This is a genomic window from Kitasatospora sp. NPDC058444 (genome assembly GCF_042721415.1).
GTDB lineage: Bacteria > Actinomycetota > Actinomycetes > Streptomycetales > Streptomycetaceae > Kitasatospora.
On the sequence record NZ_JBHXLL010000032.1, the window covers coordinates 57,190 to 100,608 of the forward strand.

Annotated in this window: 39 protein-coding genes, 5 tRNA genes and 1 pseudogene (1 of these 45 only partly in view); 11 read left to right on the forward strand and 34 right to left on the reverse strand. The window is 73.1% G+C overall.

The window, feature by feature from the left end; translation table 11 throughout:
- Positions 1–911: the 5' portion of a hypothetical protein gene (locus ACFWP2_RS28020; protein WP_380456402.1), read on the reverse strand. 544 nt of this gene lie to the left of the window's left edge; the window shows 911 of its 1,455 coding nt (coding positions 1–911); it begins with the start codon at positions 909–911; the stop codon falls past the left edge of the window.
- Between the two features lie 637 nt (positions 912–1,548).
- Between ACFWP2_RS28020 and ACFWP2_RS28025 the strand changes: the two genes are divergently transcribed.
- Positions 1,549–2,238, forward strand: coding sequence for a bifunctional DNA primase/polymerase (locus ACFWP2_RS28025; protein ID WP_380456404.1), 690 nt, complete (start codon positions 1,549–1,551; stop codon positions 2,236–2,238).
- A 138-nt stretch (positions 2,239–2,376) separates the two neighbouring features.
- On the opposite strand, the gene ftsY is transcribed toward ACFWP2_RS28025, so the two are convergent.
- The 5 genes from ftsY to ACFWP2_RS28050 form a co-directional block, all read right to left on the reverse strand.
- Entirely contained in the window at positions 2,377–3,612 is a 1,236-nt protein-coding gene (gene ftsY, locus ACFWP2_RS28030) for a signal recognition particle-docking protein FtsY (protein ID WP_380456406.1), read from the reverse strand.
- Between the two features lie 47 nt (positions 3,613–3,659).
- A complete protein-coding gene (smc, locus tag ACFWP2_RS28035) occupies positions 3,660–7,322 on the reverse strand; it encodes a chromosome segregation protein SMC (protein WP_380456408.1) in 3,663 nt (1,220 codons plus the stop codon).
- Positions 7,323–7,477: 155 nt separating this feature from the next.
- Positions 7,478–7,681, reverse strand: a complete 204-nt coding sequence (locus ACFWP2_RS28040; RefSeq protein ID WP_045702518.1) for a hypothetical protein — start codon at positions 7,679–7,681, stop codon at positions 7,478–7,480.
- Between the two features lie 468 nt (positions 7,682–8,149).
- Complete coding sequence (locus ACFWP2_RS28045) at positions 8,150–8,449, reverse strand: acylphosphatase (RefSeq protein ID WP_380456411.1); 300 nt, start codon at positions 8,447–8,449, stop codon at positions 8,150–8,152.
- 197 nt (positions 8,450–8,646) lie between these two features.
- Positions 8,647–9,996 (reverse strand): hypothetical protein, encoded by a 1,350-nt coding sequence (locus ACFWP2_RS28050; protein ID WP_380456413.1) that lies wholly within the window; start codon positions 9,994–9,996, stop codon positions 8,647–8,649.
- Positions 9,997–10,316: 320 nt separating this feature from the next.
- On the opposite strand from ACFWP2_RS28050, the gene ACFWP2_RS28055 reads away from it, so the two are divergent.
- Positions 10,317–11,237 carry a hypothetical protein gene (locus tag ACFWP2_RS28055; protein ID WP_380456415.1) on the forward strand — a complete coding sequence of 307 codons (921 nt, stop codon included), beginning with the start codon at positions 10,317–10,319 and terminating at the stop codon, positions 11,235–11,237.
- Positions 11,238–11,246: 9 nt separating this feature from the next.
- Here ACFWP2_RS28055 and mutM read toward each other — a convergent pair whose 3' ends face one another.
- The 10 genes from mutM to ACFWP2_RS28105 form a co-directional block, all read right to left on the reverse strand.
- Positions 11,247–12,125, reverse strand: coding sequence for a bifunctional DNA-formamidopyrimidine glycosylase/DNA-(apurinic or apyrimidinic site) lyase (mutM, locus tag ACFWP2_RS28060; RefSeq protein WP_380456417.1), 879 nt, complete (start codon positions 12,123–12,125; stop codon positions 11,247–11,249).
- A gap of 54 nt (positions 12,126–12,179) precedes the next feature.
- Positions 12,180–12,968, reverse strand: a complete 789-nt coding sequence (gene rnc, locus ACFWP2_RS28065; RefSeq protein WP_380456419.1) for a ribonuclease III — start codon at positions 12,966–12,968, stop codon at positions 12,180–12,182.
- 20 nt (positions 12,969–12,988) lie between these two features.
- Positions 12,989–13,162 carry a 50S ribosomal protein L32 gene (rpmF, locus tag ACFWP2_RS28070; protein WP_030056747.1) on the reverse strand — a complete coding sequence of 58 codons (174 nt, stop codon included), beginning with the start codon at positions 13,160–13,162 and terminating at the stop codon, positions 12,989–12,991.
- A gap of 2 nt (positions 13,163–13,164) precedes the next feature.
- Positions 13,165–13,809, reverse strand: coding sequence for a DUF177 domain-containing protein (locus ACFWP2_RS28075; protein ID WP_360348979.1), 645 nt, complete (start codon positions 13,807–13,809; stop codon positions 13,165–13,167).
- A gap of 173 nt (positions 13,810–13,982) precedes the next feature.
- The gene (locus tag ACFWP2_RS28080; RefSeq protein WP_380456422.1) at positions 13,983–15,191 is read right to left on the reverse strand and encodes an ATP synthase F0 subunit B; all 1,209 of its coding nucleotides are present in this window, start codon (positions 15,189–15,191) and stop codon (positions 13,983–13,985) included.
- A 198-nt stretch (positions 15,192–15,389) separates the two neighbouring features.
- Positions 15,390–15,881: a pantetheine-phosphate adenylyltransferase gene (gene coaD / locus ACFWP2_RS28085; RefSeq protein ID WP_360348985.1), complete on the reverse strand. Its 492-nt coding sequence runs from the start codon at positions 15,879–15,881 to the stop codon at positions 15,390–15,392.
- Positions 15,882–15,930: 49 nt separating this feature from the next.
- Positions 15,931–16,512 carry a 16S rRNA (guanine(966)-N(2))-methyltransferase RsmD gene (gene rsmD / locus ACFWP2_RS28090; RefSeq protein ID WP_380456425.1) on the reverse strand — a complete coding sequence of 194 codons (582 nt, stop codon included), beginning with the start codon at positions 16,510–16,512 and terminating at the stop codon, positions 15,931–15,933.
- A gap of 180 nt (positions 16,513–16,692) precedes the next feature.
- On the reverse strand, positions 16,693–17,226 hold the full coding sequence (locus ACFWP2_RS28095) for a hypothetical protein (protein WP_380456427.1): 534 nt from the start codon (positions 17,224–17,226) through the stop codon (positions 16,693–16,695).
- A gap of 103 nt (positions 17,227–17,329) precedes the next feature.
- Positions 17,330–19,549 carry an ATP-dependent DNA helicase RecG gene (gene recG, locus ACFWP2_RS28100; protein WP_380456429.1) on the reverse strand — a complete coding sequence of 740 codons (2,220 nt, stop codon included), beginning with the start codon at positions 19,547–19,549 and terminating at the stop codon, positions 17,330–17,332.
- 39 nt (positions 19,550–19,588) lie between these two features.
- Positions 19,589–21,220: a DAK2 domain-containing protein gene (locus ACFWP2_RS28105; RefSeq protein WP_380456432.1), complete on the reverse strand. Its 1,632-nt coding sequence runs from the start codon at positions 21,218–21,220 to the stop codon at positions 19,589–19,591.
- A gap of 301 nt (positions 21,221–21,521) precedes the next feature.
- Here ACFWP2_RS28105 and rpmB point away from each other — a divergent pair, with 301 nt between their 5' ends.
- The gene (gene rpmB / locus ACFWP2_RS28110) at positions 21,522–21,707 is read left to right on the forward strand and encodes a 50S ribosomal protein L28 (protein ID WP_014138233.1); all 186 of its coding nucleotides are present in this window, start codon (positions 21,522–21,524) and stop codon (positions 21,705–21,707) included.
- Positions 21,708–21,895: 188 nt separating this feature from the next.
- Here rpmB and thiD read toward each other — a convergent pair whose 3' ends face one another.
- The 3 genes from thiD to ACFWP2_RS28125 all read right to left on the reverse strand — a co-directional run bounded on the left by thiD (position 21,896) and on the right by ACFWP2_RS28125 (position 24,865).
- Positions 21,896–22,693: a bifunctional hydroxymethylpyrimidine kinase/phosphomethylpyrimidine kinase gene (gene thiD, locus ACFWP2_RS28115; RefSeq protein ID WP_380456434.1), complete on the reverse strand. Its 798-nt coding sequence runs from the start codon at positions 22,691–22,693 to the stop codon at positions 21,896–21,898.
- 23 nt (positions 22,694–22,716) lie between these two features.
- Positions 22,717–23,742, reverse strand: coding sequence for an ATP-dependent 6-phosphofructokinase (locus ACFWP2_RS28120; RefSeq protein WP_380456436.1), 1,026 nt, complete (start codon positions 23,740–23,742; stop codon positions 22,717–22,719).
- Between the two features lie 157 nt (positions 23,743–23,899).
- Positions 23,900–24,865, reverse strand: coding sequence for a thiamine-phosphate kinase (locus ACFWP2_RS28125; protein ID WP_380456438.1), 966 nt, complete (start codon positions 24,863–24,865; stop codon positions 23,900–23,902).
- Between the two features lie 207 nt (positions 24,866–25,072).
- On the opposite strand from ACFWP2_RS28125, the gene ACFWP2_RS28130 reads away from it, so the two are divergent.
- Both ACFWP2_RS28130 and ACFWP2_RS28135 read left to right on the forward strand, forming a co-directional pair.
- Positions 25,073–25,306 carry an Lrp/AsnC family transcriptional regulator gene (locus tag ACFWP2_RS28130; protein ID WP_380456440.1) on the forward strand — a complete coding sequence of 78 codons (234 nt, stop codon included), beginning with the start codon at positions 25,073–25,075 and terminating at the stop codon, positions 25,304–25,306.
- Between the two features lie 75 nt (positions 25,307–25,381).
- Positions 25,382–25,900 (forward strand): DUF3515 family protein, encoded by a 519-nt coding sequence (locus ACFWP2_RS28135; RefSeq protein ID WP_380456442.1) that lies wholly within the window; start codon positions 25,382–25,384, stop codon positions 25,898–25,900.
- 82 nt (positions 25,901–25,982) lie between these two features.
- On the opposite strand, the gene ACFWP2_RS28140 is transcribed toward ACFWP2_RS28135, so the two are convergent.
- The 3 genes from ACFWP2_RS28140 to ACFWP2_RS28150 all read right to left on the reverse strand — a co-directional run bounded on the left by ACFWP2_RS28140 (position 25,983) and on the right by ACFWP2_RS28150 (position 29,088).
- The gene (locus ACFWP2_RS28140) at positions 25,983–27,128 is read right to left on the reverse strand and encodes a D-alanine--D-alanine ligase family protein (protein WP_380456444.1); all 1,146 of its coding nucleotides are present in this window, start codon (positions 27,126–27,128) and stop codon (positions 25,983–25,985) included.
- Positions 27,129–27,259: 131 nt separating this feature from the next.
- Positions 27,260–28,261, reverse strand: coding sequence for an NAD(P)H-dependent glycerol-3-phosphate dehydrogenase (locus tag ACFWP2_RS28145; protein ID WP_380456446.1), 1,002 nt, complete (start codon positions 28,259–28,261; stop codon positions 27,260–27,262).
- Positions 28,258–29,088 (reverse strand): lysophospholipid acyltransferase family protein, encoded by an 831-nt coding sequence (locus ACFWP2_RS28150; protein WP_380456448.1) that lies wholly within the window; start codon positions 29,086–29,088, stop codon positions 28,258–28,260. Before ACFWP2_RS28150 ends, ACFWP2_RS28145 begins: the two co-directional genes overlap by 4 nt.
- A 228-nt stretch (positions 29,089–29,316) precedes the next feature.
- Here ACFWP2_RS28150 and cofC point away from each other — a divergent pair, with 228 nt between their 5' ends.
- Positions 29,317–30,000, forward strand: a complete 684-nt coding sequence (cofC, locus tag ACFWP2_RS28155; RefSeq protein WP_380456451.1) for a 2-phospho-L-lactate guanylyltransferase — start codon at positions 29,317–29,319, stop codon at positions 29,998–30,000.
- 141 nt (positions 30,001–30,141) lie between these two features.
- The gene (locus ACFWP2_RS28160; RefSeq protein ID WP_030257846.1) at positions 30,142–30,363 is read left to right on the forward strand and encodes a hypothetical protein; all 222 of its coding nucleotides are present in this window, start codon (positions 30,142–30,144) and stop codon (positions 30,361–30,363) included.
- 203 nt (positions 30,364–30,566) lie between these two features.
- Here the strand turns inward: ACFWP2_RS28160 and ACFWP2_RS28165 are convergent, their stop codons facing one another.
- The 12 genes from ACFWP2_RS28165 to ACFWP2_RS28220 all read right to left on the reverse strand — a co-directional run bounded on the left by ACFWP2_RS28165 (position 30,567) and on the right by ACFWP2_RS28220 (position 37,817).
- Positions 30,567–31,331 carry an HU family DNA-binding protein gene (locus ACFWP2_RS28165; protein ID WP_380456454.1) on the reverse strand — a complete coding sequence of 255 codons (765 nt, stop codon included), beginning with the start codon at positions 31,329–31,331 and terminating at the stop codon, positions 30,567–30,569.
- Positions 31,332–31,464: 133 nt separating this feature from the next.
- Entirely contained in the window at positions 31,465–31,812 is a 348-nt protein-coding gene (locus tag ACFWP2_RS28170; RefSeq protein WP_380456456.1) for a hypothetical protein, read from the reverse strand.
- Positions 31,813–31,994: 182 nt separating this feature from the next.
- A complete protein-coding gene (leuD, locus tag ACFWP2_RS28175; RefSeq protein ID WP_380456459.1) occupies positions 31,995–32,591 on the reverse strand; it encodes a 3-isopropylmalate dehydratase small subunit in 597 nt (198 codons plus the stop codon).
- Between the two features lie 3 nt (positions 32,592–32,594).
- A complete protein-coding gene (leuC, locus tag ACFWP2_RS28180) occupies positions 32,595–34,019 on the reverse strand; it encodes a 3-isopropylmalate dehydratase large subunit (protein ID WP_380456461.1) in 1,425 nt (474 codons plus the stop codon).
- Positions 34,020–34,345: 326 nt separating this feature from the next.
- Positions 34,346–34,420 (reverse strand) — tRNA-Gln (locus tag ACFWP2_RS28185).
- 49 nt (positions 34,421–34,469) lie between these two features.
- Positions 34,470–34,542, reverse strand: a tRNA-Glu gene (locus tag ACFWP2_RS28190).
- Between the two features lie 26 nt (positions 34,543–34,568).
- Positions 34,569–34,641, reverse strand: a tRNA-Glu gene (locus tag ACFWP2_RS28195).
- Between the two features lie 27 nt (positions 34,642–34,668).
- Positions 34,669–34,741 (reverse strand) — tRNA-Glu (locus tag ACFWP2_RS28200).
- Positions 34,742–34,778: 37 nt separating this feature from the next.
- A tRNA-Gln gene (locus tag ACFWP2_RS28205) sits at positions 34,779–34,850 on the reverse strand.
- Between the two features lie 238 nt (positions 34,851–35,088).
- Positions 35,089–36,519 (reverse strand): glutamate--tRNA ligase, encoded by a 1,431-nt coding sequence (gene gltX / locus ACFWP2_RS28210; protein WP_380456481.1) that lies wholly within the window; start codon positions 36,517–36,519, stop codon positions 35,089–35,091.
- Positions 36,520–36,580: 61 nt separating this feature from the next.
- On the reverse strand, positions 36,581–37,381 hold the full coding sequence (locus tag ACFWP2_RS28215; RefSeq protein WP_360349037.1) for a fumarylacetoacetate hydrolase family protein: 801 nt from the start codon (positions 37,379–37,381) through the stop codon (positions 36,581–36,583).
- Positions 37,382–37,598: 217 nt separating this feature from the next.
- Positions 37,599–37,817 carry a hypothetical protein gene (locus ACFWP2_RS28220; protein WP_380456464.1) on the reverse strand — a complete coding sequence of 73 codons (219 nt, stop codon included), beginning with the start codon at positions 37,815–37,817 and terminating at the stop codon, positions 37,599–37,601.
- A gap of 638 nt (positions 37,818–38,455) precedes the next feature.
- On the opposite strand from ACFWP2_RS28220, the gene ACFWP2_RS28225 reads away from it, so the two are divergent.
- The 4 genes and pseudogenes from ACFWP2_RS28225 to ACFWP2_RS28240 all read left to right on the forward strand — a co-directional run.
- Positions 38,456–42,286: a nitrate- and nitrite sensing domain-containing protein gene (locus tag ACFWP2_RS28225; RefSeq protein ID WP_380456466.1), complete on the forward strand. Its 3,831-nt coding sequence runs from the start codon at positions 38,456–38,458 to the stop codon at positions 42,284–42,286.
- Positions 42,287–42,296: 10 nt separating this feature from the next.
- Complete coding sequence (locus ACFWP2_RS28230; protein WP_380456483.1) at positions 42,297–42,710, forward strand: roadblock/LC7 domain-containing protein; 414 nt, start codon at positions 42,297–42,299, stop codon at positions 42,708–42,710.
- A gap of 166 nt (positions 42,711–42,876) precedes the next feature.
- Positions 42,877–43,302, forward strand: a complete 426-nt coding sequence (locus ACFWP2_RS28235; protein ID WP_380456468.1) for a DUF742 domain-containing protein — start codon at positions 42,877–42,879, stop codon at positions 43,300–43,302.
- A pseudogene (locus ACFWP2_RS28240) lies at positions 43,283–43,419 on the forward strand (ATP-binding protein); the annotation flags it as partial. The gene ACFWP2_RS28235 and the pseudogene ACFWP2_RS28240, both read left to right, overlap by 20 nt.

Genomic DNA, 43,419 nt, shown 5'->3' on the forward strand with positions numbered 1-43,419 from the left:
GTGGCGGTGTCGCGGCTGCCGTACTGGGCCAGGTGGATGAGCTCCAGGGCGTCCTCGCCCCGGTTGAGGTGGATCATCTGGCGGCTCATGTCGGTGAGGATCAGCGCGCCGAACGGGCGGTCGCCCGCTTCCTTGGCCGCGTGCAGGGCGAGCACGTAGTACTTCTGCGCGCTCGGGTGCATCCCGACGTCGTACGACATCCACCCGGCCAGGTGGGCGAGTTCGGCGGTGAGCCGGAACAGCCGCCGGGTGGTGTCCTCGCTGTACGTCTCCTGGAGCAGGTCGGTGACCTCGTGCAGCTGGCCGACGACGGCCTTGCGGCGCAGCCCGCCGCCGTTCTGCGCGTCCCACTGCCGGAACATGACCGTGGTCTGTTCGAGCAGTTCCAGCTCGGGCTCGGAGAGCCGGCCGGTGAACGCCTCGCCGCCGTTGGCCGCGGTGAGGATCGGGGTGGGGACGCCGGTCGGGCCGGGCGCGAGCCAGCGCTGCATCGGCTCGATCAGCGCGGCGCCCGCGGTCAGTGCCAGCGAGGTGCCGAGGAACCCCCGGCGGTTGAGCATGAGGTCGCTGCGGGAGTAGTCACTGATCAACTGGACGGTCTGCGGACCGCTCCACGGCAGGTCGACGCCACCGCCCACGGTCGAGACCGGGATCGCGGCGCGGAGTCCGAGGTCCTCGATCGAGACCACTGAGCCGAACCGCTCGGAGAAGAGTTCCGACATGATCTTGGGAATCGGCTCGCGGGGCTGCTCGCCGTCGAGCCAGCGGCGCACCCGCGAGGTGTCGGTGGACACGTGGTGGGCGCCGATCTGACGGGCCCGGCGGTTGACCTGCCGGGCCAACTCGCCCTTGGACCAGCCGCTGCGCGCGAACCACGTGGTCAGCTTCTCATTCGGTTGCTTCTCTGCCATGGGTAACGTCCCCATCCCGCCCGGCCCCTACCGGGGCCCCCGATCGTGACCGCCCGACGGTTGCGGGCTCTTGCCAGACGTGCCGTGCCTGAGGTGTTGCCGTGCCGCGGCGCTGCCGTTCCGCGGCGCCCTCGCACTGGTGTGCCATCGTTGCGGACGATTCGTCAGATTCCCAACTCCCGTTCCTCGACGGCCCGGGACAGACTCCTCGACGACATCCGCGTGCTGAACGTAATGCCCCGCGAGGGGCCCGTGGGAGCGGCCCTGGCGAAACGCCACCTTTCGCCACCCCCAGGAGTGAACCGAAGCCCGGGGGCACACGCTTCACTTAGGGAGTCCCGACGGCCCGGCATATGCGGGCCGCCAAGTCCCCCGGCGCATCCCGGAGGACCCGGCGGACCCGGCAACCCACCGCAGCCCCAGGCGAGTTCACCGTCCACTCGGGACGGCGACAGTCCCACGCACACGACGATCCGGCATCGGCGCCGCCCCCACAAGGCGGCGCCCGAGGCGCACCGGCGGAACAGGCGCACACCACGCGCTGCGCGCCGCCACTGCACTACGCACCACACAGCTGACAATCGACACACAGTCACCGTCCCGTAACCATCGGCAACGAGAACCTGTTGGGGGAGGCATGGACAACCTGTTCGGCGAACTTCGACTGGGGCACCTGCGGCTGGCACCGCTGGGCGCGCGCCGCCGCACCAAGGTCACCGCGTCCCAGGCCGCCGCGGAGTACACCGGCCGCTGGGGCTGGGCGGTCGTCACCGGCGACCCGGTCACCGGCACGCCGGCCACCGGCGCCACCGCCCCGGCCCAATGTCCCTGCGGCTCCCCCCGCTGCGCCGCGCCCGGCCTGCACCCCGCGACGGGCGGCGGCCGGACACGTGCCGCCCGCGCCGAGGCCTCGGTGCTGTTCCCCACCGGCCGCGCCTTCGACGTCCTGGACGTCCCCGAGCAGGCCGGCCTCCAGGCGCTGGTCCGGCTGGAGCGGATGGGCACCCAGGTGGGCCCGGTGCTCGCCGTCCCCACCGGCCGGCTCCAGTTCCTGGTCGCCGCCGGCACCGCCCGGCGCCTGCCCGACCTGCTGTACCGGATGGGCTGGGACGACGCCGCGCTCGACCTGGTCTGCCACGGCGAGGGCGGCCACGTCGCCGCCCCGCCCACCGTCCTCGGCTCCCTCGGCCCGGTCCGCTGGCTGCGCCGCCCCACCCGGGACAACGCGGGCTGCCCGCCCGAGGCCCGGCTGCTGCTCGGCACCCTCGCCTACGCCTGCCACCGCAGCCGCGAGCGCACCGCCGAGCCGGCCTGGATGGCCTCCTGACCCGACCGGTCTCCGCCGCGCCGCCGACGCCCCCGCCCGGCTCCGGGTACGCGAAGGGCCCGCCCCCGTCAGGGAGCGGGCCCTTCGTACGTCCTTCGCGCGCTCGTCCTTCGCGCGCTCGTCCTGCGCGCGAGTGCGTCAGTCGCCGATCAGCGCGTCCACGAACGCCCCCGGCTCGAACGGAGCCAGGTCGTCCGCGCCCTCGCCCAGGCCGATCAGCTTGACCGGCACGCCCAGCTCGCGCTGGACCGCGACCACGATGCCGCCCTTGGCCGTGCCGTCCAGCTTGGTCAGCACGATGCCGGTGATGTCGACCACCTCGGCGAACACCCGGGCCTGGATCAGGCCGTTCTGGCCGGTGGTGGCGTCCAGCACCAGCAGCACCTCGTCCACCGGGCCGTGCTTCTCGACGACCCGCTTGACCTTGCCCAGCTCGTCCATCAGGCCGGTCTTGGTGTGCAGTCGGCCGGCGGTGTCGATCAGCACGGTGTCGACGCCCTCGGCGATGCCCTCCTTGACCGCGTCGAAGGCGATCGAGGCCGGGTCCCCGCCCTCCGGGCCGCGCACGGTGCGCGCCCCGACCCGCTCGCCCCAGGTCTGGAGCTGGTCGGCGGCGGCGGCACGGAAGGTGTCGGCGGCGCCGAGCACCACCGTACGGCCGTCGGCGACCAGGACGCGGGCCAGCTTGCCGGTGGTGGTGGTCTTGCCGACGCCGTTGACGCCGACCACCAGGACCACCGCCGGGCCCTCCTCGTGCTTGGTGGAGCGGACGGTGCGGTCGGCGTCCTTGCCGACCAGCTCGACCAGCTCCTCGCGCAGCAGCGCGCGCAGCTCGTCGGGCGTCCGGGTGCCGAGCACCTTCACCCGGGTGCGCAGCCGCTCGACCAGCTCCTGGGTGGGGGCGACGCCGACGTCGGCGGTGAGCAGGGTGTCCTCGATCTCCTCCCAGGTGTCCTCGTCCAGGTGCTCCCGGGAGAGCAGCGAGAGCAGGCCCTTGCCGAGCGAGTTCTGCGAGCGGGACAGCCGCGAGCGCAGCCGGACCAGCCGGCCGGCGGTGGGCTCGGGCACCTCGACGGCGGGCGCCGCCTCGGCCTCGGCGGGAGCGACCTCGACGGCCTCGACGGCCTCGACGGCCTCGGGCGCCTCGGCCTCCGCCGGGAGCTCCACCTCCTCGACGGTGCGGCGGGGCGCCTCGGTCGGCGGCGCGGACTCCTCGCCGACCTGGGGCTCCTGCGGGGTCGGCTTCGGCGCCGTGATGACCGGCGCCTGCGACTTCGGGGGCAGCTGCTGGCGTCGTCTGCCGGAAACGACGAGGCCCGCGATCGCGCCGACGGCGACCACGGCGATGACTACGGCAAGGATCACGTATTCCATAACTGCTCCAGTATCCGCGACCGGAGCCCGGATGGACCGCAGCCGCCCTACACGGATGCGGTGCGCACCGTCCGCGGCCGCCGTTCCCGGTGCTCTCCCCCGGCCCGGTGACCGGGAGCTGCCCCCGCTCGCAGCCGCTGGCTGATCACCTGCGAGATGCCGTCGCCCTTCATGGTCACGCCGTAGAGGGCGTCGGCGGACTCCATGGTGAGCTTCTGGTGGGTGATCACGATCAGCTGGGAGCTCTCCCGCAGCTCCTCCATGATCCCGATCAGCCGGCGCAGGTTGGTCTCGTCCAGCGCCGCCTCCACCTCGTCCATCACGTAGAACGGGCTGGGCCGGGCCTTGAAGATCGCCACCAGCAGCGCCACCGCGGTCAGCGAGCGCTCGCCGCCGGACAGCAGCGACAGCCGCTTGACCTTCTTGCCCGGCGGGCGGGCCTCCACCTCGACCCCGGTGGTGAGCATGTCGTCCGGGTCGGTCAGCACCAGTCGGCCCTCCCCGCCCGGGAAGAGCCGGGCGAAGACGCCCTCGAACTGGGCGGCGGTGTCGTGGTACGCCGCGGTGAACAGCTGTTCGACCCGCTGGTCCACGTCCCGGACGATGTCCAGCAGGTCGCGCCGGCCGCGCTTGAGGTCGTCCAGCTGCTCGCCGAGGAACCTGTGCCGTTCCTCCAGCGCGGCGAACTCCTCCAGCGCCAGCGGGTTGACCTTGCCGAGCTGCAGGTACGCCTTCTCGGCCGCCCGCAGCCGCTTCTCCTGCTCGGCCCGGACGTACGGGTACGGCTCCCCCGGTTCCTTCCCCTGCTCGGCGTCCGCGTCCTCGCCCGCGTCCGCGCCCGACGCCGACGCCGCGGGCGAGGACGGGACGGGCCGGTCGGGCCCGTACGAGGCGAGCAGTTCGCCGCCGTCGATGCCGAACTCCTCCAGCGCGCGGGCCTCCAGCTGCTCGATCCGCAGCCGCTTCTCGGCCCGCAGCACCTCGTCCCGGTGCCCGGCGTCGACCAGCTTGTCCAGCTCCTCCTTGAGCCCGCGGCCGTGCTCGCGGTGCTCGCGCAGCTCCTGCTCGCGCTCGGCGCGCGCCTGTTCGACGGCCGCCCGCCCGGCGTCCGCCCGGGTCAGCGACGCCTCCAGGCAGGCCAGCAGCTGTCGGGCGCCCGCCGCGACGGCGTTCGCCACCGAGGCGTCGTGCTCGGCGCGCCGGCGACGCTCGGCGGCCCGGGCGCGCGCCTCGCGCTCGGCGCGGGCGGAGCGGTCCAGCTGGTCGGCCCGGCCGGCCAGGGCGCGGACCCGCTCCTCGTGGGTGCGCACCGCGAGCCGGGCCTCCAGCTCGGCCTGCCGGGCGGCGCTCGCGGCCCCGGCCAGCCGCTGCTGTTCGGTGGTGTCCGGCTCGTCCTCACCGGCCCGGGCCGACTCCTCGGCGGCGGCCAGGCGCCGCGCCGACTCCTCGGCGCCGTCGAGCAGTTCGGCCAGCCCCTGCTCGGCCCGCGCGGCGGCGGCCGACAGCCGCTCGGCCTCGCCCACGGCGGCGCGGGCCTGCCCACCGAGCCGACCGAGCGTCCCGGCGACCTGGGCCCGCTCCTTCTCCGCCTGCCGCCGCAGTTCGGCGAGTTGCTCCACCTCGGCCACCGACTCCCGCCGCCGCGCGGCGAGTTCGGCCAGCCGCTCGGCCGACTCGGCGCAGCGGACGGCGAGTTCCCCGATCGCCCGGGCCGCCTCGTCCACCGCCGCCTGGGTCTCCAGCAGGCTGGGCGCACCGCCGGACCCGCCCTGGGCGAAGCCGGCGCCGAGCCGGTCCCCGTCGGCGGTGACGGCGTAGATCCCGGGCCGCGCCACGGTCAGCCGCAGCGCCTGGTCCAGGTCCGCGACCACCGCCACCCCGGCCAGCAGCCGCCGGACCGATCCGAGCAACTCGTCGGGGCCGTCGACCAGTTCGGCCGCCCAGCGGGCTCCGTCCGGCAGCTCTCCCGCCGCCGGCGCCACCTCGGCGGCGCCGGCGATCAGCAGCGCGGCCCGGCCGGCGTCCTCGGCCCGCAGCAGCCGCAGTGCCCCGGCGGCGGCGGACGGCGAGTCAACGGCCACCGCGTCAGCCGCCGCGCCGAGCGCCGCGGCCACCGGCACCTCGTACCCCGCGTCGATCCGCAGCAGCGCGGCGGCCGGGCCGAGCAGCCCGCCCAGCCGCTCCCCCGCGTCCAGCAGCGCACCGGTGCCGTCCTTGCGGCGCAGCCCGAGCGAGAGCGCCTCGTGCCGCGCGGTCAGCCCGGCCCGCTCGCGCTCGGCGGCGCCGGCCGTCTCCCGGGCCGCGGCCAGCTCCCCCTCCACGGCGGCCAGCCGCTCGCGCGCCCGCTGGTACCGGGCCTCGGCCTGCTCGTCGTCCCCGGCCAGGCCGTCCACCTGCCGCTGGAGTTCGTCCAGCTCGCCCCTGGCGGACTCGGCCCGCAGCAGCGCCTCGTCCCTGGCCTCGGTGAGCCGGCCGATCTCGGCCTGCGCCGCGGCGGCCCTGGAGCGGGCGGCGGCGGCCTGCCCCTGCAGCCGGGCCAGGCCCTCCCGGCGGTCGGCGATGGCCCGGGCGGCGTCCCGCAGCCGGCGTTCCTCGTCGGCCAGCTCCCGTTCCAGCCCGTCCTTGCGTTCGACCGCCTCGGCCAGCGCGTACCGGGCCTCCTCCAGCGCCTCGGTCAGCGCGGCCTCCTCCGCGCGGACCCGCTCGGCCTCCCGCTCCAGCTCCTCGGGGTCGCGTCCCCGCCGCTCCTCGCCGCGGCCCCCGGCGGCGGCGTGCCGGGCGCGGGCCTCGGCCAGTCCGATGGTGCCGCGGGTGCGTTCGGCGAGCGCGGAGAGCCGGTACCAGGTCTGCCGGGCGGCCTCCAGGCCGGGGCCGAGCTGCTGGACCTGCGCCTCCAGGACGTGCTCGCGCTGCACCGCCCGGGCCAGCTCCTGCTCGACGGTGGTGCGGCGCAGCCGCAGCGCCAGTTCGTCCGCGATCTCGGCCTCGACGGCCCGGCGGAGCGTGCACAGGTCGTCGGCGAGCAGCCGCAGCCGGGCGTCGCGCAGGTCGGCCTGGATGCCGGCGGCCCGGCGGGCGATCCGGGCCTGCCGGCCGAGCGGTCCGAGCTGGCGGCGCAGTTCGGCCACCAGGTCCTGGACCCGGTTGAGGTTGGCCTGCATCGCGTCCAGCTTCCGCAGCGCCTTCTCCTTGCGCTTGCGGTGCTTGAGGACGCCTGCCGCCTCCTCGATGAAGGCGCGCCGCCCCATCGGGTCGGCGTGCAGCACGGAGTCCAGCTGCCCCTGCCCGACGATGACGTGCATCTCGCGGCCGATGCCGGAGTCGTAGAGCAGTTCCTGGATGTCCAGCAGGCGGCAGGTCTCGCCGTTGAGGGCGTACTCGCTGCCGCCGTTGCGGAACATGGTCCGGGTGATGGTCACCTCGGAGTAGTCGATCGGCAGGGCGCCGTCGGAGTTGTCGATGGTGAGGCTGACCTCGGCGCGGCCGAGCGCGGCGCGCCCGCTGGTCCCGGCGAAGATGACGTCCTCCATCTTGCCGCCGCGCAGCGACTTGACCCCCTGCTCTCCCATCACCCAGGACAGCGCGTCCACCACGTTCGACTTGCCGGAGCCGTTCGGGCCGACGACGCAGGTGATGCCGGGCTCGAAGCGCAGGGTGGTGCTGGAGGCGAAGGACTTGAACCCGCGCAGCGTCAGACTCTTCAGGTGCACGCGGCCGGTCTCCTCGTTCGCTCACGACAGGAACCGACTGTATCCGGCGCCGGACACGACGAAGGGACGCCACATCCGGGCGTCCCTTGCAAGCTGCGTCCCTTTCGGGGCGGCTCAGTGCACAGCGGCGTCGATCTGCGAGGACCGGGCGGGACTCAGGTGAGAGCCGGCTCCCGCTGATCCAGATCGATGCTGTTGAGCAGCGAGTGCTCGTCAGCGACAGCGGTCAGAGCGTCGTTCTCAGCCTGCATCCGAAGGAGCTCGGCTTCAAGGTCCTGGACGCGCTGCTGAAGCCGTCGCATCTCGGAGAGCATTCGCGGGTCGGGGCCGCCGACGTACCCGAGAAGCGCCTTTGCCATGATGAATGGTCCTCCACGCTGAGTGACCGAACCGGAACGGTACAGGTCTAGGGGGAAGGGGGACGCACGCGCGGCGCGTCACCGGAAGTGCTGGCTGGGCACTACGGCACAACCACCGTGAGCTGGACTCACGAGGGCATGCGCCTGCCGGGAGAACGCGGTCGTGTGCGCGGGCTTCCAGCGTCTCACCAAAGACGGAAAGGGTCAACACGATCACCGCACGCTACCGCGCCCCTGTCACCTGCCCAGCGGTGTCGTCACGCCTGGGGGTCTCGGGAGGGCTCCACCACGTGCTCGTGGATCATCGTTCGATGCGGAGTCAACCACGAGTCTGCCCGGATGGCAACCTCGTGACACCGCCGGTTCCTGATCTTTTCCCGGAAGCCCGCGCCCCGGTTCGCCGAAGGCCCGGCCCGGGGCGGCCCGGGGCGGCCCCCGAGCCCGCCGGGGTCCGGCTCGGCCGGGGATTCAGCGGATCTCGAAACCCTCGTAACCGGGGCCGACGGCCGTCCAGATCTCGGTGACCCCGCTGACGTTCCCCGGGGTCCCCGGGCCGCGCAGCCGGGCCAGCAGCTCCTCGCAGTCGGGCGCGAGCCCCTCGGCCACCACCTGCACCCGGCCGTCGCCGAGGTTGCTGGCGTAGCCGGTCAGGCCGATCTCCAGCGCCCGCGCCCTGGTCCACCAGCGGAAGCCGACCTGCTGGACCTTCCCCCGGACCCAGGCGGTCACCCGGACCGGTTCCTCACTGTGGGCGTCGCGACCGTGCATGCCCCCGACCTTAGGACACGCCCGGGCCGCCCGCGCGCCCTGGTCACCGCCCGGTCCGCCCCGCCCCGCGCACGCCTCCCCGCCCGGCCTCGCCCCGCCCCGCCCCGCGCAGGCCGACCGGGCCCGGAGACGGGAGCGGCCCCGCCGGAGCCCGGAGCTCCGGCGGGGCCGCTGACGCGGACGGTCGGTCCGGCGGGTTACCAGTCCCCGCCGCCGAAGTCGCCGCCACCGAAATCGCCACCGCCACCGAAGTCGCCGCCGCCGAAGTCGGAGGGGTTGAAGTCGGCGCCGGTGAAGTCGCCGCCCTCGTACTGGTCCTGGTAGCCGTGGCCGCCGTCCATCATCGGCGCGGCCGCGTAGGCCGGGGTGCTCATCATCGAGCCGAGCATGGTGCCGACCAGCAGCCCCGGCAGCAGGCCGCCGCCGCCGAAGCCGCTGTAGTAGCCGCCCGCGTACGGGGCGTAGGCCGGGCCGGCGTTCCAGTACGGCTGCGGGCCCTGGTCGGTGTGGACGGTGCGGATCGCCGGGTCGAGGCCGGCCGCGACCCGGTCCGCGTCGGCCTGGCAGACCGGCACGGGGCGGGCGGAGCCGCCGGCCGGGGCCCAGTCGACGTCCTTGACGGACGGGCCGTGGCGCGGGTCCATGAAGCACGGGGGACGGCGCTCGGGCAGCGGGCGCTTGTCCCGCCGGGCGCTCAGGGTGGCCAGCGCGAACCGGCCGTCCTCGATCGCCTCGGTGACCTGCTGGACGTCCTCCGGCCGCTTGGCCTCGTCCATCAGGCGCTTGGACTTCTCGTACGAGTCCAGGGCGTGGGTGTAGTCGGTGCGCTGGGCGTCGTCGGCGTCCGCCGCGCCCGGGTTGAAGTCGAGCCGGTCCAGCTCCTCGCCGAAGGCGGTGATGTCCTCGTCCACCACCCGGCGCAGCTGCTGGAGCTCGGCCCGGGCCTGCTCCTCCTTGCGCTTCTTGGCGCGGCGGAAGAGGAGGAAGACGCCGGCGCCGGCCAGCGCGACCAGCACCACCGGGATGACCACCCAGGCGATCGAGGTGCTGTGGTTGACCCCGGTGCCCTTGGTCTGCGGGATGGCCTGGTCGACGAAGGAGTTCAGGGTGGCGTCGATGTCGCCGCCGTTCGACCGGAAGGCCGCGCCGGCGATGCGCTGCGGCTGGCCCGCGCCCATCGCGCCGCGGTCGCCGCCGGCGTCGAACTTGTCACCGTGCCACACCGCGTAGACGCCGTCGATGCCCACCAGGGTGCGGAGGTCCTGGAGGTTGCTCTTGGCATAGGCCGGGGAGTCGGGGATGACCGCGATGAAGATCGGCTTGTCGGCCTTGTCGATCTTCTTGGTCAGGGCGTCGGCCTGGGACTGGCTGAAGCGGCCCGTCATGGCCGGGTCGACGTAGACCTGGCCCTTCTTCAGGGCGGCCGCGGCGTCGCTCAGCCCACCGGCCGCCGAGGCCGCGGGTGCCAGCAGGAGCAGCAGCCCGAGCAGCGCCGCCACCAGGGCAAGCGGCCCGGCGCCCCGGGAACGTCGTGCAAGGGTTCTCATGCCCCCGACGCTACCGTGACCGGCCGCCGAGCACGCCATACCCTTCGCATACTGGTGTTGACAAGGTTCCCCGCCGTCCGCCGGGGCCGTTCCCCTCCTCGGGGATGATGTTTCCCCCGGCCGCCCCTGAGGCGGGGCCCGCGCGGGAACCCCGTGAGGCCCCCGGACGTACGTTCCGGCAGGCCCGGCCCGGTCCCGGGGTACTCCGGGGGGCGTGCCGACCGTACCGTGCGAACGGGCATAGTGGTCCCGAACCACCGGTCCCATTGCTTTTTCTTTACCCAGCCTGTCCTTGACTCGACTCCCGATCGGAGCACTCGGTGATCATCGGCCTCGTCACCGCCGTGGCGGCATCCGCCTGCTACGGCACCGGCTCGGTCCTCCAGGCCGTCGGATCCCGCCGCTCCGCCCGGGAGGAGGCGGCCAAGGGGGCCACCACCTCGACCACCGAGCACGGCGGCCCGAGCCTGTCCTCGACCGCGAAGGCCGCCGTCACCTGGGAGTTCATCCTCGGCACGGTGCTCGACCTGATCGGCTTCGGGCTCGGCGCGCTGGCCGCCCGCCTGCTGCCGCTGTTCCTCTCCCAGACCATCATCAGCGCCAACCTGGTGATCACCGCGGTCCTCAGCATCAAGCTGCTGGGCATCCGGCTCAAGCAGCTGGAGTGGGCCTCGATCGCCGTGCTCTGCTCGGCGCTGGTGCTGCTGGCCGTCTCGGCCGGACCGGAGGGCGGCCACCACGCGGCGATGTCCTTCCACTGGTGGCTGCTGATCGTCACGACCGTGCTGCTGGTCGGCGGCAGCCTGCTGGTGCGGCGGATGGGCGCCAACGGCGCGATCGTCGCCGGTCTGCTCTCCGGCCTCGGCTTCGGCGCCCTGGGCGTCGGGGTGCGCATCCTCAACGGCATCGAGCCGTTCGACCTCGGCTCGCTGCTCTCCGACCCGGCGCTGTACGCGGTCCTGGTCGGCGGCATCGGCGGGATGTACATCCACACCGTGGCGCTCCAGATCGGCTCGGTGAACGGCGCGACCGCCGCGCTGGTGGTCGGCGAGACGGTGCTGCCCGGCGCGGTCGGCGTGCTCTGGCTCGGCGACTCCACCAAGGCCGGCCTGGGCTGGCTCGGCGTGATCGGCTTCCTGCTCGCGGTGGTCGCCGCGGTCGGGGTCGCCTACTTCGGCCAGGACACCCACGGCACGCCCGGGGAGCCGACCACCGCGGAGCCCGAACTCACCCGCAAGTAGCGCGGCGGCTCAGCCCCCGCTGCGGGTGCGCGGCACGCGCTGGCAGCGGGGGCAGAAGTAGCTGGAGCGGTTCATCCAGGCCGCCCGCCGGATCGGGGTGCCGCAGCGGCGGCAGGGCTCCTGCTCGCGGCCGTAGGCGTCGAGGTCCCGGGAGAAGTAGCCGCTCTCGCCGTTCACGTTGACGTAGAGGCTGTCGAAGCTGGTGCCGCCGACGGCGAGCGCCGCGGTCATCACGTCCCGGGCATTGGCCAGCAGCAGCAGGGCCTGCGGGCGGCTGAGCGTCGCGGTCGGGCGGTCGTAGTGCAGCTTGGAGCGCCACAGCGCCTCGTCGGCGTAGATGTTGCCGACGCCGCTGATCAGGGTCTGGTCGAGCAGGGCGCGCTTCACGGTGGTCCGCTTGGCGCGCAGCGCGGCCGCGAAGGCGGCGTCGTCGAAGCGCGGGTCGAGCGGGTCGCGGGCGATGTGCGCGATCGAGACCGGGGTGCCCTCCCGGTCCCCGTCCTCGGCTTCTTCGACTGCCAGGGCGCCGAAGGTCCGCTGGTCGACGAAGCGCAGTTCGCGCCCGCCGTCGGCGAAGCGCAGCCGCACCCGCAGGTGCGTCTCGTCGGGTACGGACGGGTCCTGGACGAGCAGCTGGCCGCTCATCCCGAGGTGGCCGATCAGCGAGAAGCCCGCGCCGGCGCCGGCCAGCGGGACCCACAGGTACTTGCCGCGCCGCTGCGCGGTGCCGAGGGTGGTGCCGGTCAGCCGGGCGGCGAAGTCGGCCGGGCCGGCCGGCTGGCGGCGCACCGCGCGCGGGTGCAGCACCTGGACGTCGGCGACCGTCCGCCCGGCGACCCAGTTGGCCAGACCACGGCGGACGACCTCGACCTCGGGAAGTTCGGGCACGGGAACACGCCTCCTGCTCGGTACGGATCAGCAGGAGTGAAGGCTACTGCGAGGTCACGCCCCGGCGGGCAGCCGGTCGGCGTACTTCTCCTTGATCGCGCGCCAGGCGCTCTCGGCGGCCTTCTGCTCGGCTTCCTTCTTCGAGCGGCCGACGCCGCTGCCGAAGTCCTCGCCGGCCACCCGGGCCGCCGCGGTGAAGGTCTTCTCGTGGTCCGGACCGGACTCCATGACCACGTACTCGGGCACGCCGATGCCCACCGAGGCGGTGAGCTCCTGGAGGCTGGTCTTCCAGTCCAGGCCGGCGCCCAGCTGAGAGGACTCCTCGATCAGCGGGTCGAACAGCCGGTGGACGAACTCGGTGGCCGCGTCCAGTCCCTGGTCCAGGTAGACGGCGCCGATCACGGCCTCGACGGTGTCGGCGAGGATCGACGACTTGTCGCGGCCGCCGGTGCCCTCCTCACCCTTGCCGAGGCGGATGAACGTGCCGAGCTCCAGGCCGCGGCCGACGTCCGCGAGCGCGCGGGAGTTGACCACCGCGGCGCGCAGCTTGGCGAGCGTGCCCTCCGGGACGTCCGGGTGGACGCGGTAGAGGGTGTCGGTCACCACGAGGCCCAGCACCGAGTCGCCGAGGAACTCCAGGCGCTCGTTGGTGGGCAGCCCGCCGTTCTCGTACGCGTACGAGCGGTGGGTCAGGGCACGCACCAGAAGGGCGCGCTCGAGCGTGTACCCGAGGCGCCCTTCCAGGACGTCGTATTCGGTCGAAGCCGGCCCGCCGGCCTTGCCACCGCCCGAAGAACCCTTCGGGGCGGAGGACGCCTTGCGGGTGGAGTTACCGTCCGACATCGATCCGTGCACCCCGCCGATCAGACCGAGAGGACCTGGCGACGGTTGTACGTGCCGCAGCTCGGGCACGCGATGTGGCCCAGCTTCGGCTCGTGGCAGCGGTCGCACGCCACGAGGGCCGGAACGACGGCCTTCCAGTTGGACCGACGGTGGCGCGTGTTGCTGCGCGACATCTTCCGCTTCGGAACAGCCACGGCTACTTCTCCTGGTTCTCGGCGAGACCCTCACGGGTGTCGCTGTTCTTAGATCCGTCACCCTCGTCGCCGGGGGCGGCGGAGAGTCCCTGCAGAGCCGCCCACCGGGGGTCGACGGCATCGTGGTGGTGCGCCGGGTCGTCACTCAGGCGCGCTCCGCACTCGGAGCACAGGCCCAGGCAGTCTTCCTGGCACACCGGCTGCAGCGGCAGTGCGAGCACCACCGCGTCACGCAGCACCGGCTGGAGGTCGAAGAAGTCGCCCTCCAGACGGTAAGTCTCTTCTTCCGAGTCCTCGTCGAGGTCCTCGGCTCCGGCGGTCCGGGCGCGGTGGCGCTCGTCGGACTCCGGGTAGTAGTACAGCTCCTGGAAGTCCACGTCGACGTCGAACTCGACGGGCTCCAGGCACCGGACGCACTCGCCCACGACGTGGGTCTCGGCGGTGCCGGTGACCAGCACGCCCTCGACCACGGACTCCAGGCGGAGCTCCAGCTCGATCGGGCTCTTCTCCGGCACGCCGATGACGTCGATGATCCCGAAGCCCTCGGGGGCCTCCAGGGTCCGGCTCACCTTGCGCATCGAACCCGGGCGACGACCGAGCTCGTGCGTGTCGAACACGAGGGGGTCGCGGTGGTCGAGGCGGTTCACGGTGTCCTGACTTCCATAGGAAACGATCGGGGATTCCCCATACGAGTCGGCGTTGCGAGGGCAAGCCGACGGCCGGACATGGGGATGCCGGAGTGGTCAGACTACCGGAGTCTCCCGCCAGGCCCAACTTCGGTCCCGTCAGGAGACTCCCGCACGGCTGCGCGGGGGCCGGCTCAGCGGCCGCCGAGCTCCCGCAGCCTGGTCATGTCGATCATGCTGGTGTCGAAGAAGCTGGTCTCGTCCAGACCCTGACCCTGGCCCTGGCCCTGACCCTGGCCCTGGCCGTGCGCCTGCTGCTGGTGCGGCACGGCCGGCGGGGCGGTGGGCTGCTGGGGGTAGGCGTAGCCGTCGTACGACTGCGCGGGGTAGCCCGGCTGCTGCTGCTGGGGATAGCCGTAGCCGCCCCCCTGCTGCTGGTCCGGGTAGCCCTGCTGCTGGTAGCCGTCCTGCTGTCCGCCCCACTGGGCGTTGTACGGGTCGCCCTGGCCGGCCGGGTCGTAGCCGCCGCCGTACACCTCGACGTACTGCCCGCCCGGCTGCTGGGCGGCCGCGTACTGGTCGGTGCCGGGAGCCTGCCAGCCGGCCGCGGCCGGGGTCTGCTCCGGCCAGGTCTGCTGCTGCGGGACGTCCTCGCGGTACCAGGCGATGTCCTCGCCCTCGGGGTCGTGGGCGAAGCCCGCCGCCACCGCCTCGGCCCGCTCCTTGGCCTGCTGGGCCTGGTCGGCGGCGGCCAGGTAGGCGCCCAGCTCGTCGATCGGGCGCTTGCCGAGCAGCTTGTCGCGGCCCTTGCCGACCGCCTCCAGGGTGGCGCCGAGCACGTTCTCCAGGGTGGCGAGCTTCACATCGACGTACTCGTCCACCTCGGGGCTCGGGCTGATCCGCTGGGGGCGGAACTCCTCGCCGTCGCCCTCGCCCTCGGGCTCCGCCTCGAAGACGCTGGAGTCGCCGCGCAGCTTGGTGCGGCCGCGGCCGACCGCGCCGAGCGTCTTGGTCAGCACGACCTCGAAGTTGGCGAGCTTGCTGTCCACGTAGTCGTCGGCCTCGGCCCGCTTGGCGTCGACCTCGGCGCGCGCCTCGGCGAGGATCCGGTCGGCCTGGGCCTGGGCCTGGCGGACCACCTCGGTGTCCGAGATCAGCGAGCCGCGCTCGGCGTGCGCGCCCTGGATGATCCGCTCGGCCTCGACCTGGGCCCCCGCCACCACCTGCTCGTGGTCGGCCATCACCGACTGGGCCTGGGCGAGTTCGGCGGGCAGGGCCGACCTGAGGTCGTTGAGCAGGCCGATCAGCTCGGCCCGGTTCACCACGCAGGAGGCCGACATCGGCATCGAGCGGGCGTTCTCGACCGCCGCCACGATCTCGTCGACCTTGTTCTGCACGTCCACGGGGCTTCGTCTTTCCGTGTGCCGCCGACGGTCCGGCGGAGGCAGGCCCGACGCGGTGGACCTCACCGCAGGGCAGGAGTACAGACTGTACGGCCACTGCCCTGCGGGGTCACAACGCCTCAGCCGAACCGGTTCACCGGGAAACGGACATGACGTGACGAACCGGCAGAAGCGGACAGCCGGCGGCCCCCTGACGGCCTACTGCTCGGCCTTGCGCTCCGCGATCCGCTCCACCAGCCGGCGGTGCACCGTCTCCGGCAGCAGGTGCGAGACGTCGCCGCCGTAGGAGGCCACCTCCTTGACCAGCGTCGAGGAGAGGAAGCTGTACGTCGGCGAGGTCGGCACGAACAGCGTCTCCACCCCGGTCAGACCGTGGTTCATCTGCGCCATCTGGAGCTCGTAGTCGAAGTCGCTGACGGCGCGCAGGCCCTTGATGATCGCGGGGATGCCGCGCTCCCGGCAGTAGTCCACCAGCAGGCCGTGGTGCGACTCGACCTGCACGTTCCCGAAGCCGGCGGTGACCTCCTCGATCAGGCCGATCCGCTCCTCGACGGTGAACATGCCCTGCTTGTTCCGGTTGACCAGGACCGCGACATGCACCACGTCGTACAGCTTCGAGGCCCGCTCGATGATGTCGAGGTGGCCGTTGGTGATCGGGTCGAACGAACCGGGACAGACGGCTCGGCGCATGGCGTGTGTGCTCCCTCGTGGGGTGACGGCTGCTGCGGGCCGCGGCCCGCTACTCCTGCTCGTCGGCCGCGGCGGCGCGACCGTACCAGAGCGTGCCCTCGCCGTAGCGGCGGGAGCGCAACTCCTCGAAACCCCCGGGCCAGACGAATCCGCCACCGCGGGTGCTGCGCTCCACGGTGACCAGCGTGTCCTCCGCGAGCCAGCCCCCGGCCCGGAGTGTGATCAGCATCTCGCGGACCTCCTCGTCCGTCACCGCGTACGGCGGGTCGAGGAAGACCAGGTCGTACGGGCTCTGCGGGGGCGGGCCGACGATCACCTTCTCCGCCTTGGCGGCCCGCACCTCGACCCCCGGCAGGCCGACCGTCCGGACGTTCTCCCGGATCACCCGGGCCGCCTGGCCGTCCGCCTCGACCAGCAGGACGTGCTCGGCGCCGCGCGACAGCGCCTCCAGCCCGACCGCGCCCGATCCGCCGAACAGGTCCAGCATCCGGGCCCCCTGCAGGGTGCCGCGCAGCGCCTCCAGGGTGGAGAACATCGCCTCACGGGCCTTGTCGGAGGTCGGGCGGGTGCCCCGGCCGGGCGGTACGGCCAGTCGGCGGCCACCGGCCGCCCCGGCGATCACGCGGGTCATGGTGGTGGGAGGTCCTTTCGTCGCTGCCCGACCACGCTATCCCGCCCCGCGCCGAAGGGGCGCGCCGGTGCCGGGAGGTGAGGAGCGACGAGCGGGACACGCGCACCGCGGGACCGACCGCCGGGAGTGCCCCGGAGGTGGGCGCGGCCCGGCGGGGAACCCCCCGCCGGGCCGCGGTGGTCAGCTCGCCTCGGAGCCCGCCGACGGGGCCGCGGTGCCCGAGCCGAGCAGGGCCGGCGAGGCGTAGCGGGACCAGGACAGGCAGCCGTCGGGCGGGCAGAACTCGGGGCGGCGCGGGTCGTGCCCGAGCTCGCGCAGCTTGGTCCGGACGGAGTCGGGCGTGCGGCCGAACCGGGCGGCGATCCGGGCGATGGTCTCGCCGTCGTGGAAGCGCCGGACCAGTTCCTCCTCGTGCTGCGGCACCCAGGGGGCGCCGTGGCCGGGGTACAGCTCGCGCAGCACGTCGCGGTCGGGGATGGGCTCGGAGACGTCGGCGACGATCGCCAGCGCCCGCAGCGCGCGGTTGAGCGCGATCCGCAGCGAGGCGACGTCCTCGACCGGCAGGCGGAGCTTGCCCGAGGCGAGCGGTGCGGCGGCCGCCCCCTCGCGCCAGCCGGTCAGGGTGAGGGTGACTTCGCGGTCGTCGTCGCTGGCGAGTTCGATCCGGAAGACCTTGTCGCCCAGCGGGAGCTCGTTGAGATGACGGAATGCCATGGCTTGACCCCCAAGTGTCGTGCCAGGTACGCACCTTGGAGGTGCGCCCTGAACACCTTCATTCTCTCCCGGGGGTCTGACAATCCGGCCCTCGAAGGACCGCTCAGCCCTTCTCCATGTAGGCCGCGCGGTCCTCGTCGAGCAGGCTCTCCAGTGCGGTGCGCAGCTCCGGGTGGGCGGCCAGGTCCGGGTCCTCGGCGACCAGCCGGGTGGCCTCGGTGCGGGCGGTGAGGATGACCTCCTCGTCCTCCAGCACCGAGAGCACCTTGAGCGAGGACTTCACCCCGGACTGGGCCTGGCCCAGCACGTCGCCCTCGCGGCGCTGTTCGAGGTCGATCCGGGACAGCTCGAAGCCGTCCAGGGTGCCCGCCACCGCGTCCAGCCGGGCCCGCGCGGCGCTGCCCCCGGGCATGTCGCTGACCAGCAGGCACAGGCCCGCCGCGCTGCCCCGGCCGACCCGGCCGCGCAGCTGGTGGAGCTGGGAGACGCCGAAGCGGTCGGCGTCCATGATGACCATCGCGGTGGAGTTGGGGACGTTGACGCCGACCTCGATCACCGTGGTGGCGACCAGCACGTCCACCTCGCCGGCCGCGAACCGGCGCATCACCTCGTCCTTGGCCTCCGGCGCGAGCCGGCCGTGCAGGATCTCCACCCGCAGACCGCTCAGCGGGCCCTTCGTCAGCTTCTCGGCCGTCTCCACCACCGAGAGCGGGGGCCGCCGTTCGTCGCTCGCCGCGCCCTCGTCGGCGACGTCCTCGAAGTCCTCCTCGGCGGCCTTGCGGCGCTTCTTCCCGGGGGCGGCCGCGGGCTCCTCGTCCCCGATCCGGGGGCAGACCACGTACGCCTGGTGGCCCTTGGCGACCTCCTCGCGGACCCGCTCCCAGGCCCGGGTGAGGAAGTTGGGCTTCTCCAGCGCCGGGACGACGTGGGTGGAGATCGGCGAACGGCCGGCCGGCAGCTGGTCCAGGACGGAGGTCTCCAGGTCCCCGAAGACCGTCATCGCGACGGTGCGCGGGATCGGGGTGGCCGTCATCACCAGCAGGTGCGGCGGCTGCTCCCCCTTGGCGCGCAGCGCGTCCCGCTGCTCGACGCCGAAGCGGTGCTGCTCGTCCACCACGACCAGGCCGAGGTCCTGGAACTGCACCTTGTCCTCGATCAGCGCGTGGGTGCCGATGGCGATCCCGGCGTCCCCGCAGGCCATGTCGAGCAGCGCCTGACGGCGGGCGGGGACGCCCATCGAGCCGGTCAGCAGCACCACCCGGGTGCCGAGGTCGGAGCCGCCGAGCATGCCGCCCTCGGCGAGGTCCCCCATCATCTCGACGATCGAGCGGTGGTGCTGCTGGGCGAGCACCTCGGTGGGCGCCAGCAGGACGGCCTGGCCGCCCGCGTCCACCACGGCGAGCATGGCGCGCAGCGCGACCAGGGTCTTGCCGGAGCCGACCTCGCCCTGGAGCAGCCGGTGCATCGGGTGCTCGGTGGCGAGGTCGGCGGCGATCTCGGCGGAGACCTTCTGCTGGCCCTCGGTGAGGGTGAACGGCAGCCTGGCGTCGAAGGCGTCCAGCAGACCGCCCTCGCGGGCCCTGCGCGGCTTGGCGGGCAGGGCGGAGTCGGCGGCCCGGCGCTGCGCGAGGGCGACCTGGAGCACGAAGGCCTCGTCCCAGCGCAGCCGGCTCTGGGCGCGCTCGCGGTCGGCGTGGCTGCGCGGACGGTGGATCAGCTCCAGTGCCTCGGGCAGCGGGATCAGGTCGTGCCGCTCGCGCAGCTCGGCGGGCAGCGGTTCGCCGACGTCGCCGAGGTGCTTGGTGAGCGCGGTCTCGACGCAGATCGACAGCTTCCAGCTGGGCATCTGCGCGCTGGCGCCGTACACCGGGATGAGCCGGCCGGCGAACTGCCGCGCGGCGTCCGACCCGGCGTCCTCGTCGAGCAGCTGGTAGTCCGGCGAGACCAGCTGGCGGGTCCGGTTGAAGACCCCGACCTTGCCCGCGAACAGGCCCTGGGCGCCGGCCTTGAGCTCCTTCTGCCGCCAGCCCTGGTTGAAGAAGACCAGCGAGAGCCGGCTGCGGCCGTCGGTGACGACGACCTCCAGCCGGTCGCCCTTGCGGCCGCGGAACGGGATCAGGGTGACCTTCTCGATCCGGGCCAGCACGGTGACGTGCTCGTCGGCCTCCAGCTCGTCCAGGCTGGTGAGCTGGCCGCGCTCGACGTAGCGGCGCGGATAGTGGTGCAGCAGGTCCCCGACCGTGCGCAGCTTGAGGCTGTCGGCGAGCACCTTCGCGGTGCGGTCGCCGACGAGCTTGGTCAGTGGTTCATCGAGAGCGCCCATCAGGCCCCTGTTTACACCAAGGGACGGACAGAACAGGAGCTACTCCACCCCGATGAGCAGCGGTGCCGGTTCCTGCCCGCCGTGGAAGACCACCGCGTCCACCTCGGGCCGCCGGTGCCGCACGTGGGCGACCAGCCGCTCGGCGAGCGCCGCCTCGGTGCCCCCGCCGAGGATCAGGGTGACGAGCTCGCCGCCCGCCCCGAGCATCCGGTCCAGCACGCTCTCGCCGACCTCGGCCAGCCCGGCGCCGATCACCGCGACGTCGCCGTCGATCAGCCCGAGCACGTCGCCGGCCTGGCAGACCCCGGCCATCGTCCAGGACTCCCCCTCGGCGACGGCCAGTTCCGCGTACCGGGTGGCCCCGGCGGCGGAGGTCATGGCGACCACGTCCTCGTCGAAGCGGCGGCCGCCCTCGTGCACCGCGAGCGCCGCCAGTCCCTGCACCGGCGAGCGGGTGGGCAGGACGGCGATCCGCACCCCCTCCTCGCGCAGCTGGTCGGCGGCGGCCCCGGCGGCGGCGCGCAGCTCGGGGTCGTTCAGCAGCAGGACGACCTCGCGGGCGGCCGAGCGGCGCACCGCGTCGGCGAGTTCGGCGCTGGCCGGCGGGCGCTCCGGGTCGGCGTGCAGGACGACGGCGCCGGCCTGTTCGCAGAGTTCGGCCAGGCCCTCGCCGGAGACCACGGAGAGCACCGCGCGGGCCCGCTCCTCGCGCTCGCCGGGCTCGGCGGCGGCGCCGGAGCGGGCGGCGGCCTCGGCGAAGTGGGTGATCCGGATCTGGTGCGGGCGCCCGGCCCCGACCCCGGCCTCCACGGCGGCGCCCGCGTCGTCGACGTGGACGTGCACGTTCCACAGGCCGTCGCCGCCGCCGATCACCAGCGAGTCGCCGAGCTCGCCGAGCCGCTCGCGCAGCGCGGGCAGCGCCTCGTCGGGGGCGTCCAGCAGGTAGATGACCTCGAAGGCGGGGTGGCCGGGGCCGGGCGGCCTGAGGTGGGTCTCGCAGCTCTCGACGGCCCGGATGTCCCCGCGCAGCGCGACCGGCCCCATCGGCTGCTGCCCGGCGACGGCGTCGGCGAGGGCGCCGAGGACGGCCACCAGGCCGCGCCCGCCGGCGTCCACCACCCCGTTCTCGGCCAGCACGGCGAGCTGCTCGGGGGTGTGCCGCAGCGCGTCCCGGGCGGCCCGGTAGGCGGTGTCGGCGACCTGCGCGAGCCCGTCCCCGGCCCGTACGGCCTCCCGGGCGGCGACCCGGGCGACGGTCAGCAGGGTGCCCTCGACGGGCTCCGCGACGGCCTGGTAGGCGGAGTCGGCGGCCCGTTGCAGGGCGGCCCGCAGCTGTTCGGGGCCGCCGCCCTCGGCCAGCGTCTCGGCGGTCCCGCGCAGCCACTGGGCGAGGATCACCCCGGAGTTCCCGCGGGCGCCGACCAGCGCGCCGCGGGCCATCGCCCGGACGGCGTCGGCCAGCCCGGGGGCCGGCCGGACGGCGGGATCGGCGAAGCGGCTCTCCACCTCGGCGGCGGCCGACTCGACGGTCAGGTAGAGGTTGGTGCCGGTGTCGCCGTCCGGGACGGGATAGACGTTGAGCGCGTCGATCTCCTCGCGGGCCTGGCCGAGCGCCCGCAGGGCGAGCTGGCACCAGGTGCGCACGGCCGGGGCGTCGAGCGTGTGCAGCACCAGGTCTCCTCCGGATGGGACGCCGCGGGGTGGTCCGGGGGGCGGCGGCGCGTTCGGGCCGGCGGCGAGGGGTGATACCGGCAGGTTATCGGGGGCCGACCGGGGCCGTCCGGACCGGCGACCGGAGCGATCACTCGGCCGGTCATGGTAGTTTCGTGGGACGGAAGCAAGCGTTGTATGCTCTTCCGGTTGCCTGGAACCGTCCAGGCTCACCCCCTTGTCCGGTCTGGTTCACGTGAGTGTTCTGGTGGGCGGGCGGGGTTTTCGAAAGTAACTGATCTGAAGTCTTGGAGTGACTCCTGTGGCTGCCAACTGCGACGTCTGCGGCAAGGGGCCGGGCTTCGGCAACAGCATCTCCCACTCTCACCGCCGTACCCCCCGTCGTTGGAACCCCAACATTCAGACGGTGCGCGCTGTGATTGGGCGGACGCCGAAGCGGCTCAACGTCTGCACCTCGTGCATCAAGGCCGGTAAGGTCTCGCGCTGACGCGCAGACCGGCAAGCCGGTCCTCCAGTGAGCCGGTTCATCCTCGGATGGGCCGGCTTCGCTGTTTCCGTGGCCGGCTCTGCCGTTTTCCGGACTCACCGGTGGTGGGCGGACTCCTCTGAGGAGCCCGCCCACCGTCGTTTTCCGGGGAGCCGGGGAACCGGGGGAGCTTCGGCGGCGGCGGAGCCTCAGCGCCAGCGCCAGGCGTGGTCGACCGGGCCGATGCCGGCTCCCAGGGCGAAGCCCCCGGCGATCGCGCCGGTGATGTACTCCTTGGCCGAGGCCACGGCCCGCGGCAGCGGCTCGCCCTTGGCCAGGCCGGCCGCGATCGCGCTGGCCAGGGTGCAGCCGGTGCCGTGGGTGTGCCGGTTGTCGTAGCGGGGTGCCCGGAACCAGTGCACCTCCTCCGGTCCGCCGTACAGCAGGTCGGCGGCCTCGCCCTCCAGGTGGCCGCCCTTGACCAGCGCCCAGCGCGGCCCGAGGTCGACCAGCGCCTTGGCGGCGTCCAGCATCTGCGACTCGTCCTCGACGGTCAGCCCGGTGAGCTGGGTCACCTCGTGCAGGTTGGGGGTGGCCAGGGTGGCGACCGGCAGCAGCTTCTCGCGGACGGTGGCGACGGCCTCGGCGACCAGCAGCGCGTCCCCGTGCTTGGAGACCCCGACCGGGTCGACCACCACCGGGGCGTCCACCCCGGCCAGCAGCTCGGCGACGGTCTCGACGAGTTCGACCGAGGCGAGCATGCCGGTCTTCACGGCCTGCACCCCGATGTCGTCCACCACGCTGCGGAACTGCGCCCGGACGGCCTCGGCGGGCAGTTCCCAGTAGCCCTGGACGCCGAGCGAGTTCTGCGCGGTGACGGCGGTGATCACGCTCATGCCGTGGACGCCGAGGGCGAGCATCGCCTTGAGGTCGGCCTGGATGCCGGCGCCGCCGCCGGAGTCGGAGCCGGCGACGGTGAGCACGCGGGGAGGTGCGGTGGAGGACATGCCCCCAACCTACCGGCGCGGTTTCAGAGCACGGCCTCGGACTCCGCCCAGCGGTCCTTCGGCACCGTCTTCAGCCTGGTCACCGCGTCGCCGATCGGCAGCAGCTCGATGGCGGTCCGGCGCAGCGCGGTGAAGTGCCCGAACGCCCCCTGCTGGACGGCCTCCACCGCGTGCCAGCCGAACCGGGTGGCGAGCACCCGGTCGCGGGCGGTCGGGGTGCCGCCGCGCTGGACGTGGCCGAGGATGACCGGGCGGGCCTCCTTGCCGAGCAGGTTCTCCAGCTCGTGGGCGAGCCGGTTGCCGATCCCGCCGAAGGTCCGGTGGCCGTACTGGTCGACCTCGCCGTGGTCGAACCGCATGGTGCCGGGCAGCGGGGTGGCGCCCTCGGCGACGGCGATGATGGCGAACTTCTTGCCGCGCGCGAAGCGGTCCTCGATTATCCGGGCCACCGCTTCGATGTCGAAGGGCTTCTCCGGGATCAGGATGCCGTGGGCACCGCCCGCCATGCCCGCGGTGAGGGTGATCCAGCCGGTGTGCCGGCCCATCAACTCGACGACCATGACGCGCTGGTGGGACTCGGCGGTGGTCTTCAGCCGGTCGATCGCCTCGGTCGCGACGTGCACGGCGGTGTCGAAGCCGAAGGTCACGTCGGTGGCGTCGATGTCGTTGTCGATGGTCTTCGGCACGCCGACCACGGGCAGTCCGGCGTCGCTGAACAGCTTGGCGGCGGTCAGCGTCCCCTCGCCGCCGATCGCGATCAGCGCGTCGATGCCGATCTCCCGGGCCAGCGTCTTGGCGTTCTCCACCGCCCAGGCGATCCGGTCCCGCCGTACCCGGGCCGAGCCGAGGACGGTGCCGCCGAGGGTGAGCAGGCCGGTGACGTCGTCGTGCGAGACCGTCCTGGTGCGGCCCTCGATCAACCCGAGGAAGCCGTCCAGGATGCCGACGATCTCGTGCCCGTGGACGTCGGTGCCCCGGTGCACCACCGAGCGGATCACCGCGTTGAGGCCGGGGCAGTCGCCGCCGCTGGTCAGTACACCGATGCGCATGTCTGGTGTGCTCCCGCTCGCCGTGGGTCGGGCCACCCGCGCCGGGCGGGCGGGCTGGGGTTCGCAAGCCTACGCACAACGCACCCGCGAAGCCCGTCCCCCGCGCTCCGGAGCGTCACGCGCCGCTCACCGTACGGGGATCGGCGCGCGCCGCGCGCTACTCGGCGAAGTGGTCCCAGCCGCCGACCCGGTCCCAGGGGGCGCCGTCCACCGTGACCCGGCCGCTGCGGCTGCCCGTCGGGCGGCCGGTCACCTCGCCCACCACCCGCCAGCGGGCCGGGAGTTGGACTCCGCGCGGGAAGGTGGCCACGATCGCGTGGTCCTCGCCCCCGGAGAGCACCCAGACCAGCGGGTCGACGCCGACCGCCTGGCCGATGTCGGCCATCTGCGCCGGGACGTCGAAGTCCGCGGCCTTCAGGTCGATGTCCACCTCGCTGGCCCGGGCCACGTGGCCGAGGTCGGCGACCAGCCCGTCGCTCACGTCGATCATCGAGGTCGCGCCCAGCTCGGCCGCCGCCGGGCCCGCGTGGTACGGCGGTTCGGGCCGGCGGTGGGCCTCGACGAAGGCGCGCGGGGAGCGGAAGCCGCGCTGGAGCACGGTCAGGCCGGCGGCCGACCAGCCGAGCCAGCCGGTCACCGCGACCACGTCGCCGACCTGCGCGCCGGCGCGTGTCACCGCCGCACGCCCCTGGAGGTCACCGAGCGCCGTGATGGCCAGCGTGACGGTGTCGCCGCGCACCACGTCGCCGCCGACCACCGTCGCCCCGGCCACCTGGCACTCGTCGCGCAGCCCGTCCATCAACTCGGTGGCCCAGGTGGTCGGCAGGTCCGCGGGGGCGACCAGACCGAGCAGTATGGCGGTCGGCACCGCCCCCATCGCGGCCACGTCGGCGAGGTTCTGGGCGGCGGCCTTGCGGCCCACGTCGTAGGCGGTGGACCAGTCCCGGCGGAAGTGCCGGTTCTCGATCAGGACGTCCGTGGTCGCCACCACCCGGCCGTCCGGAGCCCGCACCACCGCGGCGTCGTCACCCGGGCCGAGGTCGACCGCATCGGTGAGCGGTACCCGGGCGGTCAGCTCCCTGATGAGGCCGAACTCGCCGAGCTCGCCCACGGTCCCCTGCATCTGCCGTCCTCTCGCGTTTCCATCCGTATCGGCCCCCGTCGCGCTCCCCCGCGCGCAGCGTACGCCCTTCGGGGGCCTCGGGGTCTCCCCTCCCCGGCCCGCTGCGAGGTAGCGTGGTGATCAGACTGCCGGTGATCCCACCCACCCACGCGCCTGACCGGGCGATCACGGCGGCGTTCCCCCTAACCGGCCCGCCGGGAGGTCCCCGTGGTACAGGCATACATCCTGATCCAGACCGACGTTGGGAAGGCCACCGCGGTGGCCCTGACCATCTCCGAGATCCCCGGCGTGCTCACCGCCGAGGACGTCACCGGCCCCTACGACGTGATCGTCAAGGCCGAGGCCCCGACGGTGGACGAGCTGGGCCGGATGGTGGTGGCCAAGGTCCAGAAGGTCGAGGGCATCACCCGCACCCTCACCTGCCCGGTGGTGCACCTGTAGGCCGGTACGCCGGTGCGCCGGCGGCCCGGCGCACCGGCGGGCCCCGGGCTCCCGCGCCCCGGATACCATCGGCGGGTGGCCAGAGAACTGCGCGTCCCCAAGGCGCTGACCGCCCTGCCGGCCCCGGTCCGCTGGCTGGCCCTGCCCGTCGCCCTGGCCTGCGCGGTCGTGGCGCTGGTCGGCAGCTGGGGCCCGGCCGACCCGGAGGTCGAGGTCCCGCAGCCGAGCGGCAAGGCGGCCGGGTACTGCCGCTCGCTGGCCGCCGCGCTGCCGGCCGAGCTGCTCGGGCACGCCCGCAAGGACCCCTCGCCCGCCTCCCCGTACGTGGCCGCCTGGGGCGACTCCCCCCGGACGGTGCTGCGCTGCGGCATCGACCGGCCGGAGGAGCTGGACGGCGACCACGCCGCGGACTGGTCCCCGAGCGTCGACGGCGTCACCTGGTGGTCGCAGAAGCTCCCCGACGGCGGCTACCGCTTCGTGACGACCATGCGCGCCGCCTACGTCGAGGTGACCGTACCGGCCGGAGCCGCGCAGAACCCCTTCGACCCGGCGGCCGCCCTGAGCGGCGCGGTCAGGGCCAACGTCCCGGGCTGAGCCGGCCGACGGCGCGAGCCGCCACCCGACGTACCGAGGGCGGGCCGGGAACCCTCCCCGGCCCGCCCTCCGGCAGGACCCGCTAGCGCAGCCCGGTCGAACGCCGCAGCGCCGTGCCGAGCAGCCGGTCGATCAGCTCCGGGTACGCGACCCCGCTGGCCTCCCACATCTTCGGGTAGGCCGAGATCGGGGTGAAGCCGGGCATCGTGTTGATCTCGTTGATCATCCAGGTGCCGTCCTCCAGCAGGAAGAAGTCCACCCGGGCCAGGCCCTCGCAGCCCAGCGCCTCGAAGGCCTCGACCGCCTGGCGCTGGATCTCGGCGAGCTCGCCGGCGGTCAGGTCCGCCGGGATCTTCACGTCCGAGGAGTCGATGTACTTGGCCTCGAAGTCGTAGAAGTCGAAGCCCTCGCCGACCAGGATCTCGCCGGCCACGCTGGCCCGCGGGCCGTCCTCGAACTCCAGCACGCCGCACTCGATCTCGCGGCCGGTCACGCCCGCCTCGATGATGAGCTTGGGGTCGTGCCGGCGGGCCTCCTCGATCGCGGCGTCGAGGTCGGCCAGGTCCTTCACCTTGGTGATGCCGATGCTGGAGCCGGCCCGGCAGGGCTTCACGAACAGCGGCAGACCCAGCTCGGCGGCCCGCTCGCGCACCGCCGCGCGGCCCGCCTCGGACTCCCAGTCCCGCGGCCGCACGATGGTGTAGCGGCCGACGTTCAGACCGTGCGAGGCCAGGATCCGCTTGGCGAACTCCTTGTCCATGCCGGCCGCGCTCGCCAGCACGCCGTTGCCGACGTACGGGACGCCGGAGAGCTCCAGCAGGCCCTGGAGCGTGCCGTCCTCGCCCCACGGGCCGTGCAGCAGCGGGAACACCACGTCGACCTCGCCGAGGGCCTTGGGGGCGCTGCCCGGCTCGGTCAGGACCACCTCGCGGTTGCCCGGGGCGACCGGCAGCGCGACCTGGCCGTCGACGCCCTCGGCGACGTGCGCCACGTCCGGCAGCCGCCCGTCGGTGATGGCCATCCGGGCCGGCTCGTCGCTGGTCAGCGCCCAGCGACCCTCGTGCGTGATGCCGATCGGCAGCACGTCGTACTTGTCGCGGTCGATCGCCCTGAGCACACTGCCCGCGGTGGAGACCGAGATCGCGTGCTCGGAGCTGCGCCCGCCGAAGACCAGCGCGACGCGCGGCTTCCGGTCGGGCCGGTTCGGGGAGGACTGTTCGATGCTCATATCGGGTTTGAGACTACCGTGCGAGGCCCGGCCGGAAGGTAGGCGGCGCCGGGAAGCCGGAGGTCCCGGGGGTCCCGGAGATCACGGGCAACCGGACGGGCGCCGCCGCCCCGGGCCGCGGCCCGCCGGACTCAGCGCCGCTCCGGCTTCGCCGAGCGCGACATCAGGTTCTGCAGCGCCTCCTGGGTCGGCCGCCCGTTGTGCACCACGTCCACCACGGCCTCGACGATCGGCATGTCGACCCCGTTGCGCCGGGCCAGGTCCAGCACCGACTCGCAGGACTTGACGCCCTCGGCGGTCTGCCGGGTGGCCGCGATCGTCTCCGCCAGCGACATGCCCCGGCCCAGGTTCATGCCGAAGGTGTTGTTGCGCGACAGCGGCGAGGAGCAGGTGGCCACCAGGTCGCCCATCCCGGCGAGTCCGGCGAAGGTGTGCGGGTCCGCGCCCAGCACCTCGCCGAGCCGGGTGGTCTCGGCCAGCCCGCGGGTGATCAGGGTCGCCTTGGTGTTGTCCCCGAGCCCCATGCCGGCCGCCATGCCGACCGCCAGGCCGATCACGTTCTTGACCGCGCCGCCGAGTTCGCAGCCGACCACGTCGGTGTTGGTGTACGGCCGGAAGTACGGCGTGTGGCAGGCCGCCTGGAGCCGCCTGGCGACCGCCTCGTCGGAGCAGGCGACCACACTGGCCGCGGGCTGCCGGTTGGCGATCTCCTTGGCCAGGTTGGGCCCGCTGACCACCGCGACGCGCTCCGGGCCGACCCCGGTGACCTCGTCGATCACCTCGCTCATCCGCTTGGCGGTGCCGAGTTCGATGCCCTTCATCAGGCTCACCAGCACGGTCTGCGGCTCGATCAGCGGCGTCCAGGCGGCCAGGTTGTCGCGCAGCGTCTGCGACGGCACCACGAGCACCGCGAAGTCGGCGCCGGCCAGTGCCTCGGCGGCGTCGGTGGTCGCCCGCACGGTGTCGGGCAGCCGGACGCCCGGCAGGTAGTCCGGGTTCTCGTGGGTGGAGTTGACGGCGTCCACCAGCTCCTGGCGGCGGGCCCACAGCACGACCTCGCAGCCCGCGTCGGCCAGCACCATCGCGAAGGCGGTGCCCCAGGAACCGGTTCCCATCACGGCGCAACGGGTCACTTGCCGGCCTCCTCGGTGCCCTTGCCCGGCTCGCCCTTGGCGCGCCGGCGTTCGGCCAGCGCCGCCGCGGCACGCTCCCGGGCGGCCTTGCGCATGTCGTAGCGCTCGGCCGGCGGCTCCTCGCCCCGGACTTCGGCCAGCACGGCGGTGATCGCCGTCATGATGTCCTCGGTCGCGTCGGAGAGCACCTGGGCGGTGAGCTCCTGACCCCGGTACTTGCTCAGGTCCACCGGCGGCCCGGCCGCGACGGTGACCCGGTGCCGCGGGAACAGGTTGAACTTGCCCTTCCCGTAACCGGACCGGCCGTACGGCGGGATGATCTCGTGGGCGCCCCAGTGCGCGACCGGGATGACCGGTGCCCCGGTCATCAGCGCGACCCGGGCGACGCCGCTCTTGCCGGTCATCGGCCACAGGTCGGGGTCACGGGTGAGCGTGCCCTCCGGGTAGAACTGCACGCACTGGCCGCCGTTGATCGCGTCGATCGCGGCCCGGAACGCCTGCGCGGCGTCGGTGGACTCGCGGAACACCGGAATCTGGCCGGTCTTGCGCAGCATGAATCCGATGAAGGGGATCGAGAACAGCGAGGACTTGCCGAGAATGCGCGGCGGACGCCCGCTGTTGTACTGCCAGTGCGCGTAGACCACCGGATCGATGATCGAATTGTGGTTCACCGCGGCGATGAAGCCGCCGTTCTTCGGAATGTGCTCCCAGCCCCGCCAGTCGGGCTTCACCAGGGCGGTCGTCACCGGCTTCACCAGCACGGCCGCGAAGCGGTACCAGATGCCGTAGTCGGCGTTGCCGAACTTGGCGTACGAGCGGCGGGCCACCCCAGCTCCTTCTCATCCGATGCGGCACGGATTACCGCGGTCATGTCGTCCCGGCGCCGCGCACCGATTCCACCGGTACCCGGGCCACGGGCGCGGAACAGTGTCGCCCGCCCGATCACCGGCTGTCGAGCAACCGCGCCAACCCGCCCGGCGGGCGTGATCAAACGCACGTCCGCACAGCTCGGACGGCCTGGCGAGGGCTCCGGGACCGGCGCCACAATGACGCCGATGACCCAGGACACCGTACGCCCCAGCGGGCCCGTCGCGCCCCCCGCACCCGCCGCCGACTGGTCGCTGGTGCTCCCGCTCAAGCCGCTCACCGTGGCCAAGAGCAGACTGGCCCCGTACGCCGGGCCGCACCGGGCCGACCTGGCCCTGTCCTTCGCCCTGGACACCGTCACCGCCGCCCTGGCCACCCCGGGCGTCAGCCGGGTCCTGGTGGTCACCCGCGACGCCGCGGCCGGCGCCCGACTGGCCGCCCTCGGCGCCCTGGTGGTCGCCGACGAGCCCGACGGCGGCCTCAACCGGGCGCTGGCGCACGGCGCCGCGAGCGCCCTGGCCCTGGCCCCGCGGGCCCCGCTGGCGGTGCTCTCGGCGGACCTCCCGGCGCTGCGTCCGGCCGAACTGGCCCGGGTGCTGGGCGCGGTGCCGTCGGACGGCCGGGCCTTCCTGCCGGACTCCCCCGGCCTCGGCACCACGCTCCTCGCCTGCGCCCCCGGCCGTCCGCTCTCCCCCGCCTTCGGGGACGGCTCACGGGCCCGGCACGCGGCCGGCGGGGCGCTCGAACTGCGCCTCGCGGACGTGGAGTCGGTGCGCCGGGACGTGGACACCGGGGCGGATCTCGGACAGGCCGCGGCGCTCGGCCTCGGCCCGCACACCAGCGCGCTGTTCGCCCGCCTGAGCCGTGCCTGAGCCGTGCCTGAGCCGTTGCCGAGCCCTCCCGGCCGGCCGGGACCGCCCGCCCGGACCCGCCCCGGAGCTCGCCCCGGCACCTCCCGGCCCGGCGCCGACCTGTTCCCGGGCCCCGGTCGGCCCGCTCGCTATGCTGCTCGCATGCAGGCCACCGCGTTCACCTTCGACCCCGCCACCCGGGCCGGCTCCGTACTGCTCGACGACGGGACCCCGGTGCCGTTCGACGCGGCCGCCTTCGACGCCGGCGGCCTGCGGCTGCTGCGCCCCGGCCAGCGGGTGCGGATCCGCACCGAGGGCACCGGAGAGGCCCGCCGGGTGGTCTTCGTGACGCTCCAGACCTTCCCCGACCCGGCCGAGGGCTGACGGACCCCACCCGGCTCCGCTCGGCCCCTCCGGGCCGCGTCAGGCCCCCAGGACGCCCCCGGACGCCCCGGGCCGCCGCACGCCGTCGATTCCTGACTAAGCGCCCGGAAATCGAAAGAGCCGCGGCGACCGGTCTCCGTGAATTCACGGAAGGGGTGCCGCGGCTCTGGGCCGAAGGCCGTCCGGGGACGGTCGCGCGGGACTTACTTGGCAGAGGTCTTGCGCGCGGTGGTCTTGCGGGTGGCGGTCTTCTTCGCCGGCGCCGTCTTCTTGGCCGTGGCGGTCGCCTTCTTGGCGGTCGCCGTGGTCTTCTTGGCGGCGGCCGTGGTGGTCGCCTTCTTCGCCGCGGCCGTCTTCTTGGTCGCGGCGGCCTTGGTCGCGGTCGCCGTGGTCTTCTTGGCGGCGGTGGTCTTCGCGGCCGTGGTCTTGGCGGCCGTGGTCTTCACGGCGGCCTTCTTGGCGGTCGCCGTGGTCTTCTTGGCGGCAGCCGTGGTGGTCGCCTTCTTGGCGGCGGCCGTGGTCGCCGTCTTCTTGGCGGCGGCCTTCTTGGTGGCCGGAGCGGCGGCGGCAGCGGCGGCGGCGCGCTTGGTGGCGGCACGCTTGGCGGCCGGGGTGGCGGCCACACCGCTCTTGCCCGGGGTGAGGGAGCCCTTGGGGGCCTTCTTCACCGAGGGGCCTTCCTTCGGCAGCTTCTTGCTGCCGCTGACCAGGTCCTTGAAGCCCTGACCCGGACGGAAGCGCGGGACGGAGGTCTTCTTGACCTTGACCCGCTCGCCGGTCTGCGGGTTGCGGGCGAAGCGCGCGGAGCGCTCCACCTTCTCGAAGGTGCCGAACCCGGTGACCGAGACCCGGTCACCGGCCACAACGGCACGGACCATGGTGTCGAGCACTGCGTCGACGGCCTCTGCGGCAGCCTTGCGACCGCCCAGCTGCTCGGCCACCGCTTCGACAAGCTGAGCCTTGTTCACGTCTTCCCCTTCGGAAACGGGCGCCGGATGATTCCATCCGTTCTTTTCGCACGTTAGGTATGTATCTGCGGACTTTCAATTACCAAACGCGCGAATCACCCTAGTGTCGCAATGGATTTGCGCGTCGGCGACCTCAGTCGAGCGGCGGGGGCCCCTCGTCGAGGTCACGGACAAAGCGACTCAACCGCCTTGCCGCCTCCGGAAGATCGCGCTTGGCGGTCTCGGTGACGATGAGGAGTTGACGGGTGAGAGCGGTCTTTGCATCGGCAGACACGTTCAGCGCATGCACGCGGGCGTGAGCTTGCTTCAACCGCTCGGCCACGAGCGCGTAGAGCGCTGCGACTTCCTGGTCGTCCGGCCCCTCAGCTGGCGCGGAGGTGACGTCCGGCCGGTCGTCAATTCGGCGTTCGGATGGCCGGCCCATGGAGTCCTCAGCCGCGGGTTCGCCGCCCGCGTACGGAGGTTCATGGTGCCGGTGCATGTACTGATTGTGCCATCTACCCGCAGTTGTACTTGCGCGGGGCCCTCTTCCGCAAAGCCAAATGGGCAATCCGGGGCGGGCCGCGGCGCTAACTCGTGCTCCGGAACGACGGATGGCCCGGCCCCCCCGAGGGGGGCGCGGGCCATGCGGCGGATCGCCAGAATGCTTGTTCTGAGGGGAACTCAGGCGACCGGCAGAGTACGGGGCTTGAAGGCCGGACGGGTCGCTTCGAAGGCCGCGATGTCGGCCTCGTTCGTCAGCGTGATGCTGATGTCGTCCAGGCCGTTGAGCAGCCGCCACCGGACGTTGTCGTCCAGTTCGAAGGCCGCGGTGACGCCCTCGGCACGCACTTCGCGCGCCTCCAGGTCGACGGTGATCTCGGCCGAAGGGTCACTCTCCGTGAGCACCCAGAGCCGTTCCACGGTCTCCTGCGGCAGGACGACCGTCAGCAGGCCGTTCTTCAGGGAGTTGCCCCGGAAGATGTCGGCGAAGCGCGACGAGATGACCGCGTGGAAGCCGTAGTTCTGGAGCGCCCAGACGGCGTGCTCCCGGGAGGAGCCGGTGCCGAACTCGGGGCCGGCCACCAGGACCGTGGCGCCCTGCCGCTCGGGCCGGTTGAGGACGAAGGCCTCGTCCTTGCGCCAGGCTTCGAACAGGCCGCCCTCGAAGCCGGACCGGGTGACCTTCTTGAGCCAGTGGGCCGGGATGATCTGGTCGGTGTCCACGTTGCTGCGGCGCAGCGGGACGGCCCGGCCGGTGTGGGTGGTGAACTTCTCCATGGCTCAGGCCTCCACGGCAGCGACGTCGGCGGACAGGTCGGAGGGGGCGGCGAGGCGGCCCAGGACGGCGGTCGCGGCGGCGACCTGCGGGGAGACCAGGTGGGTGCGGCCGCCCTTGCCCTGCCGGCCCTCGAAGTTGCGGTTCGAGGTGGAGGCGCAGCGCTCCCCCGGGGCGAGCTGGTCGGGGTTCATGCCCAGGCACATCGAACAGCCCGCGTGGCGCCATTCGGCACCGGCCGCGGTGAACACCTTGTCCAGGCCCTCCTCGACGGCCTGGAGGGCGACCCGGACGGACCCCGGGACCACCAGCATCCGGACGCCGTCGGCGATCCGGCGGCCCTCCACGACGGCCGCGGCGGCCCGCAGGTCCTCGATCCGGCCGTTGGTGCAGGAGCCGACGAAGACGGCGTCGACCTTCACCTCGCGCAGCGGGGTGCCGGCCTCCAGGCCCATGTACGCCAGGGCGTTCTCGGCGGCCAGGCGCTCCTGCGGGTCGGCGAAGGAGGCCGGGTCCGGCACGTCGGAGCCCAGCGGGGCGCCCTGGCCGGGGTTGGTGCCCCAGGTGACGAACGGGGTCAGCTCGCTCGCGTCGATGAAGATCTCGTGGTCGAAGACCGCGTCCTCGTCGGTGCCGAGGGTCCTCCAGTACGCGACGGCGGCGTCCCAGTCCTCGCCCTGCGGGGCGTGCGGGCGGCCCTGCAGGTACGCGAAGGTGGTCTCGTCCGGGGCGATCATGCCCGCCCGGGCACCGGCCTCGATCGACATGTTGCAGATGGTCATCCGGGCCTCCATGGACAGGCTCCGGATCGCCGAACCGCGGTACTCCAGGACGTATCCCTGGCCGCCGCCGGTGCCGATCTTCGCGATGACGGCCAGGATCAGGTCCTTGGCGGTGACGCCCTCGGGCAGTTCGCCCTCGACGGTGACCGCCATCGTCCGGAACGGCGCCAGCGGCAGGGTCTGGGTGGCCAGCACGTGCTCGACCTGGCTGGTGCCGATGCCGAACGCCAGGGCGCCGAACGCGCCGTGGGTCGAGGTGTGGGAGTCGCCGCAGACCACGGTCATGCCGGGCTGGGTCAGACCGAGCTGCGGGCCGACGACGTGCACGACGCCCTGCTCGACGTCGCCGAGCGAGTGGATCCGGACGCCGAACTCGGCGGCGTTCCTGCGCAGGGTCTCCAGCTGCACCTTGGAGACCGGGTCGGCGATCGGCTTGTCGATGTCCAGGGTGGGGGTGTTGTGGTCCTCGGTGGCGATCGTCAGGTCGGTGCGGCGGACGGTGCGGCCGGCCAGCCGCAGCCCGTCGAAGGCCTGCGGGCTGGTGACCTCGTGGAGCAGGTGCAGGTCGATGAAGAGGAGGTCGGGTTCGCCCTCCGCTCGCCGCACGACGTGGTCGTCCCAGACCTTCTCTGCGAGTGTCCGTCCCATCGGATTCCCTCCAGCCGGCCGCGTTGCCGGCCTTCTCGTGTCGTCGAGGTCAAACGGTGTGCGCCGCCCTGAGACTCCCGGGCCGCTCCCGTCCAGGGTGGCGCTTTTCGCCGGAGATTGAACTGGTGTCTCACGGACTGAGACCGCAGTCTTATCGCCTGGACAGGGCCTGGGCGGCGTCCGGGCGGCGCGCGGACGGCGCGTGGACGGCGTTCCGCAGGGCCCCGCGGAACGCGGAAGGGCCCCGCTCGCGACGGAGCGGGGCCCTTCGGGGCATTTCCGGGGAAAGCAAAAAGACCCCGGGGAACCGGGGTCTTTCCAATTTCTGGCTGGGGTACCAGGACTCGAACCTAGACTAAATGAACCAGAATCACTCGTGCTGCCAATTACACCATACCCCAACACAAAGCAAGGGCCGATGGGCGAGCCCACCGGCTTCCTGCTCTGAAGTACCCCCGACCGGATTCGAACCGGCGCTACTGCCGTGAGAGGGCAGCGTGCTAGGCCGCTACACAACGGGGGCTTCCTGGCGATCCCTTGCGGGATCAGTACCCCCGACCGGATTCGAACCGGCGCTACTGCCGTGAGAGGGCAGCGTGCTAGGCCGCTACACAACGGGGGCTTTCCAGGTGATCCCTTGCGGGATCAGTACCCCCGACCGGATTCGAACCGGCGCTACTGCCGTGAGAGGGCAGCGTGCTAGGCCGCTACACAACGGGGGCTTGATCTTCTTTTGTGTTGCCGTACTTGCGTACTGCGCTGGGGTACCAGGACTCGAACCTAGACTAAATGAACCAGAATCACTCGTGCTGCCAATTACACCATACCCCACCAGAGTTGAACCCTCGCGGGCCCTTCTCAGGCGTTGCGCCTCTCGGTCGGTCCCTTCCGAGGGGCTTTCGTTCCCTCGTCCGTTCCCTCCCGGGCGGCGCAGAAAGAACATTACCCGACGTCGGCCCTGGGTCCAAAATCGATAACCCCAGGCAGCGGCCGGGCGGCCTGCGGACGACCTCCGGGTACGCCGCGGGCCCGGCACGAAGCCGGGCCCGCGGCCTGCTCGGCGACCCGCTCAGGCGGCCGGCAGGGCGTCCTGGGCGGCCCGCAGCCGGCGCAGCGTCTCCGGGCGTCCCAGCAGCTCCATGGACTCGAACAGCGGCGGGGAGACCCGGCGGCCCGTGACGGCCACCCGCAGCGGCGTGAAGGCGAACTTGGGCTTGATGCCCAGCCCGTCCACCAGCGCCTCGCGCAGCGCCGCCTGGATCGGCTCCGGGGTGAAGTCCGCGAGCTCCTCCAGCGCCTTGATGCTGGCCTCCAGCACCGGGCGGGCGTCCGCGGTGAGCACCTTGGCGGCGTCGTCCGGGTCGAGGGCGAACTTCTCCGGCGCCACGAACAGGAAGCCGGCCATGTTCACGATCTCGCTCAGCACGACCATCCGCTCCTGGGTGAGCGGCGCCACCTTGGCGAGCAGGTCCAGCTGCTCGGCGGTGGGCTCGGCCGGCAGCAGCTCGGCGCCCTGGAGGAAGGGCACCAGGCGGCTGACGAAGTCCTCCGGGGCCAGCCGGCGGACGTGCTCGGCGTTGATCGCCTCGCACTTCTTCAGGTCGAAGCGGGCCGGGTTGGCGTTCACCTTGGTGACGTCGAAGGCGGCGACCATCTCGTCCATGTCGAACAGGTCGCGGTCCTCGGCCAGCGACCAGCCCAGCAGGGACAGGTAGTTGAGCAGGCCCTCGCGGATGAAGCCGCGCTCGCGGTACATGTTGAGCGAGGACTGCGGGTCGCGCTTGGAGAGCTTCTTGTTGCCCTCGCCCATCACGTACGGCAGGTGGCCGAAGCGCGGGGTGGTGCCGTTGCCGACGCCGATCTCGGCGAGCGCGGCGTACAGCGCGACCTGCCGCGGGGTGGAGGACAGCAGGTCCTCCCCGCGCAGCACGTGGGTGATGCCCATCAGGGCGTCGTCCACCGGGTTGACCAGGGTGTACAGCGGGGCGCCGTTGGCCCGGACGATGCCGTAGTCCGGCACGTTCTCGGGCTCGAAGGTGAGGGTGCCGCGGACCAGGTCGTCGAAGCTGATGGTCTTGTCGGGCATCCGGAAGCGCAGGATCGGCTCGCGCTTCTCCAGCTTGTAGACCGCCACCTGCTCGTCGGTCAGCTCGCGGCAGTGGCCGTCGTAGCCGGAGGGCTTGCCGGCCGCGCGGGCGGCCTCGCGGCGGGCGTCCAGCTCCTCGGTGGAGCAGTAGCAGTGGTAGGCGTGGCCGGCCTCGTGCAGGCGGCGGGCGACATCGGCGTAGATGTCCATCCGCTGCGACTGGCGGTACGGCGCGTCCGGGCCGCCGACCTCCGGGCCCTCGTCCCAGTCGAGGCCGAGCCAGCGCATGGCGTCGAGCAGCTGGTTGTACGACTCCTCGGAGTCGCGGGCGGAGTCGGTGTCCTCGATCCGGAAGACCAGCGTGCCGCCGTTGTGGCGGGCGTAGGCCCAGTTGAAGAGGGCCGTGCGGACCATCCCCACGTGGGGGTTGCCGGTCGGGGAGGGACAGAAGCGAACCCGGACGGCCGGGTCAGTGTTAGCCACGCTTGATCACCTTGTTGGTGAGAGTGCCGATGCCTTCGATGGAGACGGCGACCTCGTCGCCGACGTTGAGGGGGCCCACCCCTGCGGGCGTGCCGGTGAGGATGACGTCGCCGGGAAGCAGCGTCATGGCCTCGGAGATGTGGACGATCAGCTCGGCGACCGAGCGGACCATCAGGGAGGTGCGACCGGTCTGGCGGAGTTCGCCGTTGACCGTGCACGTGATCGCGAGGTCGCTCGGGTCGAGGTCGGTCTCGATCCACGGGCCCAGCGGGCAGGCCGTGTCGAAGCCCTTGGCCCGGGCCCACTGGCCCTCGCGCTGCTGGACGTCCCGGGCGGTGACGTCGTTGGCGCAGGTGTAGCCGAGGATCACCTCGGGCACCCGGTCCAACGGCACCTCGCGGCACATCCGGCCGATCACCACGGCGAGTTCGGCCTCGTGGTGGACGTCCGAGGAGAACGGCGGGTAGGCGATGCTCTCGGTCGGGCCGATCACCGAGGTGGACGGCTTGAAGAAGGTGAGCGGGACGTCCGGGACGTCGTTGCCCAGCTCCGCCGCGTGTGCCGCGTAGTTGCGGCCGACCGCCACGATCTTGTTCGGGAGCATCGGGCTGAGCAGCCGGACGTCCTGGAAGCGGTAACTCTCGCCGGTGGGCTGGGGCTGGCCGAACGGGTGGCCGGCCAGCGCGTGGACGACCAGCGAGTCGGGCTGGGAAGGGTCGCCCTCCACCACGCCGAAGGAGACGCTGCCGGCGGCAGGGCTCCCTTCCCGGACGGAAAACCTGGCAATGCGCACGGCTGGGCTACCCCTCGCTTCGTCGGCCGCCCGGGGCGCGCCCGGGCGCTGGTTGGCGCCCCGCCCACAGTGGGCGCGACCCCGTCAATCGGCCTCCAGGCTATCGCGTGGGGCCCCGGCTGACCGCTTTGCCCGGGTTGCGGGCGATCGGGGCGGAAACGCCGAGGGCGCCCTCGTCACGGATGACGAAGGCGCCCTCGAAGGAACGCGGCGGCGGTCAGTCCTGCACGACGACGACCGGGGCGACCATCAGCTGGGTGCGGCGCGGGTTGGCGGTGGCGGCCGGCAGCTCGGTGCCGTAGGTCACGACGTCCTCGGGCTTGCGGGCGCCCGGGATCTTGCTGAAGTCCTCGACCGAGGCCAGCGTCGTCCGGCGCGGGTTCGCCGTGGGGCGGCAGGACAGCGTGGACTTGGTGGCGTTCTTCGCCTGGGACATCGAGAGCACCTCGTGGTCATGGGCCGGGCCGATCGCGGCGGATCGGCGCCGGCCTGATGGATTCCGATTGATTCGGAGGGGTTCTGGGCAGGCTGATCGGGGCCGTGCTCCGGAGACAGCCAGGTTACGAGATCTCATTCCATAGAGACCGTGACCAAAGCTACACATTAGGGTGTGATTTTGCTCACAAATTGCTGAGCAAAGTGCAGATATCCGACATATCGCCGCACCGGGATTTTCCGACATTCCGCCGATAAGGGGCATTCCGGAAGGTCTGTGACTCTTCCCGATCCCGGGGCTGCTTGGCATGTATCCGGCGAGTGTCCGAAAAAGGCGGTATTCCGGTCCCGTTACCGCACAGTCCGTGAGTTGCCGCAAGCGGTCGGTAGCGCCGGACGCCTGGTTCGTGCGGCCCTTGTTGGGATTCCCCGGCTGTGCTGGAATGCGACGGACCGTGGGTAGGGAGTGGTCCACCCCGGTGCCCGCTCTCCCGGACCGGCCGGGGTGCGGATGGAAACTCGACACCGTCCAGGCCGTGGCGACGCGGCGGGACGCCCGGTCCAGAGGTTGCGACGCCAGTGCAGGGACGTTTCAAAAGGGGTAGCGGCGCCGCGGGAAACCCGGAGTCGCGTGAGCCTGTGGCAGCCCCTCAACAGGCGGCGGCCCCCGGCGGCCCGGCCGAGCCGGTGACACCCGAGCCCCCCGGCCGCCCGGAGGAGGACGGCCAGGAGCGGAAGTCCGCCCGGGACAAACTCCGCACCTCCCTGACCCGGCGCCGCGCCACCGGTCTGAGCCGGCTCGCGATGCGCAACTGGCGCATCCGCACCCGCCTGATCGCGCTGCTCGCCCTCCCCGTCCTGGTCTCGCTGGTCCTCGGTGGCCTGCGCATCCAGAGCTCGATGGAGAACTCGCAGCAACTCGCCCAGATGGCCAACCTCTCCGACCTGGCCAAGAAGGCGACCAACCTCGCGGACGCGCTCCAGACCGAGCGCGACATCAGCGCCGGCCCGATCACCCACGACCCGACCGCCCCGCTGGACGACGACATCGTCGCGGCCCGCAAGTCCACCGACGACCTGAGCCGCACCTTCACCGCGTCCTCCGACAAGTTCGAGAACCTCGAACTGTCCGGCGGAAAGGCGCTGTTGCTCCAGATCCGCAAGGACCTGAACTCGATCGCGGACACCCGCAGCCTGCCGTACCAGAACAACCAGAACATCCAGTCGACGATCACCGCCTACGACGTGATCATCCGCGACCTGCTGTCCATCACCCAGGACATCGCGCTCGCGTCGAACAACAAGGACCTGGTCGTCTCCACCCGCGCGCTCCAGCAGTTCTCGCTGGCGAAGAACGCGACCTCGCAGCAGCGGGCCCTGATCAGCGCCGCGCTCGCCAACCCGAAGACCCCCGACCTCAGCCCCAGCGACGAGTCCTTCGGTATCCGTCTGCGCAGCTCGTACGACAACGCGATCGCGAGCTTCAACAACATCTACACCGCGCACGACCTGGACAACCTGCGCAGCCAGCTGAGCTACAACTCGGTGGTCGCCGACGCCGACCGCTACGCCTCCACGATCCTCACCCAGAGCGGCATCCGCCAGACCGAGGCGGTCAGCTACAAGGACTGGTTCGAGAAGGCCAGCGCCAAGATCACCGCCGAGCGACGGATCGAGTCCAAGCTCATCGAGAACCTGGACGGCAAGGCCCAGGACCTCCAGTCCCAGGCCGACGCCGACGCCCTGATCATCGGTGTCGCGGTCGCCCTCGTGCTGCTCGTCGCCCTCGGTGGCGCCGGTCTGATCGCCCGCTCGATGGTGCGCTCGCTGACCCGCCTCCAGGCCGCGGCCGAGGACGTCGCCGAGCGCCGCCTGCCCGAGCTGGTCAAGACCCTCTCCGAGGCCGACCCGCACGACGTCGACACCACGGTCGAGCCGGTCGCCGTCGACTCCACCGACGAGATCGGCCACGTGGCCCACGCGTTCGACATGGTGCACAGCGAGGCCGTCCGCCTCGCCGCCGAGCAGGCCCTCCTGCGCGGCAACATCAACGCGATGTTCACCAACCTCTCGCGCCGCAGCCAGGGCCTCATCCAGCGCCAGCTGTCGCTCATCTCCGAGCTGGAGAGCCGCGAGGCGGACCCCGACCAGCTGGCCAACCTCTTCAAGCTGGACCACCTCGCGACCCGCATGCGCCGCAACGGCGAAAACCTCCTCGTCCTCGCCGGCGAGGACCCGGGCCGCCGCTGGACCCGTCCCGTCCCGCTGGTCGACGTGCTCCGCGCCGCCGCCTCCGAGGTGGAGCAGTACGAGCGCATCGAGCTCGCCGCCGTGCCGTCGGCCGAGGTCGCCGGCCGCGTCGTCAACGACCTCGTCCACCTGCTCGCCGAGCTGCTGGAGAACGCCACCTCGTTCTCCAGCCCGCAGACCCGCGTCCGGGTCACCGGCCACGCGCTGCCGGACGGCCGCGTGCTGGTCGAGATCCACGACACCGGCATCGGCCTGAGCCCCGACGACCTCGCCGAGATCAACGAGCGCCTCGCCAACCCGCCGACGGTGGACGTCTCCGTCTCCCGCCGCATGGGCCTCTTCGTGGTCGGCCGCCTGTCCCTGCGACACGGCATCCGCATCCAGCTGCGTCCCAGCGACTCCGGCGGCACCACCGCGCTGGTCATGCTCCCGGTGGACGTCACCAATTCGGGTGATCGCCGCGGCGCCGGCCGGGCCGGTTCCGGCCAGGCCCCCAAGCAGCAGCGCGGGGTCGCCCCGACGCCGCGCCAGCAGCGCCAGGTGCCGCCCGGCCGCCAGGGCGGTACGGCCGCGCTCGGCCAGGGCCCGGCCACCGGTGCCCCGCAGGGCGGCCGCCCGCAGCTCGGCCAGGGCGGCCCGGCCGCTCCGGCCGCTCCCGCTCCGCAGGCCGGCCCGGGTGCGCCCGGCGGCGGTCTGCCGACCCGCCAGGTCGGCCAGTCGCTGCGCGAGAACCCGGTCACGCCGGGCGGCGCTCAGCAGGGTGGCGCCCAGCCGGGTGGCGCCCAGCAGGGCCAGGGCCGGCAGCCCGCCCAGCCGCAGCAGAAGCAGCAGGCCCCGCAGCAGCAGGCTCCCCAGCAGGCCCAGCAGGGCGGTCTGCCGCAGCGCACCCCGGGCCGCCAGGGCCCGCCGCAGAGCGGCCCCAACGGGCTGCCCCGCCGCGGCGGCCGTCCGCAGCAGCCCGGCCAGCCCCAGGCCGGTCAGCAGCAGCCGGGTCAGCCCCAGCCGGGTCGGCCGCAGGCCGGTCAGCAGCAGCCGGGCCGGCCCGGTCAGGAACGGCCGCGTCCCGGCGGCGAGTTCGACGGCGGTCCGGGTGCCCGGACCGGCGAGCAGCCGCAGCACGGCCGCCCCGGCGGCCCCGGCACTCCGCAGCAGGGCGCCCGTCCGGGCAACCGTCCGCAGGACGGCCTGCCGCAGCGCCGTCCGGCCCCGCAGGGCCCCGGTGCCCCCGGCCGGCCCGCCGGCCAGGGCCCGCGCGGTCCGCAGCGTCCCGGCCCGGACGCGCCGCAGCGCGACCGTCAGCCGCAGCTGCCGCCGCAGGCCCAGCAGCAGCCCCAGCCGCTGCCGTCGGCCGAGCCGGCGCCGGTGGAGAGCACCCAGCAGTTCGCCCGCCCGCGCTTCGAGGCCAGCCAGATCGACCCGCGCGACCCGCTGGGTCTCGGCCTGGTCGAGCCGGTGCTGCCGAACGTGCCGAACCCGCCGCGTCCGGAGCCGGTGCGTCAGGAGCAGGCACCGCAGCAGCAGCCGCAGCAGCCGCAGCCGCTGCCGTACCAGGAGCCGATGGCGCTGCCGACCGGCCCGTCCGAGGCCACCGGTCAGCTGCCCGGCGGCGAGCAGCCGTGGTTCCCGCAGGCCGACGGTCAGCAGCAGGCGCGTCCGCGCACGTACCAGCCGCGCCGCCCGGGCACCTCCGCGCCGGAGTTCCAGCAGCAGGCCCCGGAGCAGCAGAATCCCCGGCAGGCCCCGCAGCAGGCTCCCCAGCCGGCCCCGCAGGCCCAGGCCCCGCAGGCCCAGGCCCCGCAGCCCGCTCCGCAGCAGCAGGCGCCGCAGCAGAGCCAGCAGCAGCCGCAGGGCCAGCAGCAGCCCGGCGACGCGCCGTGGCGTCCGTCCGCGAACGACGAGCGCTGGCGCCGCGCCGAGCAGATCCGCGAGCCCTCGACCAGCGGTGTCACCATGTCGGGCCTCCCCCGGCGGACCCCGCAGGCCAACCTGGTCTCCGGCACGGCCGAGGCCTCGCCGCTGACCGGTCCGCAGGTCTCCCGGGCCCCCGAGGAGGTCCGCGGCCGGCTGACCAACCTGCGCCGCGGCATCCAGCAGGGCCGCCGCGCCGGGGCCGAGCAGGCCGCCAACCAGTCGGGCTTCCAGCATGGTGCCCAGCAGCCCGGATTCGATAGTTTCGGTGGCCGGAACGACGGCAACGGCGCAGATCACCAGGAGCGTTGAGTTGAACCAGATGAGCCAGGCCGCACAGAACCTGAACTGGCTGATCACCAATTTCGTGGACAACACCCCCGGGGTGTCCCACACGGTGGTGGTCTCCGCGGACGGCCTCCTGCTGTGCATGTCCGAGGGTTTCCCGCGCGACCGCGCCGACCAGCTCGCCGCCGTCGCCTCGGGCCTCACCTCGCTGACCAACGGCGCCAGCCGGATCTTCGAGGGCGGCGAGGTCAACCAGACCGTCGTCGAGATGGAGCGGGGCTTCCTGTTCCTGATGGCCGTCAGCGACGGCTCCTCGCTCGCCGTCCTGGCCTCCCCGGACTCCGACATCGGCCTCGTCGGCTACGAGATGGCCCTGCTCGTCGACCGCGCCGGCGCCGTCCTCACCCCCGCACTCCGCGCTGAACTCCAGGGCAGTCTCCTGCACTGACCCGGGGCCCGCGCGGATCCACCCACCCGTCCCACCCGCGCCGCCGGGTCCGACCCGACCGGACCCGGCGCAACCCCCTCAGCTACCCTCAGGCAGCTGATTTCGCCTCAGCTGGCACCGCCCCAGCTGGAACCGGCTGCTCAAGGCTGCAGCACTAGGAGGACCCATGACCCCGCCTTCGACACCCGCCGGCTCGTACGGCAACGGGTACGGCAGCGGCTACGGCGGGCAGCAGTCCGACGGCTACGAGCAGCAGCCGCTGGTCCGCCCGTACGCGATGACCGGCGGCCGGACCCGCCCGCGGTACCAGCTCGCCATCGAGGCCCTGATCTCCACCACCGGCTCGGCCGACCGGGCCAGCGGGCTGCTGCCCGAGCACGCCCGGATCGTCAGCCTCTGCCGCGAGGTCAAGTCCATCGCGGAGATCTCCGCACTGGCCGGCGTGCCGCTCGGTGTCGCCCGCATCCTCGTCGCCGACCTTGCCGAGGCCGGTCTCGTCGCCATCCACCAGCCCGCCGCCGCGGGCGAGTCGGGCGGAACGCCCGATGTCACGCTGCTCGAAAGGGTCCTCAGTGGACTTCGCAAGCTCTAACGGACCGGCCCGCGCCACGACGTCCGCGAAGATCGTCGTCGCGGGCGGCTTCGGTGTCGGCAAGACCACGCTCGTCGGCGCCGTCTCCGAGATCAACCCCCTGCGCACCGAAGCCGT

Excerpts from the sequence above, each read along its gene's own strand:
- ACFWP2_RS28025 (WP_380456404.1), top strand. The coding sequence starts at position 1,549 with ATGGACAACCTGTTCGGCGAACTTCGACTGGGGCACCTGCGGCTGGCA.
- ftsY (WP_380456406.1), bottom strand. The coding sequence starts at position 3,612 with ATGGAATACGTGATCCTTGCCGTAGTCATCGCCGTGGTCGCCGTCGGC.
- ACFWP2_RS28040 (WP_045702518.1), bottom strand. The coding sequence starts at position 7,681 with ATGGCAAAGGCGCTTCTCGGGTACGTCGGCGGCCCCGACCCGCGAATG.
- ACFWP2_RS28045 (WP_380456411.1), bottom strand. The coding sequence starts at position 8,449 with ATGCACGGTCGCGACGCCCACAGTGAGGAACCGGTCCGGGTGACCGCC.
- ACFWP2_RS28050 (WP_380456413.1), bottom strand. The coding sequence starts at position 9,996 with ATGAGAACCCTTGCACGACGTTCCCGGGGCGCCGGGCCGCTTGCCCTG.
- rnc (WP_380456419.1), bottom strand. The coding sequence starts at position 12,968 with ATGTCGGACGGTAACTCCACCCGCAAGGCGTCCTCCGCCCCGAAGGGT.
- coaD (WP_360348985.1), bottom strand. The coding sequence starts at position 15,881 with ATGCGCCGAGCCGTCTGTCCCGGTTCGTTCGACCCGATCACCAACGGC.
- rsmD (WP_380456425.1), bottom strand. The coding sequence starts at position 16,512 with ATGACCCGCGTGATCGCCGGGGCGGCCGGTGGCCGCCGACTGGCCGTA.
- ACFWP2_RS28095 (WP_380456427.1), bottom strand. The coding sequence starts at position 17,226 with ATGGCATTCCGTCATCTCAACGAGCTCCCGCTGGGCGACAAGGTCTTC.
- recG (WP_380456429.1), bottom strand. The coding sequence starts at position 19,549 with ATGGGCGCTCTCGATGAACCACTGACCAAGCTCGTCGGCGACCGCACC.
- thiD (WP_380456434.1), bottom strand. The coding sequence starts at position 22,693 with ATGTCCTCCACCGCACCTCCCCGCGTGCTCACCGTCGCCGGCTCCGAC.
- ACFWP2_RS28120 (WP_380456436.1), bottom strand. The coding sequence starts at position 23,742 with ATGCGCATCGGTGTACTGACCAGCGGCGGCGACTGCCCCGGCCTCAAC.
- ACFWP2_RS28125 (WP_380456438.1), bottom strand. The coding sequence starts at position 24,865 with ATGCAGGGGACCGTGGGCGAGCTCGGCGAGTTCGGCCTCATCAGGGAG.
- ACFWP2_RS28140 (WP_380456444.1), bottom strand. The coding sequence starts at position 27,128 with ATGAGCATCGAACAGTCCTCCCCGAACCGGCCCGACCGGAAGCCGCGC.
- cofC (WP_380456451.1), top strand. The coding sequence starts at position 29,317 with ATGACCCAGGACACCGTACGCCCCAGCGGGCCCGTCGCGCCCCCCGCA.
- ACFWP2_RS28160 (WP_030257846.1), top strand. The coding sequence starts at position 30,142 with ATGCAGGCCACCGCGTTCACCTTCGACCCCGCCACCCGGGCCGGCTCC.
- ACFWP2_RS28170 (WP_380456456.1), bottom strand. The coding sequence starts at position 31,812 with ATGCACCGGCACCATGAACCTCCGTACGCGGGCGGCGAACCCGCGGCT.
- leuD (WP_380456459.1), bottom strand. The coding sequence starts at position 32,591 with ATGGAGAAGTTCACCACCCACACCGGCCGGGCCGTCCCGCTGCGCCGC.
- leuC (WP_380456461.1), bottom strand. The coding sequence starts at position 34,019 with ATGGGACGGACACTCGCAGAGAAGGTCTGGGACGACCACGTCGTGCGG.
- gltX (WP_380456481.1), bottom strand. The coding sequence starts at position 36,519 with ATGGTCCGCACGGCCCTCTTCAACTGGGCCTACGCCCGCCACAACGGC.
- ACFWP2_RS28220 (WP_380456464.1), bottom strand. The coding sequence starts at position 37,817 with ATGTCCCAGGCGAAGAACGCCACCAAGTCCACGCTGTCCTGCCGCCCC.
- ACFWP2_RS28230 (WP_380456483.1), top strand. The coding sequence starts at position 42,297 with ATGAGCCAGGCCGCACAGAACCTGAACTGGCTGATCACCAATTTCGTG.
- ACFWP2_RS28235 (WP_380456468.1), top strand. The coding sequence starts at position 42,877 with ATGACCCCGCCTTCGACACCCGCCGGCTCGTACGGCAACGGGTACGGC.